Origin of the sequence: Pseudomonas sp. F1_0610, assembly GCF_047470865.1 — a bacterium.
GTDB lineage: Bacteria > Pseudomonadota > Gammaproteobacteria > Pseudomonadales > Pseudomonadaceae > JAZDRH01.
Genome location: NZ_JAZDRH010000006.1, coordinates 1 through 56,743, shown reverse-complemented (window position 1 = coordinate 56,743; position 56,743 = coordinate 1). Strand labels below are relative to the sequence as shown.

The following is a 56,743-nucleotide window of genomic DNA, read 5'->3' as shown; positions in this document are numbered from 1 at the left end:
GCAGCAGCGAGCATAACTCAGTACTAAGCCTTCAGTACCGCGAATGGTTAGAGGACCATCTTCAGTCAACGGATGATGTGGGCTAGCATCAGCACTAATTAAGCGTGCAGCCACCACATGCGCAGTTCTGTTGCCTAAACCGATATCCTCTAAGAGTTGATTAAATTCTGTCATTTTGTATTCATCAAGCAGTAACTTGATGCGTTCTTCGGTGACATCACTCATTTGCATGTGCAAATCGTCTAGTGCTTTGTTCAGTAAGCGATCACCCAGTGCGACAGATTCATCATGTTGTTGGCTTTTTAATGCGTTGCGAATATGCGTGCGAGCTTTTCCTGTCACAACAAAGTTAAGCCAAGCAGGATTTGGGCGGGTATTGGGAGCAGTAAGAATCTCAACGGTTACACCGCTTTCTAATGGTTGAGATAAAGGTGCAACGCGTCTATTGATGCGGCAAGCTAAGCATTTATTACCAATATCCGTATGCACTGCATAGGCAAAGTCAACGGGAGTAGCGCCGCGCGGTAGTTCCATAATGCGCCCTTTAGGCGTGAAAACGTAAACTTCATCAGGAAAGAGATCAATTTTTACGTTTTCAATAAACTCCAACGAGTTGCCAGCGCTCTGTTGTAACTCTAATAAACCTTTAACCCAACGTCGTGCGCGTGCATGATTGGTGCGTGGTGCATGTTCTTCATCTGCTTTATACAGCCAATGTGCAGCAATACCATTGTTGGCCAGTTCTTCCATTTCAGTGGTACGAATTTGGATCTCAATAGGTACACCCATACCAAATAAAGTGGTATGCAATGACTGATAACCGTTGGCTTTAGGAATCGCAATATAGTCTTTAAAACGTCCTGGAATGGGTTTGTAAAGATTATGCATCGCACCTAGTACGCGATAGCAAGTATCTACCTTGTCAACAATAATGCGAAATGCATAAACATCCATAATTTCATTGAATGCTTTACGTTTAACACGCATTTTGCGGTAAATGCTATACAGGTGCTTTTCCCGTCCGCCTACGTCAGCTTGAATGCCTTCATGCGCTAAGCAATCGCTAAGAGACTGGCCGATCTTTTGAATAATCTCTTTGCGATTGCCACGTGCTTTTTTAACTGCAGCTTGAATGCGTTCTGCACGCATAGGATGCATGGCTTTAAAACCAAGATTTTCAAACTCAGTAAAAATAGTATTAATGCCAAGACGATTGGCAATAGGTGCGTAAATTTCTAGGGTTTCTTTGGCAATACGGCGGCGCTTTTCAGGGTTTAACGCGCCTAATGTGCGCATATTGTGTAGGCGATCGGCGAGTTTTACTAAGATCACGCGAATATCGCGCGCCATTGCCATTGCCATCTTTTGGAAGTTTTCAGCCTGAGCTTCCGCTTTGGTGCCAAACTTCATCTGCGTTAGCTTGGTAACACCATCAACCAGATCCGCCACGCTTTGTCCAAATTGCTCAGTAATGGCCTCTTTAGGGATACCTGTATCTTCAATAACATCATGCAATAAGGCCGCCATCAAACTTTGATGGTCCATATGCATATTGGCTAGCACAGTGGCAACTGCCAATGGATGGGTCACATAATGCTCACCACTACTGCGCAGTTGGCCGTCATGGGCTTGCTCTGCGTAATAGTAGGCACGACGAACAAGGTTAACTTGTTCGGTTGGTAAGTAGGTTGCAAGCTGTTGCGCAAGACGCTCTATTGCAGGCATAAAAACCTCGAATGCGCTGGAAAACTGTGTGCAGTGTTAAAGCAGCTTACAACCGTGCATGGCATTAACGTAAATCAGTGTCAAAGGCAGTGAATAAAGGTTCGTCATGCATCATTGCTTCTTCACTGGCAATAATAGCAGGCGTCACTAAGCCATCTGCAATTTCACGTAGCGCTAAAACCGTTGGTTTATCATTCTCTAACGGTACTTTAGGCTCTTTGCCGCCGGTTGCGAGCTGACGCGCACGTTTCGTTGCCAGCATAACTAGCTCAAAACGGTTATCAACATTTTCTAAACAATCTTCAACTGTAACGCGAGCCATGGTGTTCCTCTTAAATTGAGTGCAGTAGCTTAAAGTAAGCCACACTTAATGAGATAGTCTAAAAAATAACCTAGCACAAGGGAAGAGCTATAGGCTTTTTATACAAAAGAAATCAAGTTCTAGAGCACATAATCTAAGCTGTTTTGACTAAAAGTGCAGAATGCTGAATAAGTTGTAAATGAAGATGTAAACAATTTTCAATTAGTTTCATTAAATGATAAGTTATCATTTTCATCCAATGACTAAGACTAAAGAGGATAACATGTTAACCAAAGCTAGTCGTAAATCGGTAATGGCATTTGGCCTATCGGCATTATGCCTTATGGCTGGATTCGCTCAGGCAGCAGAGCGCGAATTAGATACCGCTTATGGCAAAGTGCGGATCAAAGGTGAGCCAATGCGTGTGATTACATTGGATGAAGGCGCATTAGATTTAAGTTTATCTATTGGTATTAAACCAGTAGGTGCTTTAGCCAGTCGTGGCGGTGATAAAGTAGCTAATTATTTGCAAGACAAAGCCAGTGATATCACTATTGTTGGTTCTGTACGTGAACCTAATCTTGAAGCTATTTTCCGTCAAAAACCGACGTTGATTTTAGCAGCAGCTGGCTTGCCAGAAGATACTTACAAAAAATTAAGCTTAATGGCGCCTACAGTGGTACCTGAAAAAGATGCTGCGTTTCGCCCATGGCGCGATAACATGCGCTTTTATGGCAAGGCCTTAGGCCGTGAACAGGCAGTAGAAGCTAAACTAGCTGAGATTGACCAACGAATTGCTGCTTTAAAGGCCAAGCTGCCACAAGAGGTTAGCCTGTCAGTTGCACGCTGGAATCCGCAAGGCCCTATTGTGATGTCAGCTAATTTGTTTGTTGGGCAAATTATTAATGACCTTGGCGTAGAAACTACAGAGCTTGCCAAAAGTGTCAAAGACCGCCCACATAGCGACACGCTCAGCCTTGAAAACTTATCCGGCATTGATGCAGATTGGTTATTCTTAGGCACTCTGAATGCCGATGGTAATAAAGCCTTAGAAGATGCAAAAAAACAGCCTGCGTTTGTACGTTTAAATGCTGTTAAACAACAGCATGTAGTTACTGTAGATGGGCAAATCTGGAGCAGTGGCAGTGGCCCTTTAGCGGCTGAAGTCATTTTAACTGACATTGAGAAAGCTATTCTTAGCGAGACTAAATAAGGCGTTACGTGTTGAATAATGCAACGGCACCTAGATCATTAATTTGGGTTGTTGCGCTATGTTTAGGGCTAGTCCTTATTTTAGGGCTAGCTAGCTTAATCATAGGTGCAGGAACAGAAGTTGGTATTAAGCTTAGTATTCAAGTTTTACTTGGGCAGGTGGAAAACGACAATGCCCATTTTACTATTTATCAATTGCGCTTAATACGCACACTATTAGCTTTAGTGGTAGGAAGCAGCCTAGGTGCAGCAGGCGCTTTACTACAAACGGTAACACGTAACCCTTTAGCTGAACCTGGCCTGTTGGGTGTGAGTCAAGGCGCTGCCTTTGCTGTAGTGTTAGCTATTTATTGTGGCTATTCGGCGGTGTCTGTCAGTATGGGGGTAGCCGTATTAGGCGCTTTAGTAGGCTGCATGTTGGTACTGCTGGTATCAGGCATGCGTAATGTAGGCAGTGATCCTATTCGTTTGATCTTAGCCGGTGCAGCCTTTTCAGGAATTTTGTTATCTGCCAGTAGTTTGCTGTTAATGAGCGATAGCCGCAGCGCTGATGAAATGCGTTTTTGGCTAATAGGCGCTCTAGGTGGGCGCTCTATCGATGTTTTGCAGGGGAGTCTTATAGGTTTAGTCTTAGGATTGTGCCTATCTTTTCCTTTATTACGCCCTTTAGCCGCATTAGCACTGGGTGAACGTGTGGCTGCCGGTTTAGGCCATAAGCCACATTTAACCCGATTTCTTAGCTTGCTCGTAGTTGCTCTACTTGTTGGTATAGCAACAGCAGCGGCAGGACCTATTGCCTTTGTGGGGCTGGTTGTACCCTATTTGGCTCGGTTTTTAGTGGGGCCTGATATTCGGCGCGCCTTTCTAATATCTTTATTATTAGGACCTAGCGTTCTACTATTTTCTGACATAGTTGCGCGTGTATTGGTTAAACCCTACGAGCTTCCTATTGGTGTGATTACGGCTTTTGTAGGTGCACCAATTTTAATTGCTGTAGTGCGCACTCGCCGTTTGCCAAGTTTGTAGGTGTGATCTATGCAAACAGAACTCTTACTACAAATAGGCTCATGGCGGCTACGTTGGTATAAGCGCAGCATTATAGTTATTTTTGGATTACTACTTCTTTTAGCACTGCTGAGCATTTTACGTTTGCTGGCAGGTGAAAATTTATCAGTTTGGCAAACCATACAAGCTGTATTAGGTGTGGGAGATGATTTTACTATCTTCTTGATTCAAGAGTTACGCTTACCTCGTTTATTGGCAGGCATATTATCTGGCGCTGCTTTGGGCGCATCAGGCTGTTTATTGCAAACTTTAGCGCAAAATCGTTTAGCGACACCTAGCATCATAGGTATTGATAACGGCGCAACAGCCTTTGCTGTTGCGGCTATTGTGGCTGTACCTACCAGCCTTGCGCCAAGTGCTTTGGCCTTAGTAGGTGCTACCACTGCCGCTGCTTTAGCCTTTGGTTTAAGCGGTGGTTCTGGTGCGAAAGGTTATCGTTTCATTATGGTAGGCATTGGGTTGGGCGCGGTTTTTGGTGCGCTGACTAACCTTATGCTAGCGCGTACAGATATGGACAGTGCCAATATGGCCTACCCTTGGACTGTAGGTAGTCTAAGCGCACGTTCATCCAGCAATATCAGTTTTCTGGCGATTTGTTTAGTGATCTGCCTACCTTGGGCAATGTATCTTGCTCGCCAGCTTAACTTAATGCGCTTCTCTGATGCAGTAGCAGTAGGCTTAGGTGTAGCAATCAAGCGTATTCGTATTTGGACGTTGGTTGTTACTGTGCTACTGAGTGCTTTTGCAATCGCGCTGGCAGGCCCTGTAGGTTTAGTGGCCTTAGCAGCACCTGAAATGGCACGTTATTTAACAGGTAGTAGGCAAGTGCCGGTGTTTAGTTCTGCCTTAGCAGGAGCCTTGATTATGATTGCTGCAGATTGGATAGGCCAGTCACTCTTTATTGTTGAAATTCCAGTTGGTGTTATTGCGGCTATTGTTGGTGGCCCTTACTTGTTATGGATTTTACTGCGTCAACCTGCACGAGGTAGCTTATGAGTATTGCATCTTTTGTTAAACATCAGAGGGATGCACGTTTAGAAGCGCAATCTTTAACGTTAGGCTATGCTCAAGAATTGATTGTAAAGCAACTATCACTACAGATTCCGCAAGGTAAAGCAACGGCTATTGTTGGCCCTAACGGCTGTGGAAAATCCACTTTGCTGGCTGGATTGTCACGCTTGCTAAAAGCTAAAAGTGGCAGTGTTTTACTCAATGGTGAGCAGATTCAGAAATTACCTACTCGCCAAGTAGCACAGCAACTGGCTTTATTACCACAAGAAACAATAGCCCCTGACGGCTTGACTGTGCGTGAACTAATTCGCTTTGGACGTCAGCCCCATCAAGGTTTATTGCGCCAATGGTCAGATGATGATGAGCAAATTGTGCACAAAGCTATTGCTATGGCAGATTTAGAAAAATTTGCCGATCGCCCTTTAGAGTCAATGTCTGGCGGGCAACGGCAGCGCGCTTGGATTGCGATGGCAGTGGCGCAGGCAACACCTTTGCTATTGCTAGATGAGCCGACTTCAGCGTTAGATTTAGGTCATCAGATAGAAATATTTGAGCTGATTCGCGAGCTGGTTGCCGTTGAAAAAACCATTGTCATGGTTGTGCATGACCTATCTAGTGCTTGTCGTTATGCGGATCATATTGTAGCTATGCGAGATGGGCAGATTATTGCTCAAGGTACGCCCAGCGACATCATTACACCTGAGCTGGTTGAGCAGCTTTATGATGTGAAATGCTCAATTCTGCAAGATCCCATCAGCCATACACCTATTATTACTGGATTGAAACGTGCCTAACGGCATACTGCCCTACACCTAGGGCAGTATCCGCTAAACTTACTGAATGAGATCATTCAATAATACTTTATGGCTTTGTGCTTGTGCATTTAAACGTAATTGGTTGGCGCGAAAAATAGCCTTTAAGTCATCTAAAGCAGTAGAGAAATCATCATTGATAACAATGTAGTCATAATCTACATAGTGGCTCATCTCAGACACCGCCTGCGACATCCGTTGATCAATCACTTCTTGACTGTCTTGCCCACGATTATTTAAACGCTGGCGCAAAGCTTGCTGGGTAGGCGGTAGAATAAAAATAGACTTAGCTTCAGGCATCAGCTTGCGGACTTGCTCTGCACCTTGCCAGTCAATTTCTAAAATTAAATCGTAACCTTGATTTAGTGTTTCCTTTACCCAAGCGGCACTGGTGCCATAGAGGTTACCAAATACCTGTGCGTGCTCTAAAAATTCATGGTTTTCAATCATGCTTTCAAACACATTGCGCTCTACAAAGTGGTAATTCACACCGCAAACTTCACCAGGGCGTATAGCACGTGATGTATGAGACACAGATACACGCACAAAGGGTAAGCTATCAATTAAGGCTTTTACTAAGCTTGTTTTTCCAGCACCTGAAGGTGCTGACACAATGTACAGTGTTCCGATAGAGGACATAGGCGTTAAATCTCAATTGAACAGACAAACGGAAAAATAAAATAATACTAGGTAGATTACTGTAACTGGCGACGATAATCAGTTTATTTTGCGGTTTTATTGATCCGAATGGCAAAGTGTTTAACAAAACCAGCGTAAGATTGGTTAGTAATCTTTATCCCACATGCTTTACAATTTGCGCTTACTGCATAATACATCTGCATGGATGTATTACGGCTGCCAATGTTAAGGAAGACCTGTCGCATCTTAACCTAGTGTTAGGCATGCATGCTCATCAAGGACGAGAGACAGGTTATGGCTGATGTACAAAGGCTTTTGTCACAGTTTTTTCGATTTAATAGCAGCAGTTAGCTTAATTGAATGGTTTTGTGATGCCTGAGTAATGGTTATTAGTGTAACAATGACTACCACTATACTTGTTGTATTGCTGTTAGTGTTTATTGGAATGTGCTTTTATTACCGTCATGCGCTAAAGCGACAGCAGCATTATGGGATACGTCTTAGTCGGATTAATGAGCAGCTAAAACATACCAATACCCGCCTAGAGCAAATGAGCCTAACAGATAGCCTGACAGGTCTGGCTAATCGTCGCTACTTTGATCTTGTGCTTGCACAGGAATACGCACGTCATGCGCGTAATAGTGGCATGCTTAGCTTATTAATGATTGATATCGATTACTTTAAGAGTATTAATGACACCTACGGTCATCTCGTGGGTGATGCTTGTTTAGAGTTGATCTCGGACTACTTGCGCAATAGTGTCTCACGTTCAGGCGACTTAGTAGCACGTTATGGCGGGGAAGAGTTCGCCATTATCTTACCCAGAACATCACTCACAGGAGCTGTTACCATAGCACGTCGTATCTCCGAAGGAATGCAACGTCTTATTTTGCCCACAGACCTAATTGATACACCACCGCCTACTATTACTGTTAGTATTGGCGTGGCTAGCGTGTTATGTGATAGCCACAGCTCAGATCTACAATTGTTAGAAAAAGCTGATCAGCATTTATACAACGCAAAAAATGCAGGGCGTAACCTTGTATGGTTTGAAGAGCAATCACCTTTATTCAATTCCTAGCTATTAGTGTAATTTAAATTTGCGCAACGTCCGTTAAGGTAGGTTAAAAAGTTATCAGACCATAAATTAAGGGGATGCTTATGCACTTTACTCGGACGTTCATAGTTAGCAGTCTACTAGTCGCCTTACTAGCTGCTCCAACAGTGCAAGCCAAACAGCCCCCAGAACTTAGTGCAGCAGCGCAAGCGGCTGCCCGTTATGACTATGCACTGGATGTATTTCACCCAGTACATGCCTCTACCGGAATGGTTGCCAGTGAACAAGCACTAGCTACCCAAGTAGGGGTAGATATTTTAAAACAAGGTGGTAATGCAATAGACGCAGCAGTTGCTACAGGTTTTGCGCTAGCTGTAGTTTTACCTAATGCTGGCAATATTGGTGGCGGTGGCTTTATGCTGCGCTATGATAGCGAAACAGCCACTAGTACTGCATTGGATTTTCGTGAAACGGCCCCCAAAAAAGCCTCGCGTAATATGTACCTTGACGAACAAGGTAATGTGATTCAAGGAAAATCGATGTTCAGCCATCAAGCTGTTGGCGTTCCAGGTACTGTTGCTGGCTTAGAGTATGCCTTAGAACACTGGGGCACCATGAGCCTAGAGCAAGTGCTACAGCCTTCAATTGAATTGGCAGAAAAAGGTTTTATTGTTAGTGAAACCTTGGGCAAGATGCTCAATGCTGAGGCAGACAACTTAAAACAATGGGACAGCACTAAAGCTATTTTCTTCAAAGGTGAGCAGCCTTTAAAAGCAGGTGACCTACTTGTACAAAAAGACCTAGCCAAATCACTTAGATTAATTGCTAAAGAAGGCAGTAGTGCTTTTTATGAGGGCGATATTGCAAAAGCTATTGTAGCTGAAATGGAAAAGCACCATGGCATGATAACGCTGGCAGATCTTGCCGCCTATAAGGCTGTAGAACGTGAGCCTGTCATGGGCGATTATCGCGGCTACCAAGTGATTAGTATGCCACCACCTAGCTCAGGTGGGGTACATTTAATACAGATTCTCAATATTCTTTCCCACTTTCCAATGAGTGAATATGGCGCCAACAGCGCAGAAAGCATTCGTCTCATTGCCGAAGCCTCAAAATACGCCTATGCCGATCGGGCAGAATACTTGGGTGACCCAGATTTTGTAAAGGTTCCTGTTCAAGGTTTAACGGCAAAAGCCTATGCACAGCAAATTGCTAAAGGCATCAAGCCCAATAGCATTAAACCCGCATCGCAGATTAAAGCAGGCAAGCCGCAACCGTATGAGAGCGACCAAACGACGCATTACTCTGTGGTCGACAAGCAGGGTAATATGGTAGGTGTCACCTATACGCTAAACCTAAATTTTGGCAGTGGTATTGTGGCAAGCGGCACAGGCATTTTACTGAATAATGAAATGGATGACTTCTCAGTAAAACCTGGCGTAGCCAACGCCTTTGGTTTGATTGGAGGAGAAGCTAATGCGATTGAGGCAGGTAAACGCCCACTATCTTCTATGATGCCAACCTTGGTTCTAAAAGACGGTAAACCTTGGATGGTTACAGGAAGCCCTGGCGGAGCACGCATTATTACTACAGTGCTGCAAACCATAGTCAATAGTATTGATTATGGAATGAATCCGGCAGAAGCAGCAGCTAGCTTGCGTATCCATCACCAATGGCAGCCTGATGAATTGCGAGTGGAAAAAGGCCTAAGTCCAGATACACTGAAAATCCTACGCAATTTGGGCTACAACATTCAAGTCAAGGCAGCTATGGGACGCACACAAAGCATACAGGTGACAGAGGATGGCTTGTTGGGCTACTCAGACCCTCGCAACCCAGACGGCGGCACTTTAGGCTACTAAAGAGCAGGAATAGACCTTTTGTCCGCGATTTAAAAAAAGTTATAGAACATGGAGCTAAAGCAAAAAAACAAACTGTGGTTTGAGTAATCTTAAAACCATTAATTATGGCTTTTTGTGGAAAATCATGATGAAAGAGTCTATTCAAACATTGTGTGCGCAAACCCATAAACCGCAACAGGATTGTGAGCAAGCCTTACTAGAAACAGGTTGTGTTGAACGTGCTAAAGCGCAATTATTCGCGCCAGAAATTGCACAAGTTAAACAACGTGTTATTGAGCGTAATGAAGAAAAAATTATTGCCGCCTTGGTAAGCGCCAACGGCCATCTAGACAGTGCAGTTAGCTTGCTAAATTACGGTTACGATGTTTATAACATAGTGCATGCACGTACTTAATAGTGATAAAAAAGCCATCAGCAAAGATGGCTTTTTAAGCTGCTTAGAGCGCTTTATCCCACAGCAACGGCACTTTTGATAGCACAGACAAGCGCTGCATAAAGGCGCTGACTTTAGCTGGGTAAGTAATGCCTTTGGTAAGGCTTAAGCAACGCAATACTGCAAAAACATGCAAATCATCCTCAGAGCGCTCCCCATGGATTGCATCAGGTGACTGAATAAGCTTCTCTAATTGTTCTAAATGCGGCATTAGCTGTTGGATTAGCTCAGGCGTTTGCTGCCATGCTTGAGCAAAACTACCAATCATTTTTTCTTTATTCTGCTGAAAATAATCTTTAGCGCCCTGTGTAGCAAACTCAGGAAAATTCGTATATTGAATAGTACGCGGCATCACCAACGGATGGGTGAGCTTAAACGCGGTGCTAACCCACTCAGCAATAACCGCTTGACTAGGTCTGCGAAAAATACTCTGGCGCCCCGTTAGCTGATCAATATAACGCACAATATCCATGCTTTCAGGCATGAAGGTCGCATCGTCTTTTTGCAAAATAGGCAACATTTTTGCACCTATCATGCGAATGGGCGTTTGCTCATCATCGTTGAGCAAATACACCTCATCCACCACAGTTTCTGTCAAACCAAAAATCATCCGTGCTTTCACACAAAAAGGGCAGTGATCATAGAGATAAAGTTTCATCGCTCACTCAACCTAGGCATTAAAAATACTTTCAGTAAATTGTTTAGTCATAATCATTCTCGTTGTTTAGTGAATTATACCTCTAACAACGTGTTCCAGATTAGTGGACCATTACACCACTAAACTCACCAGTTGGTTGAAAATTCAGGCAAAGACCTGAAATCTCCTGAAAACAAAAAAGCCCCTATTTACAAGGGCTTGGTAAGATTAGGTAAGCTCAAAGATACTCAAGAAACCTTATTCAATATTCTGGATCTGCTCATTGAGTAGCGGCCTAGACCCCAACAAACTCAATAAGTTACCGAAAAGAAACCGTTCAAAAATGCCTGTTTGCCCACCAAACTGCCCACCACTTGCCTATGGCTTTTACCAAATCTTAGTGGTGCTCGAAGCTATTACAACGGAAAAACAGTGCCGTTTTTATGTTGCAGTTAGGGGCTGAAAATAGCAGTTTTGAAGGGCTTTATCGAGTAATTTTTTTAACACCCTATGCGCTGATGGATACTATAATGTCCATTTTCTGATTTATTTCGCTATAATGGATATAACTGTATCCACTTGGTCTTTTCGGATGAATTTTACCTTACTTGATGATACCGATGTAAGCCAAGCCTATGCGGCTTATCTGCGAGAGTTACGAAAGCAGGCAAAGCTGTCACGCGCGGCGCTGGCAGAGCGAAGCTGCGTACCTGCGGCCACCATTAAGAAATTTGAGCTGACCGGGCAAATTTCATTTCGCCAATTGCTGTTGTTATGGCAGACACTTGATTCGCTAGATAGGCTTTATCAGCTCACACAACCTAGCAAAGAACGCGCTGCTATGCCCACGAGTATTGAGGAGGTGCTAAAAGATGAGTTTTAGACCGATTCAGAAGCTTAATGTTACTCGTACGCTAACTTCAGGTGAACAGATATCTGTTGGAGTCTTGGCGCAGAATCGGCAAGGCGTTTTTTTCAGTATGCTGACGACTATTTGCAACAGTTTGGCAAGTTATCACCGTTTACCTTGCAAGCGAATACGCAAGTTCAAGCCGCGCCTAAAGCACCGCACCAAGGTGTACATGGCGTATTTGGAGATTGTTTACCCGATGGCTGGGGCATGCTGTTGCAAGATCGTATTTTCCGGCAAAAGGGCATCCTACCTAATCAATTAACGGCGATGGATAGATTGGCCTTTGTCGGTGATAAAGGCATGGGAGCATTGTCTTTTTCTCCGGTGTCTGAGTTTTCAGCCACGACGAACGCGGATATTGATTTAGCTACGTTAGGCTTAGAAGCGCAAACGCTGTTCGATGCTTCGATGTCAGATTATATGGATGATAATCACGATGAGTTAGATGAGCATACGCAACAGGTGTTGGCTGCATTGGTCGCAGGTGGTAGTTCGGGTGGGGCAAGGCCAAAAGCGCAGATTTATATGCCTGCTGGAGAAACTAAGCAATGTCGAACCTTTGCTCAGCCTGGAGACGAGGCTTGGCTGATTAAGTTTACTTCTAAAAATCTCGCGCTCGGCCATGAAGAAGGTTTGTGTGAGGCGGTTTATTTGCAAATGGCCGAGCTTGCCAAGAGTCAACCACCAGTCTGGCAACTCATTGAAGCACCATCTTCAAGTGGTGCATCTGCTTGGTTAGCGCTTAAGCGTTTTGATTATGTCACTGAACGGGCCGACTCAGGCAGTCAACTGAGTTCAGGCCGATTGCATATGCACAGCGCTTGCGGGCTGCTGGATGCAGACTTTCGAACGCCAAGTTTAGATTATATTGACCTGATAAAAGCCAGCCGTCAGTTGTGTAAATCCCCCGCCGCTGGGCAGCTGCAATTTCGCCGCGCCATTTTTAATCTGCTGTCGTCTAATCAAGACGACCACAGTAAAAACTGGGCGTTTTTGCAAGCGGATGACGGTCAATGGGATCTTGCACCTTTTTACGATGTTACCTACAGCCCGCATCCATTCAACGAACACGCCACTGCATTTGGCGGTTATGGCAAAGCGCCACCGCTTAAGGTGATGCAAAAGCTAGCAACCAGTGCTGGCTTTGCGAATTGGAATGATGCAAGGCAAGTCATTGAAGAAGTCGCAGAAGCCATCAGCCAATTTACTCATCTTGCCAAGCAACAAGGGATCAGTAAAACAACAGTAGTTGCTATTACTAAAACATTGGATCAGCGCAAACAGGAAAATACTGCACTTTTTCTATAAAACTAAGGAAGGACAGCAATGAAGCTCGGCCGAAACGATCCTTGCCATTGTGGCAGTGGTAAAAAATTTAAACATTGTTGTATGAGCAGCGTTTCCAAGCAACATGCCCAAGTCTTCGATGATGTTGAAACCATGCTGGCAATGAACTCAAATTTGAGCCTTGATGAACTCAATGCCGCTTTGCAGCACAAAGTGCACGATCGCAATAATCAACCTCATCCCGATTTTTGTGGTGTGTCACCAGCGCAAATGACCAATTGGCTTAATGCGCCTTTTAATGAATTACAGTGGGTGACAATCAGTACACCCGACTCTCTTTCTGCCAGCCCGGTGATGCGCTATTTAGCCCTCATTCTTGATGAAGCTATGGCGCAAGAAGGCTCCTTCAAAGCCACAAGTAAAGGCAACTTACCGACTAAATTAGTCAAACAGGCCAGTGAGTTATTGCCAGAGTTTGGCGTTGCTCAATTCGAACGTGATATAAGTATCAGTGAGTTTGCGGGCAGCAACGAAGACAAATTCAATGCCTTGCACTACACCCGAGTGCTTGCCGAAATTAGTGGCATTATTTATCGGCGAAGCGGTCGCTACCATGTAAAAAAATCAGCGCAAAAACAGTATCAAGCGCTAGGCATACAGACCTTTTTCAAACCTATGTTAGAGGCAGCTGTCAGCAAGTATAACTGGGGCTATTTGGACGGTTTTGAGTACGATACCGATTTGCGCACTTTTTGGCTGTTTATGCTGTGGCGCATCCAGAGTCATAATAGTGTGGATCAGCTTGTGAAAGAGGTGATGACAGCTTTCCCTGATCTATTGCTGGCATTCCGTACAGATGATTACTTCTCGCCAGAAAAAAACTTAAGCGTGTTAATTGAATCTCGATTTATTGAGCGATTTTTACAGTTTTGGGGATTTGTGACCATCGATCCAAGACGTTTTAACACGGAACCTGTTGAAAGAAGGTTACAGGTGCTGCCTTTATTAAAACAAACTTTTCAATTCACAATAAATTCATAGCAAGGTCATCGTGAGCGAATATCAATATTATAAATTTGAGCGTCTGGATGGGTATTTAGATGCTAAAGCACGCCAAGCACTCAGATCGATTTCAAGCCGCGCCGAGATCAGCGCTACGTCCTTTCAGGTATATTACACCTACAGTGATCTAAAGGCAGAGCCTTTTAAGCTGATGTTAAAATACTTCGATATCGGTTTTTACTATGCTGATTAGGGCTCAATTGATGCCTACATCAAGCTACCAGCTGGAACGCTTCCAGATGGGTTACTCGGCTTTTCAATAGGTGGGCTTTATGTGTATCAAAGCGATGAGTGGCAGTTGCTGATTTTTTCCATCGAGGAGTATGACGAGTATTTTGACGACGAGCATGCTGACGACTTTTTCCAGCATTTAGCTGCTTTACGCAGTGGTTTAATGCAAGGGGATTGGCGTCTTGTGTACTTCATGTGGCTCAAAGCGTTTGATTTTAATGATGACGTTGAGCGAATGCCGTTGATTCAATTCGATTTTGAACACCTCAGTGAAGAGTTGCAGGCCTTTGCGGCACTGTATGATATTCCCTTAGCCTTAGTTAAGGCGCTCGCCATGGTGCTGACCGAACAACCCAGTCATCAAGCCAAACAAGCCCAGTTTCAGTTTGACAAGTGGCTAAACAACCTCTCGGAAGCCGAGAAAGACACACTATTACGCACGTTGTTTGAGCAAGGCCAGCTAACCCATCACCAAGCCTTAGCGCTGACGTGAAAAGAACCAGGCAACACAGACGAGAACTATCAATACTGGTTAACCCCCGCCGTCATTTCTCCTTTCATTGAGCAAGCGCAAAACCAATTACAGCAAGAGCAGGCCGCAGCACTCGCAAAAAAATTAGCCATCGAAAAAGCGGAAAAAGAAAAAGCGTTGACGGATATCTACAATCAGCTTGAGCACTACTGGCTGCAATCACAAGAGCAAGCGGATCGAACTTGCGCCAGTGGTTACGATGCGGCATCACGCTATCTGCATCAGCTGTTTGAGGCCTATCAGTTCAAAGCGGATGAAGCGGCGTTTGAACAACGTTTTAAGCGCTTTGTAGTGGCGAATAATAGCCGGAAAGCGCTGTTAAATCGCCTGAGTGATTTGCTTTAAACGATGAGGCTATAGGCTGGCCAAATGACGTTAGCAATAAACCGATTGAGGGTTGATTGAAAGGTTGTAAGCCCACTAAAAGGTCTACAAATTGTTACCCATAAGGTAACTTTGTGTAGACCTCTAACCGCAGCATTTATCCATTCAGCAAAATACACTGACGAGTACTCAACTTACATTGCACACTTTTACGCGCAGAAAAGTGCGTAATTTTACATTTTTATGCGCATAAAAGTGTAATTTGATTGCCTTTGGCATTCAGGGATTCACATCATCGCCTTGGCCAACGCGCAAACTAAACCTAAAAGTAGGATATAAATCCAATTATATTGAGTAAAGTGGGAATATAGTCCTACATGTAACTTGTTGGAGTTGCTTGGAGTTCAAGATTGGACTATATTCCCATTAACGGTTGAATAATGGGAATATAGTCCCTTTTGTTGGTGATATGGCTAAACGTGATTTGTACAATGTACTGTTTCCAAAGCAGCGCAAAATCCTGACGCATTTTGGTGAAGACTTGCTGTTGGCTATGAAACGACGTGGTTTTACAAAAAAGCTGCTGTGTGAACGTACTGGCTTTGATCATAAAACCGTGAACAAAGTCTTCGCAGGTGATCCGGGCGTTGCCATAGGCACTTACTTAAAAGTCATGGCCGTTCTAGGCATGGAAAACAACTTTGCAGAAATGGCCGCCCATGATGAAGTGGGTATCAAGCTGCAAAACATAAAATTGCTGGAAGGTTCAAAATGAGCCGTGAAATCATCGAAGTCTATGCCGACTGGCAGCCAATTGAAGCGCCTTTGCTAATTGGGTTGCTTACTTACAGCGACTCAAGCCGAGGTGGCGTGTTTAGTTTTGCCTACGATAAAGCGTTTCTAACCTCAACCTATCGCTTGCAAATTGATCCAATCCTGACGCTTCACTCCGGTGAACTCTATAACGATGAGGCCGATAAAAACTTTCGTGCATTTCTTGATTCATCGCCTGATAGATGGGGGCGTATTTTAATGCAGAGGCGTGCTGCGATTGAGGCGCGCAAAGGCATTCGAGCAACAAGTCGATTAAACGAGCTAGATTACCTGCTGGGCGTACACGACTCTTACCGGATGGGTGGTATTCGATTTAAGCGAACAAGCTCGGCTGCGTTCTTAGATGACAACGCTGAGTTTGCTGCGCCGCCAATGGCTTCTTTGCGAGAGCTAGAGCACGCAGCAATGCAGATTGAAAAAGACGATAACATCGACAGTGACGAGTATTACCGCTGGTTGAAAATGCTGATTTCTCCAGGCTCATCATTAGGTGGTGCAAGGCCCAAGGCTTGCGTCACAGATGAACAAGGCCACTTGTGGATTGCCAAGTTTCCCAATCTAAATGACACCATGACGTGGGCGCGGGGAGATGGTCTGCTATGAATTGGCGCTGGCGGCAGGTGTTGACATGTTTCCAAGTCAGATTAGGCAGTTTTCCTCTGGGCATCATACCTTTTTAACAAAACGGTTTGACCGCGACGGTGAAAAGCGGCTGCATTTTTCATCGGCCATGACACAGCTTCAATACTATGATGGTGAACAATCTCAAGGTGCTAGCTACTTAGAGATTGCTGAATTTATTTCCAATTCTGGTGCACAAACCGAAGCGGATTTAGCACAGTTATGGCGACGTATAGTGTTTAATATTGCGGTGTCCAACACGGATGATCACCTGCGTAACCATGGACTTTTATTAACCAAGAAGGGTTGGAAGTTATCACCCGCTTATGATTTAAACCCGATAGTGGGTAAGCATGGCCTGCATCTGAATATTACCGATGCAGACAACGCCTTAGACTACCAGCTAGCCTTTGATGTGAAAGACTTCTTCCGACTTTCGCAAACCCAAGCCACGCAAATTTACGATGAAGTATTAATGGCGGTTAAGCAATGGCAAACCGTTGCTAAGCGGCTAGGGATCAACCAAGCGGAGCAAGCCATGAAACAATCAGCGTTTAACGTTTAAGTCAGTGAAACTATATTTTCATTTTTTAGCATATAGAGAACTTATAGTTTCACTTTTGTGCTTTGCCTCACTCTCCATGTGTTGTCATACACCTCTTACCCCTTGGGCTTTTGGGGCAGTATGGGCAACGCCTTAATTCACGCTACTTAGGAACACGCCAACCCTGCCCACAGGGTATTTATTACTTGGGGCACTCTCTACAAACTGGGGCAAGTAGCGACCTGTACCCTCAGAAAGCTACACGATCTGGGCATTTATCTGCCTACTGCGTCCGTTTAGTACTGGCAAACACCTCACTGAACTTAACAGATCAGTGAGGAAGCAAACGATGAACCCAACGACACAATCATCCACCACATCAACACACCCAGCGCGTCAGCAGCGGATTTTGCGTTTGCCCAAGGTAAAGGCAAAAACAGGCTTTGGCCGCAGCACCATTTATGCCTTGATGGCCAGCGGAGAATTTCCCCGTTCCATTCGTATTGGGGCGCGTGCCGTGGGCTGGTTAGAAAGCGATATCGACCAGTGGATTGAAACCCGCCGTATCGGTGCTGCTTATGGCCGCGGATAAACCATCAGCATCAACCCCGTTACCTGCAATGAGATAAATAACAACATGCCAACATTACCGGCTGGTTTTGCCTATAACGCGCAAAACTGGCTGGTGATGCACCCGGCAGGGCAAGATAGTCCAGTTAAAATCTGCTCTTGGCTGCAAGTGGCTGCCCGAACCCATGATCCGCAAGGGGACAACTACGGCTATTTATTGCACTGGTTAGACGATGACAATCGCCATCGCTATTGGGCCATGCCAGCAGAACTATTGGCCGGAGATGACAGCGAGTACCGCCGCATCCTACTCAGCCGAGGCATGCGACTAAGCAACAGTGTCAAAGCGCGGCAGTTGCTCTCGCTGTTTATTCAACAAATGGGCGAACTGGCCACATAAAAGACCATCAGCATGAACTGCATTGGCTGGCATCACCACGCTTATGTGCATCCGCGCCTCACCTTTTACCCAAGCGAACAAACCTGCGTATGGTGCTGCAAACCATGCACCCGATAGCAGGCTTTATTCAACAAGGTAGTAGAGACAGTTGGCGGCAGCACGTTGGCCGTTATTGTCTGGACAACCCGCTATTAATCGTTGGTGTCTGCGCTGCACTGGCTGCACCTTTATTGCATTTATGTGGGGTGGATGGTTTTGGTTTACACCTTACGGTGCCAGCAGTACTGGTAAAACCGCGGTGTTGTATCTAGCATTATCGGTTTGGGGCGAACCTAATCAGCTGTGCCACAGTTGGCGTGCCACGGCCAACGGTTGAGAAGGCACTGCGTTAGCCCATAACGATGCCTTGCTGGCGCTCGATGAAATAGGCGAAGTTGACCCCAAAGAGGCAGGCGACGTCGCTTATATGCTTGCCAATGGCCAAGGTAAAACCCGTGCAGGCAAATACGGTGAAATGCGCTTACCCGCCCGTTGGCGCTTGGTGTTTTAATCCACTGGCGAAGTGACGCTTGAAAGCCACCTCGCCAGTATCGGCAAGCGTGTAAAAGCAGGGCAGCCAGTGCGCGTAATTGATCTCAGTACCGATGCCGGAACGCAAATGGGCGTGTTTAACCATAGCCATGGTATGAACGCAGCCGATTTGGCCGATCACCTAAAACAACAAAGCCGCCAACATTACGGCAGCTGGGCCTTAGACTGGCTACGGTGTTTAACGTAGCACAGCGCGCAGGTGCGACCCGTTTTTCAAAACGTACGCCAACGCTTTTTAGCCAGCTTACCAGCCGGTGCAGACGGCCAAGTGCGCCGAGTCGTCAAATCGCCGAAAAATTTGCCTTACTGGCCAGCGCAGGCCTGTTAGTGATTAAAGCCAAAGTGCTTGATTGGCCAGTCCAAAGTGTCAAAGCCGTTTGTTTAAGCCTGCTTAACCAATGGATACTTACCCGCAGTGGTGTGGTTGCTAATGCAGACCAACCATTCGTCAGGTACGTAGCTTTATTGAACAGCATGGCGAAAGCCGCTTTACGTCCAAACAAACCGGTTACAGCAGCCAGGTACGCCAACGTGCGGGTTGGTTTGACTCTACAGGCCCACAAGCCCTCTATCTGTTTTACCCAACCGGCTGGCGTGAAGCTACCGAAGGCCCAAGCCCAGATCGCGCCGCCAAAGCACTGATGGGCGCAGGTTACTTAATCCCCGATGGCAACCGACCGCAGCGAAAAGTCAGTCTACCCGACAACACCCGCCCACGCATGTATTGTGTTAAAGGCAGCATTTTGGATGACTAAAAAGGCGATGAGTTCTGTGTGGGTTTGTCGCCTTGCAGTGAACTGCTAGTCAGTACATGGACTGGATTAAGCTTAGAATTCACTGTAGACAGTGGTTGCTCGAGTATAGATGGTGTACTTTCCGTAAACGGCTCGTAACCATTCTAAACGGTAAATATCCTTGCGCTATTATCAATGACTGATAATATTCGTAAGTTGTGTATAAATGTACAGTCTTTGATTTTTAAAACGCTATCTTACGCATTAGTTGACGCTGGTCTTTTTGAGAGTCGAGAGGGGAAAGTAGAGAGTGCGAGTAAATAAATGCGAGTAAAGCAATGAAAAACGCAAGACAATCGCGCTGTGTAATTTGTATTAAAGGGCAAAAGCCCGACCCGATTACCCTGTTGATATCTGGTTCGACTCACTTAAATCTGTTGCCAATGTGCTGTCGAAAGAAAACCAGCAGTTGTTAAAAGTAATTGCCGAACAACAGCCGCAATCGGTGACTGAGCTGGCAACACTAACCGGCCGAGCAGTGAGTAATGTGTCGAGAACATTAAAAACATTGGGCAAGTACAACTTGGTTGAAATGCAAAAATCACGAAATGGATTGGCGGTAAAACTGCGATATCAATCGATGTTGTTATTGATCCAGCCATTAGAATAATAGGAATATCATGCAGCAAGTTGGAATTTATGAGCAGTTAATAACACAGCTGATTGCCAGTCGCATTGACCGAGAGCGATTCTATGTCGGCGAACGTGAGCTCAATAGCAGTGAAGCATCCGTCTGGCTATCACGTTTCTTATCACACATTCTTGAGTATGCGATTGAGTCTGTCCCCTCAAGTGATGATCGTCTGCAACAGCAAATTGCTTTATCCAATCAATTGTTACTCTGGCTAAAAACACAAATTCAAGATAACGATTTTATCGAAGATAACTTGCTTGCCAGTCAAGGTAAAATTCTGACCGCGCTCTATGAGCTCGAAAATCCTGTCTCAGCCGATTTAAAAAATTATATTAACGACATTTTTCCGTTAACAGGCTTAAGCCAAAGCGAGCTGTTTTGTGGCAGTAATGCGGGATTGTCGCTTGAATCTGAATTGAAGCGAGAGATTCTGTCTGCGGATAAGATTTACTGGTTAGTGTCATTTATTAAGTGGGCAGGGATAAGGATCTTTCGAAAAGAGCTTGAAGAATTTACTTCTAGCGGTCGTGAGCTAAAAATTATTACTACCTCATATATGGGGGCGACTGACGCGAAAGCGGTTGAGTATTTGGCGAGTTTACCCAATACCGAAGTGAAGCTGAGTTACAACACTGAGCGGGAACGTTTACATGCAAAGAGCTATCTATTTTTACGCAACACGGGTTATCACACTGGTTATATCGGCTCTTCCAATCTTTCCCATTCGGCGTTAACCAATGGTTTAGAGTGGAATTTAAAAATCACCTCGCAAGAAATCCCACACATCATCAATAAATCATTGAGCACCTTTGAAACCTATTGGGCATCCAACGAATTCGAACTTTTTAGCGGGGACACGAAGAGTAGCGAGAAGCTCAAAAGAGCCTTGAGTCAGCAGCGTGGTGATTATGAAGCCAGCCCTAACCATTTCTTTGATATCTCGCCTTTTCCGCATCAAAGTGACATTTTGGAACAATTGGCCGTTGAACGCAGTGTGCATCAGCGCTTTCGAAATTTAGTGGTTGCGGCAACGGGTACCGGAAAAACCCTTATTTCAGCTTTTGACTTTGCCCGTTTTATCAAAGAAAAACCGCAAGCTAAGTTCCTGTTTGTAGCGCACCGAGAAGAAATATTAAAACAAGCCAGAGCGGCATATCGTGGCGTATTGCGTAATAGTGCTTTTGGTGAGTTGTGGGTTGGCGGGCATACGCCAGAGCATTACCGGCAGTTGTTTGTTTCCATTCAAACCCTGAACAATCAGCTGGAAAAGCTTAACCTAACGGCTGACTATTATGACTACATTGTGATTGACGAGGTGCATCATATTGCTGCGACTAGTTATCGCGCACTGCTGGAGCATTTTTCCCCTGCTATTTTACTCGGGCTTACCGCCACACCAGAGCGCCATGATGGTGGGGATATTTTAGCGGATTTTGGTGATGTTATTGCCGCAGAGATCCGTTTGCCGGAAGCGATTAATCGTCGTCACCTTTGCCCATTTCAGTATTTTGGTATTGATGATGACACTGACCTTCGAACTATCCCGTGGAGTCGTGGGCGATACGATATCGCTCAGCTGACCCATCTTTACACCCACAACCAAGTTCGTTTCGATAAGATTTTGCTGAGTATGCAGGAGATCATCACCGATACTAGCAAAATGAAAGCTTTGGCCTTCTGCGTGAGCAAAGAGCACGCCCAGTACATGGCTCAGCAACTCTTATTAAAAGGCGTGAAAGCGGATGTGTTGACCAGCGACAACAGTAATGAGCGGCAACAAAAGCAGCAAGCCATACGTTCTGGCAGCATTAACGTGCTTTGTGTGGTCGATATTTTCAACGAAGGTGTCGATATTCCTGAAGTGGATACCTTACTATTTTTACGGCCGACAGAAAGCCTCACCATTTTCTTGCAACAGCTTGGCCGAGGTTTGCGTTTAGCGGATGGTAAAGAGTGCTGCACAGTACTCGATTTTGTTGGTAATTCCCGCCCCGAGTATGACTTTGCCAATAAATTTAGAGCCTTAGTCGGTAAAAGTCATCGCGCGATCAGTGAAGAAATAAAGCAAGGTTTCCCTCACGCGCCACTCGGTTGTCGCATTGAGCTGAGTAAGCGCACGCAAGAAATGGTGCTCAGCAATATTCGTCAAGCCTCATTAACGTTGAAGCGCCTAGTCGCGATGATCCGCCAATATCCTCAGCATTCCACACTGCCTTTAACATTGTCGAATTTCTTAACCCTAAATCCTCACATCGACTTGAATGAGCTTTATAAGCGAGGGAGTTGGTCGCAGCTGGTTCAGCAAGCTAAGGATGAAATCAACGAAAATTCAGCTGATAAAGATCTGCTGAAAATGCTTAGAAAGGCCATTCATAACCGAATTTTGACCTGTGATGATCATGCCTATTTGAGTTTCTTAAAACTGCTTTGCCAAAATAACTTTATTGTTGAAAATTCTAGTCAACGTTATGCCTTGATGTTTCATTACGATTTTTGGCAGAAAACGGGGCCTGAATGTGGATTCGATTCCATTGATCAAAGCTTAGTGAAACTGAATGCTTGCGAGTTAAAAGCAGAGTTACTGGATGTTGTTAATTGGCAACTAGCACAAACCAAGCATGAGCAACCTACAATCCATGCTTTGCCTGAGGTGTCATTAAGGCTGCATGCACGTTATGCGCGTGAGCAAATATTGGTGGCATTTGGAGCGACCACGTTTGAGCGCCAACCGCCAGCACGCGAAGGTGTGTTTGTGCTGAAAGATCAAAATATTGAACTGATGTTTGTCACCTTGGACAAAAATGAAAAGCAATTTTCGCCCACCACTATGTACCACGATTACGCAATAAACGAACACCTCTTCCACTGGCAGTCGCAAAATAGTGCCAGGCCTGATCGAGGCCGTGGTTTGGAATACATCCAGCATCAAAAAATGGGTAAGCGTCTTTTTTTATTTGTGCGGGAGCAAAGCAAAGATGAATACGGCCGCACTATGGGTTTTGTGAATTATGGTGAAGTTGACTATGTATCGCACACAGGTTCACAACCGATGAGCATTACTTGGCAGTTAAAAGAGCCAATGCCGCACTTTATGTGGCAACAAGCCGCGAAGTTGGCAGTGGGTTAACTATCATCATGACTTCAGCCATTGACAAAGTTTACCCCCTTTGGCGCTTTAGTTTGGTAGAAAAAACAGAACAGGATGCAGCGACCAGCCAGCAACGCGGGCATTTTCCACTCATGTGGTTGGCTAATTTTGCCGCGTTAAGGGCGCGTTTTGAACAAGGCTTAAAAGTGATTTGTGCCGCACCACATAGCCGATTGCAACCGACGGTAGCTAATATCAAAGCGGCCAAATTAAAAGGCCGTTTGCCTCATAAATTAGCGGAGCAAGTAAAGCAAGACTTTGCGAATGGCCAGTACGATAAACGCTATGCGGTTGAAAAAAAGCAACTGAGTGTTGATACCCCTGAAAATCGCTTTATCAAAATGGCGGTGAGTAAAAGCAAGCGGCAATTAGCGGAGTTTGAACAAAAGCTTAGGCAAAGTAACCAAGCACCAGAACGGCAACGGTTGTCGGATTCATTTTTAAATGAGCTACATAGTTGGCAACAACCGCTACAAAAAGTGCTAGGTCAGAGTTTTTTAAAAGAAGTTGGCGCATACACAGGATTAAACCGCGAGTCGTTAGTGTTACAGCAAAAAACCGGTTACAGCGCGGTGTATCGTATTTGGCAGGAGCTGAAATTTTATTTAGATGTGTTTGGCAATCAGTCGAGCATTTCAATGAAGTCGGTGGCCGAGATTTACGAAGTGTGGTGCTTTTTGTGTTTGAAACAGATTTTAGAGCAAGACCTTGGCTTTGAATTGGTGGAAAACAGTGCGACTAAGCTCGCCCAAAATGACTTTTTTGAGTACCAACTAAAAGATGGGTTTGCCGGTGCTTTTCGTTTTAAACGCAGTGATGGCGTGACCGCTAGGCTAGCACATGAGCCGAAATTTACCAAAAAAGGAAAATCAATCCGCTCGTACTTGGTGAACCAAGAGCCGGATATAGTGTTGGAAGTGACACTGCCTAAAAGTGCTCATTTAACAAAAGCAGACTCATCAGAAGAAAAGCAGTTTATTTGGCTGTTTGATGCTAAATACCGCATTAAAACTGAGAAAAGCCGCTTTGATGATAACAGCGAAGATATTGAAAGTACCGATTACGTACCAGACGATGCCATTAACCAAATGCACCGTTATCGTGATGCTCTCATTCGTTTATCAGAATCTCACGGACATGAATCATCAAGTGGAAACGCTGGCCAATCTGCTAAAAAAAGCCGTCCTGTTTTTGGTGCGTTTGCGTTATATCCAGGCTTTTTTGATCAAGCTACAAACCCTAACCCCTACGCAGCCGCGATAGAAGAAGTGGGTATTGGCGCATTTGCCCTGTTACCTAGCCAAGATGAGCCTAGCCAAAATAGGTCTAGCCAAAACGAACTTAGTCAAACTGATCCTACCCAGACAAAGAGCAGTTATTCCGGCCATCAATGGTTGCTAGCGTTTTTGCAAACGCAAATTGGCACAGCGCCGAACGCACAATCAGGGCAAAACAATGAAGCCATGTATCCTGTGGCCGGCATGGCGGAAAGGCTCTACGTACAAGAAGCCGCACGCATACCTTATTACGGCATGCGCCAAGTACTGTACCCTGATTTGACGATGACAGTGGCATTGGGTGGGCAACGTGGCCGTGATAATGGCTACTTTGAACAATTTGAGCAAGGTACAGCGCAGTGGTATCACCTGCCGCAAAGCACGTTTTTGCAGAAATTTAAGCAGCATATTGCCGAGGAAATTCGCTATTTAGCGTTGGCGTCTACCTCGGATACTCAAAGCTCAACTAAACAAATTGACAAGCTATGGCCAGTTAAACGAGTCACAGTGTTACCACGCTACGCCATTACCGAAGATCAAGCGGGTAAGAAGTCAGGTTCTGCTGATTTGTATTATTTATTTGAGCTTGGCAAACCACTGTCACTGCAAACGCCAGTGACCAATGTTCCGCATCGGCCAATGAAAAACTCGATGAAACTCACAACCTTAACGCGCCTAGAGAACGTCACTAAGTTTACCGAGGTTGAAAAAGTGTATGAAGCGGCAATGGTGTGATTGTGAAATATAGAAAAGAAAACTTCCCTTTTTGGTAACTTTAATTATAATTCCCACCAAGGGAACCTTGAGGTGGTATGCAAGTCTTAGGTAAAGACAAACTTGTCGATTTTTATAAAAAACACGCTAATGTGAAGTCAGCTTTAGAGGCATGGGTTTCTGAAGCTCAAAGCGCTTGTTGGAAAACTCCTCAGGATATTAAAGACCGTTACCGCAGTGCAGATTTCCTAGACGATAATAGAGTTATATTTAATATCAAAGGTAACCATTACAGACTAGTTGTAAAAGTCAGGTATCAAAATGGCATTGCTGTTATTGAGTGGGTTGGTACTCATGCTCAGTATGATAAGCAACGCTTTTAGGAGGGGAAGATGAGTCACATTAAATTAATCAAATCAGCACACGATCATGAGTCAGCATTGATGCGATTAATGTCATTAATGGACTTGGATCCGCAGCCAGGTTCAGCCGAATCTGATGAGATGGATGTATTGGCATTATTAATTGAAAAGTACGAAGAAGATCATTTTCCAATTAGTAAGCCCGATCCAATAGAAGCGATAAAATTTAGAATGGAACAACAAGGTTTAAAAAATCGAGACCTTATTCCTTTTATTGGATCAGCTCCAAAAGTTTCCGAGATATTGAATGGAATACGTAGCCTTAGCTTGAACATGATCCGAAAGCTAAGCAGTGGGTTGGGTATATCAGCTGATGTTTTGATTCAATTGCCAGAACAAAAGCACGCAATTCAAAGAGAAGTTGATTGGCAAGCCTTCCCGATAGCTGAAATGCGAAAGCGTGGCTACTTTGAGAGTTTCAGTGGGTCATTGCAAGAGTTAAAGGAATATGCAGCGGAGACTCTGTCTGATTTTATCGGTTCCGTAAAATCAGGCTTTAATCTTCAACCTGCCTTGTTGAGAGCGTCTTCTCACCTTCGTACAAATGATAAGGAAACAGATCCTTATGCTCTGTGGGCGTGGCAAATTCGAGTATTGCAGAAGGCTGCTGAACAAAAATTACCCTGTCAATATCGCGCTAGTACTGTGAATTTGGAATGGATGCAGAACATTTCAAAGCTATCTTGGCTTGAGTCAGGCCCTTTACTAGCGATTGAGTTTCTAAATAAGTCAGGCATTCATGTAATCATTGAGCCTCATCTACCCAAAACTTATTTGGATGGTGCTGTGTGCATGGGTATTGATGGCAACCCGATTATAGCGCTGACGTTAAGGCACAATCGTCTCGATAGCTTTTGGTTTTCACTAATGCATGAAATGGCACATATTGCATTGCACTTAGATGGTAATGAAAGCTGGTACTTAGATGATTTAGATGATTTAGATGATTTAGATGATTTAGATGATTTAGATGATTTAGATGCTCAGGGCGCTGATGAGATTGAGAAACAAGCCGATGATATGGCTAGAGAGGCGTTGATACCACAGAGTATTTGGTGCAGAAGCAGTTTATCGAGCGCTGAAGAAGTAAGGGAGTTAGCAAAAGAGCTTCAAATATCACCTTGTATCGTGGCTGGACGAGTTCGTTTTGAGAGTGGCGATCATAAAAAGTTTGGTTCTTTATTCCGTGACAAGATTAGCGATTATTTTCAACGTTAAGCCATAAGCTCTTGAGTAATCCACACATCATTCTCCGGCCCACAAAGGTGGTGCAGCAACGCTAGGTTAATCTGGTGGCTGATCACGTTGCCGTTGCGTTTTCTCTTGTCTTTTCTTAAGTCACTCAGCAACCCCGTACATGACTTACCCATTTGCTCCGGCGAACTGGGCAGGCAAAAAGCGCGGTTTTGCTGTTTGGGGTGCAAGGTGGTGCTTTAGATAAAGGCGTGATGCACCAAAAGATACAGGCGTTGGCGGGGGCGTTTGCTTGTAATACCCTAGTTTGAATCGTGCCATGCCCATTTGTCGGTAACAAATGTGCCAGTAACAAAACTAGCCCGCCTTGCGCGTGGCCATCAACCTCAGGTAAAGGCAGCCAATACAGGTTTGGCCATTGCTCAGGGCTCTGCCATTTTTCTACGATCACTTGTGCGCCAATGCTGTTCAGCCATTGGTGAATCGGGCAGCCAAGGTGAGCTTGTTTAATGCGAGGCAGTTGATGTGTCAGCCAGCGGGTTAAGCGTTCGGCGGCATTATCGCACTTGCTTAGTGCTGGGTAGAGGGTAAAGGCTCCTTGCCCAACTAGTAAAGCGACCACCTGCTGTATCCATTCTCTATCCCAATCGTTGTGACTTGCCCATAACACGTCACTTATCACCTTGTTGGTTTTTCATGCCGTTTATTTTCAGTGGTCGGGCGCAGACTCGGTGGTGAAATAGATGAAAGAAATGGCCATCAAACGAACCAGTCAAATCGGTTTTTTGTTATGGCCTGTTTGTGGCTAACTGTTTGAAATATATCGTCCAATACGGTTCTGTTTGGCGGCATTTGACTAGTGCAAAAAATCGAGACGCCAAACGACCGTTTACATTTTGGCTTGGAAAAACCAAAAGGTTTGTACGCTGGAGTCGAGGTTGGTTTAGGGTGCAAAAAGTGCCAAACTTTGCTTTAAGCCAGTACCGTCAAGGCCTACCAGCTTTGGATTTCAATCGAGACGCCAAACAGTAAATGGGCTAATTTCCCTGTTTGGCGTTTCGATCCAAAAGCCAAACGGATAGTGGTTTTGGCGTATAGGGGTAAAGGTATAGGGAAGTGTGCGCGCGAACACGCGAATGATTGCCCTGTAAAACCAATCGACCAAAACGCCAACTTGGTTTGTACATTTAAAATAATTTTAGTTTTTATAAACTAGAGGTCTGTATGATTGGAGAGCGCATAAAACGAGCCCATGCAGCCGTTGGCCTGTCGATGCAGGCCTTGGTTGACCAAGTTGAGCGCTGGTTAGCGCTTAAAAATGTATGGCCAAACTTCCCGATAGCGAGTTTTAACTACCACCCCGACGTTTCTATTGTGAGCACCTTAGACGCAGTAGAACAGGTTGCCGCCAAAGTCCGTACTGATTGGCAGTTGGGTATGAATCTATTACCAGACTTAATCGACTTGCTTGAGTCTAAAGGTATTCTGGTGATTGTCAGTAACGTACCCCAAGCCGATAAATTTGATGGGTTACAAGCCAAAATATCAGGGCAGCCAATTGTTGTAGTGTCTTCTCATTGGCCTGGTTGCCGCCAGCGGTTCACATTGGCGCATGAACTTGGACGCCTTGTTTTACATGGCTTACTAGATGAACCCATTGATGAAGAGATGGCCTGCAACCGCTTTGCTTTTGCGTTTTTACTGCCTGAAGTAGGCCTTTTTCAGCATCTAGGAGAGCGGCGCTCGAACGTAGACCCCAAAGAGCTGTATTTCCTGAAACACGAATATGGCCTAAGCATGGCGGCTTGTTTGTATCGCAGTGCTGACCTTGGTGTGATCACCGAAGGGAAAAAACGACAAATATTTATGCAGTTCTCAAAAAACGGTTGGCGTAAGCAAGAGCCTTGGAATCTTTATCCACAAGAACAGATATTATTGTTTGAGCAGTAGGTTTATCGTGCATTGGCAGAGGGAATTGTTAGTGAATTGAAAGCCGCAGAGCTGTTACAGATGTCAGCAATGGCATTGCATAAGCAGCGTCAAATGTTGGCTGAGGCGGTGTAAATCTATTTGTTGATCAGTGATGCCAATATTCTCATTGTTCTCGAAGAAGGCTAATTATTAGAAGTCTTTTTCAAGAGGATCTATGCTGCCATGTACTTCTTTGCGAAAATAAGCAGCGGCAATTCTAGCGTCGGCCAATGGCATGAAAGGAAATTGCCCCAAGGTCGCTTCTCGTCTTCCTTTGGCTGTGATGTAGCGGATCATCCAATAAGGCGAGCTCTGTTTGCGGTCGAAAAAGTATAGCGCTTCACCATCTGAATATTTTTTTGGGTCGGCTTTGCTGTATGCAATAACCTGTTTTGCTGTGAGTTTTCCCATGTTTACCCCATAGTTGCTGAAATAATGGAGGGGGCAATAATGACTGCCCATCACCGATTTGCTTACTGAATCAGCAGCTAACCTGTTGTGGTGGTGAGTTAAATGCGAAAATTAGGTAACTTGCTGCCCACCATTCTGCCCACCACTAAACAGGCAGTTGGTAACGGACATCTGCACACCGATTTGGACGGGAAAAATAAAAAAGCCCTGTATTTACAAGCCAATAACAGGGCTTTTAAGACATTCTCGGACGGGTGAAAAAACTATTCGATATTCTGCACTTGCTCACGCATTTGCTCTATTAGCACTTTTAGATTTACTGCTGTTTGTGTTGATCGTGAGTCGAAGGCTTTAGAGCCTAGAGTGTTGGCTTCGCGGTTGAGTTCTTGCATGAGAAAATCTAGACGTCGGCCGATCGCTCCTTGGCTTTGAAGGACGCGACGCACTTCGCTGATATGGGTACATAGGCGGTCGATTTCTTCAGCAATATCGCTTTTTTGTGCTAATAGCACCATTTCTTGTTCAAGGCGTTGAGGGTCGATTTCAACCTTCATTTCTTCGCAACGAGTGAGGATTTTTTGCCGTTGGTTTTCTAGCATTTCAGGCACTAGATTGCGAATAGTTTCTACTTCAGTTTGCATGCTAGCTAAACGCTCTAACATGATAGTGCATAGCTCTTGACCTTCGCGCGCGCGGCCGTTTTTGAGTTCACTAATGGCTTCTTTAAAGCCAGCTAGTGCGCTTTGGCTGAGTAGTTGAGGATCAAGATTGTCTGCAATAAGTACGCCAGGATATGCTAGAACTTGCATGGGGCTAATATTGCTTGGTTTTTGCATGAGCTGGGCGATGGACTCTGCCGCCTGAATAATCTGTGTGGCGCGCTCTTTGTTAATTTGTAAGCTTTGGTTATCGTTGGCTTCAGTGAAGCGTAGTGTGCATTCTAACTTGCCACGGGATAGCTCTTTTCGGATTATCTCGCGAATATTACCTTCAAGATCGCGAAAGTTTTCTGGTAAACGCAAGTTAGGCTCTAAGTAACGATGGTTTACTGAGCGAATTTCCCAACTTAATGTGCCAAAGGCTTCTGCTCGTTCGATACGAGCAAAGGCTGTCATACTGTGTGCCATAGTGGTTCCTATAAAAGTAGAAGAATGTATTGCATAGGCACTGTGGGGGAATGGCTATGCAATACAGCCTTAAAAACTATTGTACCGAACAATTGTAGGTTAAGTGTTTAACAATCCACCCGCTTGTCATATTACGTCCTATAATGACACCAAATGTTCAACGAAATTAGGTGTAAGAATGACTCGACCAAGCGGCCGTAATCCAGATCAAATGCGCGAAGTTCGCATCACTCGTCACTATACTCGTCATGCTGAAGGCTCAGTATTAGTTGAGTTTGGCGATACTAAGGTGATTTGCACTGTGAGTGTTGAGGCAGGTGTGCCACGCTTTTTGAAAGGTCAGGGACAAGGCTGGTTGACTGCTGAATATGGCATGCTACCTCGTTCTACCGGCGACAGAATGTCGCGCGAGGCGGCTAAAGGTAAACAAGGTGGCCGTACATTAGAAATTCAACGCTTAATTGGCCGTTCGTTACGTGCTGCTTTAGACCTTAATAAGTTAGGTGAGAATACGTTGTATATTGATTGTGATGTTATTCAAGCCGATGGTGGTACGCGTACGGCTTCTATTACAGGGGCTATGGTGGCTGTGGTAGATGCATTACAAGTAATGGAAACGCGTGGCATGTTGAAAAAAGGCAGCCCACTTAAGCAGATGATTGCTGCCGTATCTGTTGGTATGTATCAAGGGCAACCTGTGTTGGATTTAGATTATCCAGAAGATTCGAATGCACAAACGGATCTTAATGTGGTGATGACAGATAAAGGTGGTTTTATTGAGGTGCAAGGTACCGCAGAAGGTGAGCCTTTTAATCCAGAAGAATTAAATGCAATGCTGGCGTTAGCTAGTCAAGGAATGCAAACGCTATTTGCAGCACAAGAAAAAGCTTTAGCTGAATAGTAAGTTAAATTTAACTAAAAGCTGTTTTTGCGTGAGCCCCGAAAAGTTAGACATACTATTCGGGGCTTTTTTATTAGAGGCTAAGAGTCCAATCGTAATCAATAGATAAAGGTGCATGCTGTGAGAAACGAGGCTGGCGATAGAGTTTGGCCCCCCGTAATGTACGACGCATGCCTTGAGTTAGCAGCTGATAATCAAAACGCCAACCTAGGTTAAGCATTTCTGCCTGCTCACTATCTGGCCACCAGCTAAACTGCTCACTTTCGCGGTTAATTTCACGTAGCGCATCGACATAACCCATATTGCCAATAATTTCATCTAGCCATGCACGTTCTGGTGCTAAAAAGCCTGGGGTCTGTTGGCAATCGCGCCAGTTTTTTACGTCAATTTTTTGGTGTGCAACATAGAGTGAAGCACAATAAATATAATCGCGACGTTTACGACGTTGCTTATCTAAGTAGCGAGTAAAGTTGTCCATATAGCGAAATTTTTGATTTAGTGCTTCATCGCTACCTAAGCCAGATGGCAACAACATACTGGCAATGCTGACTTTATCAAAGTCTGCTTGAATGTACCGACCATAACGGTCGGACTCCTCAAAGCCTAAGCCAAAAATAACAGCCTTAGGTTGAATGCGTGAATAAATGGCAACGCCGCCTTGCGCAGGAATTTCAGCATCACAAGCATAAGTGAAATACCCTTCCAGTTGCAGGGCTGGTTCTTCCATTTCGTAGCAGCTAGCGCGTGTGTCTTGCAGGCAAATAATGTCCGCGTTCTGCGTTTGTAACCACTCAAACAAACCCAATTCGATCGCATTGTGAATGCCATTCACGTTAATACTAATAAGCCGCATGGATAACCCCTGAAAAGAAACTAGGTGTATGATAGCAAGGTTATTTCAATTAGCTAAATTACTAATGCCAAAAGGTTGCTTATGCACAATTATCAACGAGAATTTATTAAGTTTGCTATTGAACAAGGCGTTTTACGTTTTGGCCGTTTTGAGCTCAAGTCAGGGCGTGTTAGCCCTTATTTCTTTAATGCAGGTCTATTTAATTCTGGGCTCGCCTTAGCTAAACTAGGACAGTTTTATGCTCAAGCATTAATTAATAGTCAGATTAAGTTTGACGTTTTATTTGGTCCCGCCTATAAAGGTATACCATTAGCAGTCACAACAGCCGTTGCTTTAGCTGACAAGCATGGTATTAATACACCTTGGTGTTTTAATCGTAAAGAAGCAAAAGACCATGGGGAAGGCGGTACTTTAGTTGGTGCAGCACTTCAAGGAAGAGTGATGATTGTGGACGATGTTATCACTGCGGGCACTGCAATTCGTGAAGTAATGCAAATTATTGAGCAGCAAAATGCCCAAGCGGCAGGTGTTCTGATAGCGTTAAATCGTCAAGAGAAAGGCAAGGGTAGTTTGTCGGCTATCCAAGAAGTTGAAAAAGATTTTAATATGCCCGTAATCAGTATTGTATCTTTGGAGCAAGTGTTAGAATACTTAGCTGAAGATACAGAGCTCAAACAGCATTTAAGCGCTGTAGAAGCATATCGTAACCAATATGGGATTTAAGACCAATTCGGAGAGAATTCAGCGATGATGAAATGGAAGTTTCTTATTGGCTTATTAGTCGCAGTCACTAGCTCTAATGTTGTGGCTGAAATCTATCGCTATAAGGATGAAAAAGGACTTACTGTCTTAAATCGTCAAGGTGTTCCTTCGCAGTATATTGGTAACGGCTATGATGTGCTTAATGAAGCAGGACGAGTTATTCGCGTGGTGCCAAGAGCATTAACTGCAGAAGAGCGCATAGAGCAAGAGCGCCTTCAAGCACAGGAAACGAATGACCTGCAGCTCATTCGTTTATATCCTACGGTGCGTGATCTTGAGCGAGCTAAAGAACGTAAAATTACGGATATTGATGGTCAGATTAGTACACTTAAAAATAATTTATTGAGTGTGCAAAGCAAGAGGGATAGCTTGCAACAGCGCGCTGCTGAGTCTGAGCGTTCAGGTAGTCGAGCATCACAGTCTATGCTAAATGAGTTAGCTGAATTAGATAAAGATAAAGAAACTATTGCTAATCAGATTCGTCAAACGGAAGAGCTAAAGAAAAATCTACTCTTAGAATTTTCCTATAATGCAGAGCGCATTAAGCAACTTACCAATCGACCATAATTAAATCTAAGCCATAAAAACCTAGCTATAAGCTAGGTTTTTTTATTCATAATGTGAATAAAAATGGAATAATACATAACAAAGTTAACAATAAAAATGTTGAGTAGGTCGCTTTTTTTTCGTAGTCTGTGATGGTCTTAAAAAAATAGTATTAAAAATACAGTGCGAGGATGTGTGCATTGTAAAGATAAGACAGCAGATGGCTGCATGCATTTTCAGCCTTTCTACATGACATGTTGTAGGAAACAACATCATAGAGAGACCCTATTATGAACCAATTTATTGTTCAAACCAGCGTTGCTGAAAGTACCTCTCTTTCTAAACATACACGATTTAAAGTTTATACCGAGCGTCAATTAGAGCAAATTCAAGCGCTTGCAAAATTAACAGAAGAACAACGCTTTGCAATGCGCGTTGTTGCTAATGTATTACCATTTCGTGTGAATCAATATGTTATTGATGAATTGATTGATTGGAACAATATTCCATACGACCCTATTTTTCAGCTGACTTTTCCGCAAAAAGAGATGCTTGATCCGGCCGATTTTGATCAAATGGCTCAGGCGTTAGGTACAGAAGATAAAGCGCTAATAGCCCAAGTGGCGCGTGATATTAGAACTAAGTTAAACCCTCATCCAGCAGGGCAGCAACAAATGAATGTGCCTGTATTTGAAGATGAACCACTTGAAGGCGTGCAGCATAAATACCGTGAGACAGTATTGTTTTTTCCAAGCCAAGGGCAGGTTTGTCATTCATATTGCACATTTTGCTTTCGTTGGGCGCAATTTGTAGGTGATAAAGAACTGCGTTTTGCGGCGAATGAAGTGACTCGGTTGCATGGTTACCTACGCTTTAATCGGCAAGTAACAGATTTATTGATGACTGGTGGTGATCCTATGGTGATGAAAACCAGTCATTTAGCAAATTATTTACAGCCATTGCTAAAAGCAGAGTTTGATCATTTACAGACAATACGTATTGGCACTAAATCACTGACTTTTTGGCCGCAACGCTATGTGACCGATGAGGATGCGCCAGAGTTATTGCATCTATTAAAGCAGTTGGTTGATAGCGGCAAGCATGTGGCTATCATGGCTCATTTTAATCATTGGCGAGAAATGCAGACACCTATAGTGCAAGAGGCTATTCGCCGTATTCGTGCTACAGGTGCGGTTATTAGAACGCAGGCGCCTATTATTCAGCACATTAACGATGATCCTTCAGTGTGGTCAAGAATGTGGCGAGAGCAAGTAGAATTAGGGTTAGTGCCTTATTATATGTTCGTTGAGCGGGATACGGGTTCTAAGCGCTATTTTGAAGTGCCGTTAGCACGTACCTATGAAATTTACCGGCAGGCAATCACTCAGGTTTCAGGCATAGCACGTACAGCGCGCGGCCCGTCAATGAGCGCAGGCCCTGGAAAAGTTGAAATTCAAGGTGTCGCAGAATTGCAGGGTGAAAAGGTATTTGTTTTACGCTTTATTCAAGGGCGTAATCCTGATTGGGTGCAGCGTCCGTTTTTTGCTAAGTACGATGAACAAGCGATGTGGTTTGATGATTTAGTGCCTGCTTTTGGTGAAGATAAGTTTTTCTTTACTGATGAATATAATGCAATGCAGGCTTGATCTTAGTAATAAAAGAGCATTTAGGTGCTCTTTTTATTAGGATTTTTACCCATGGCTTTTAAAAAACGCTGTTGGTCAGAAAATAGCTGTTTTAACGGAACACATTGATAATCAACAGCTGCATGCTTTTTAGCAACCTCAGCAATTAAGCGTGATAACGCAGGATAATGTCGATGATTCCAATTAGGGAATAGGTGGTGTGTTAAATGCAAGTTTAACCCGCCTAGCCAGTAACTGATAGCGTCATTTAAAAAGTACCAGTCATAGGTGGTATTAAAGGTATGTGTGTAAAAGCCGTGGGGCATTATTCCATTGGCAGGTGCTTGGTAGTAGGTGGCACGCCCCCAATGAGTGCCTAAAATCAACATAACAAAAATAAAAGATGCCAAAAGTTGGCTCAGCAGATAGAGAGTGAATAAGGTAACGAAACTAATGCCTTTAGGTGCAAGTAAGAAATAAGGAATAGCTAAAGTCACTAATAAGTGCAGGCTTTTGCCAAGTAAAAATAGGCTCCAGCCAGCTATTCCTTGATAACGCATACGACGCTGGGCTTGGGTAAAACCACTACGGTCTGCCCAATCATAAAACCAAATTAAGCTGGGAAAAGTAAAGGCGGCTACCACCGGCCAATAGTAATGTTGCCAGCGCATGATAGGGTGCCAGCGTTGAAAAGGCGTTTGGCGCAATACACCGTTTTCTTCAATATCTAAGTCATAGTGCTGAATATTGGTGTGTGCGTGATGCAAGATAATATGGCGTACTCGCCAGCAATCGGGATCTAAGCCTAATGGTATGGTAACTAAGAGGTTAAGCCAGCGATTTGCCCATTCTTGACGAAAAATAGCATTGTGAGATGCATCATGTACTATGTTAATAGCGAGCAATAATGCTAAGCACATAAAAGCTGCATAGCTGAACATAATAGCAAAAGTATGGCTCGATAAGAGCGCAGAAAAGTAGCAGATGCCACAAAGTGCAATCAGTAAGAAGCTTTTTCCTAGCATGCGTTTATCAGCAAAGCGATGATCTTTGTTAGCTTGTAAATAGCTTTGGGCTGCCTGCATTAAATCCCGTCGTAGCTGACGTTCATCAGCATTGTTATAGCCTAAAGGCGCTAATGGCGAAAGCATAGTCTAGCCTTTACTTGATGCATCATTTCTTTGCGCCATTGCAGTTAAAAAACGTCGTTGTGATTGGAATAGTTCGCGTTGGCTAAGGTAGCGATAAGGCATGTGCTGCTCTCTAGCCAACTCGCCAATAATTTTAGCTAATGCTGGGTAATGGCGATAACTCCAGTTCGGAAACAGGTGATGTGTAAGGTGCAGATTAATACCACCAAGCCAAGGATAAGCCCAGCGAGGTAAATGCCAATCGCATGTTGTATTAAAGTTTAGTGCATACCAGCCGATCGACATTTTTCCACCTTCTGGTAGCTGGTAGAACTTAGCTTCAGCCCAGTGAGTGCCTAGTAGTAATAAGACCACTACAAGGGAACATAGCATTTGCGCAAGGCAGTAAATTAACACTACGGTTCCTGTGCTAATACCATGAGCACTGGCGAAATAAATGGGCAGTACTAAAGCTATAATTAAATGCAAAAGCTTAAAACTTATAAATACAACCCAGCCCGACACGCCACGCAAGACAGAGGTGTATTTTAGTTGAGTTTTGCCAAGGCGGTCAGACCAATCAAAGACCCAGGCGATATAGGGTAGTGATAGCGCCGCTACTAAAGGCCAGTACCACAGCTGATAGCGCATATGTGGCTTCCATTCTTGATAGGGGCTTTGGCGTAAAATCCCGTTTTCTTCCATGTCTAAATCATAAGGTTCAATATTAGGATAAACATGGTGAAACTGAGTATGGCGTACTCGCCAGTAGTCAGGGTCAACCCCTAAAGGTAGGGTAACCAAGCGGCTAAAACAACGATTCATCCAGCGCTTTCGAAAAAGCGCACTGTGAGTTGAATCATGATGCCCTGTGAGATTCATCAGCATGCTGCAAAAAAAGAATAGGCAGAAACCTAAGGCAAATAAAACAATGGAATCTTGTGTCAAAACCAAGCAATAACCCGCTATTGCCAGTACGCTTAAGAGTATGATGCGCCAAAAAACTGAGAAATCAGCAAATTTATGATCTTGCTTTTGCGCAAGGTAAGCACTGGCCCTTTGCATCAATTGCTGATGAAAAGAAAACTCTTGTGCTCGGTTATAACTGAGTGTTTTAAGCGCAGGCATAAGGATTACGCCCATAGCCTAAGCTGAGTGCGCTGGCATGTACCAGTAGCGCAATAGATAACAATAAAAAAACTAGCGAAGTCCACTGCCAAAGCAGAACAAAAATTAAAGGAAAGCTTATTGCCAATATCATCCACAGTGCTAAGCCCCAGCGTTTCCCATCAGTTAATCCTGCAATAGCAACGGTGCCTATTACTAATAATAGAAATAGCACAACCTGAGGCAGTGAGGTATTACCATCATAGCCATAACCATAAAAATACACATAGCTAATAACCCAACCAAAGAGCAGTAAGGTAGCGCTGGTAATTAAAAAGTTATTAACTGTAAAGCGGCGTATAGGCGTCGATTGAGGCAGTTGAATATTGAACAAAGCTAAAAAGGGAGCATTGCTAGCTGTAACTGGATTGTTTGAGCTGGCTGGCCCGCCAATGCCAATGTTGTAGTTTGGTGGTAATTTTTCAAAGCTGCCAAAGAGCTTATCCCAGATAATAAAACTGCCACCAAAATTACGATTACTGTAATAAAAATCTTTTACATGGTGCACTTTATGGTGCAAAGGCGTTACTAAAATTCGCTCAAGTATGCCTAAACGAGGGATGACCGCGCTGTGGTTAAAAAACTGTATGCTGTAATGGAGTATGGAAACGGCAATGAATACAGGCAGTGGCACACCAATAATAGCTAACAAGGCAAAAAATGGAATGGAGGATAAGGAGGAATACCAAGAGTTGCGTACTGCCAGGGATAAATTAAACTGTTCGCCTTGGTGATGTACTTTGTGTATGGCCCACAACACAGGAATTTTATGATGCAGTCGATGCAGCCAGTAAAAGCCAAAATCCCAAGCAATAATAGCAAACACCCAAACCCAAGCTGGGTGCCAGTTTTTCAATAAATTCAGTGAAAAATGGTGAGCAATCCAACCATAGCAAAAAATTTCTAACCCGCGAAATAGCCAGAGCATAATATGCCCAGAATTTAGGTTAAAACTAATATCATGCCAATCCACCACAATATGGCGCTTAAACTCTAGATAGAGCCCTTCTAACGTCACCATGATAAGCATGAAAATAATAGGGAAAGTAAGGTCATTCATATGCATTTGCCCTCCGCTGACTAGCTTTCTGAGCATAGCTACAGATAACCACAGTTGCTAAGGCCGTACCTGCCACTAGATCAATAAATAAGTGACGTTTGAGTAACAAGATCGATAAGCAAATTAGTAGAATCCAGCTACTAAATATTATATTGCGCCCCCACTTATGAGGCTGCCATAACGCCCAACCAGCTAAAATGGATAATGAAACATGTAATGAGGGCAGCAGGTTTTGTGCCGAATCTACAGCTATAAGTTGGCTTAGTAGTTGTGTGCTCAATGAAGACTGCGGTTGATACTGCGGATAAACTAAGGTAGTCGGAAAAATCAAGAAAATGACACCTGAGCCAATAGCAGCGAATTGCATACTATGCGCTAAAGGCTTTACTCGTTTAGCTGGGGCTAGCAAATAAGCCAGTGGAATAACTATAAAAAAGGAAAGATACAACCAGATGGCTTCAGGGTGAAAACCCAATGCTGTATCTATAACGCTGGGGGTTAATACAAAACCATCGGCTTGTAACGCATCGGTTAATGAGTAAACCACACCAACGCTGCCCCAACCAAGTAAACAAAAAGCTAAACGCTTATACCAGTTCATAGTCGATCTCTACGCAAAATACGGCGGCGTTTGTTGTATAGGTCAGTCTCAATTGGCTGGTTAGACAATTGCCAATTAATAGGCTGAATATTAATACCTTGTTCAATAAAGGCTTGAGTTAAGCCTTGTTGACACTGTGTTAATTCTGCTTCAGTGCAAGGTGCTTGTAGATAAAGGGTTAAACCCTCTTGTGTTAGTCGGTAATCACAATCAAGAGGTAGATTATTGGCAATCACGCGTGAGCAGAGATCAGCAAAAACGGCGGTATGCTGGCCTTGCAGGTTAGGTAGTAATAATTGGTCGTCATTCCTACCTTCAATGCGCTCTAGCGCCATACACACACTGCCACAAGGACAAGCAGTTGTGCGTTTTACTAAAATATCGTCTAGTTGGTAACGAATAATTGGCTGTGTAATGCGTGTGAAGTCAGTAATGATAGGGTTAAAGCGCTGATCATCTAACCATTTTTGTTCAACAATCAAAAACTCTTCATTGAGGTGCAAGTTCCCATGTGCGCAGGTTGCAGCTAAGAAACCTTCAGTGGCTTGGTAAACTTCGCCTACTTGGGTAAAGGTGGCTTCAAGTAAGGCTTTGTCTTGAGCGTCTAGCACTTCTGCCACGGATATAACTTTTTTCGGATTAATAGCTAAACCTTGCTGTTTAGCCAGAGCTAAAGCGCGTAATACTTGAGCAGGTGCAACAATAATGCTTGGCTGGTAGCTTTCTAGTTGGCGCAGGTGTTGTGCAAAATTAGTTAGCAAGTCAAAGAATTTTAAACTTAAAAAACGGCTATTGACGCTAGTATAAAGGTTGTTATTTGCACGTAGAAATAAAGCTACCTTTTCTCCTGCAAACAAACCTTTAGGTAACATTTTACTGAGCATGCCGCCTGCCCAAATAGCTTGCTCTTTAGGCTGAACAACAAATAATCCACGCCGCCCAGAAGTACCTGAAGATAAGCCAACGCTAAACGGGCCTAAGCGGGGTGAAAAATCACGTGAAACTTCACTTTGTTGCGCGCAAGCCAAGAGCTGATCTTTATCTAGCCCCTGTGTGTTCATCACATTGAAATGCTCCATCATGGTGCTTTTATTCATGATGGGCCAAGTGCTTAATGGCTGTTCTAGGAAAGCACTAAAATACGGACTACGGGCTAAGACCGTTTTTTTGAACTGAGTAAATCTACGTTGTTGATAGGCCTCTAGTTGACTGCGTTGCTTAAATTTTAAACCTTTAGTCCTCCAGTAATGCCATAAAACACGCAGCATCATAAGAGATCACCTTCATGGCAAAGGCTAATATTGAGCCCTTGTAAGTGAGCTTGCTGAAGTTTTTTTAAGGTGGCGAAGTAGGCTTTACGGTCATCCATAATGCTATAAGCCAAAATAGAAGGGCCGCGTAATTCTATATAATTGGTTGGCGACCAAGCGGCGTCACTGGCTAGAATCTGCCAGCCCGCTTCGGTTAATACCGCTACGCCAATATGTCCTGCGGCATGACCAGGCAATGGAATAAGAATAACTTCATCATTGCTGTGGGGCAGAATATAACCTACTTCAAACATGCTGAGTTCAGTTGGTAACTGACTTGCTTTGAAGCGCTCGATAAAGGACAAGCGCGCTTCTGTGTCAACTGGCATCAGGCCCGGGACAAACGCTTTGCGTAAGGCAGAGAACCCCCGCAGATTTTTTGTTGCTAGCCAGCCCTGTTCAGCGCAAATCAGATCTAATAAAGGAAAATCTTTTAAACCAGCAATGTGGTCGCCATGAAAGTGCGAAATAATAATGCCGGATAAATCGTTAGGCCTAATACCCTCGGTCGCCAGTTGATGCACTAAAGCTTGGTGGTTTTGAAAAAAAACAGGAGTCACTTTGGGGTAGAGCTGCAAGATGCCTTGTTGTGTTTGCTCATGAAAATGCGAAGCATAGCCCGTATCTAATAACCAGCGTTTTTGATTGGCTTCAATCAGCCAGGCGCGTGCTGGAAATTGACAAACACGCCAACTAGCCCCTTTTAGCGCCATACAGCCTGGATGCGTGCAGTATCCCACTTCATAGGTTTTGATTTTAGCCATTTTTATTTAACCATTGTGCAGTGATTTCAACACCCTGAGCTAGAGTATAGAGTGGTTCATAACCCAGCTCTTGTTTGGCTTTATCTGCGTTTAAGGTCATTTCAAAATAGCTGGCGCCAAGACTATAACGTGTGAGTGATGGTTCTTTTTTACGCAGATGCCCCAGTAGTTCGGCAATGCTAGCCAAACTATAAGCTAGCCAGTAAGGCACATTCTTAATACGGTAGCTTTTATCCAGTTGAGCAAAGAGTTGCTGTAAAAGCTCAGCCAAGGGCAAGGGTTCTTGATTGCTAATATTGTAACGGCTACCAGAGACAACTTGAGCGTGACTGGCCAGCTCCATGGCATGTACTACATTGAGTACAAAGGTTAGATCAAGCTTGTTTTTACCGCCTGCTGGTAAGGGAAGTTGACCATTGCGCTTACCTACTTGGGCAAGAACACGTGGCAGTATGACTTGATCATAAGGACCAAATAAACCACGCGGTCGCAAAATGACAAAAGTGGTGTGTGGATAGATTGCCGTAAGCTGGAGGATAGATTGCTCGGCCATAAACTTAGTGCGCGCGTAATGGTTAGCAAATTGAGGGCTAAGAAAATCTTCTTTAATATCTGCCAAATGTTTAAAGCAAAAATAGATGGCTGGCGTAGAAATATGCACAAAGCGAGTGATGCCAAGTTCACCAGCGGCTTTAGCTAAGCATTCCGTAGCCCACACATTGTTGGCGTAAAAATCGCTATAATCCCCCCACGGTGATGACTTAGCAGCGCAATGCCAAACAATATCACAGCCTTGCATAATGGCTTTAATATCGGCAACTGGCGCCTGGCTTAAATCAATAGCGATAAATTGCGCCCCTTGTGTTTGAAGCTGTTCACCCACCTGCTGGTTACGGCCTAAGGCAACCACTTGCTGCCCTTGAGCCAGCAAATAATCAACAGCGTTGCGGCCAAGACCGCTGGTAGCACCGCTTACGAGATATTTCATGGAATAAAGACCATTCCGCCAAAGGTGAGTCCAGCTGCAGTACCGATTAATAACGCGGGCTTTCCTGTTACTAGCCGTTGTTTAAGACGAGCGCTATGCAGTGCAAAAGGCAAAGAAGCCGCCACTTGATTACCATGGTAGCGATAAATATCAATTAAGATTTCAGGGTTAACAGCTAAGCGTTTACGCATATGGGCTAAGGACAGGTGACTGGCTTGGTGGGGAATAATAGTAGCTATCTGATCAAGGCTAATATTTGCACCTTCTAGCAAGCGTTGCATATAGCCTTCAACTAAAGAGGAGGCGAGACGAAAAACACGTTTGCCATCCATATGAAATAGAAAATCTTGCTCACACATACCGCTTCTAGGATTACGCAGCGTACCGCCAGCAGGAATTTCGCAGTAATGTAAACCTTCGGTATAGGTTTCAAAGCGCTGGCTAACAATGCCAGACCTACCATTACCGCGTTCAACAATGACACAAGCAGCACCATCACCAAAAATCATCGAAGATTCTTCATGCTGCCAATCAATACCACGCGAAGCCAGATCTGCGGAGACAATACAGATACGTTTGTAATGACTAGTATTTAACAGGCTTGCGGCCACTTGTAGTGCAGTTATAAAACTGACACAGCTCGCATTGATGTCAAAACAGGCCAGTCCATCTTTTAACGGGCTGGCTTGTAAAATATGGGCTGCGGTGCAGGGCAGTGCTTGCACCGGAACGGCACAGGCGGAAATCAGTAAATCAATAGATTCAGGCTCAATGTTTGCCGAGGTGCAGCAACGGGTTATGGCTTGAGCAGCGAGTTGAGCTTGTGACTCTGTGCTGGTGGCATGGAAACGATACTCTATGCCTGATAGCTTTTGCGTATAGCCTACAGCCAAGCCAAGGCGTTGATCAATTTCGCTGGAGAGTACTTTTTGCGAAGGCAAAGCTACATCTGTAGCTATGATTTTCAGCGGAAGCAGTGGAGACTGCACAGACTCAGCGTTATTCATTATAACTCCTCTGTGCAGTGGAACGCTGATCAGTGATTAGTGATTAAAGTACCTACGCCATTATCGGTGAATATTTCTAACAAGACAGCGTTAGGTACTCGTCCATCGACAATATGCGCACTTTTTACACCACCTTGAACCGCTTCTAGTGCACAACGAATTTTTGGCAGCATGCCGCCATAAATAGTACCATCAGCAATTAACTCGTCGACTTGAGCCGTGGTTAATCCTGTTAGTACTTCACCCTCTTTGTTCATCAGACCAGCAATATTGGTTAATAACATTAATTTTTCTGCTTGTAATGCTTCAGCAATTTTGCCTGCTACTAAATCAGCATTAATGTTATAAGACTCACCGTTAGCGCCAACACCAATAGGCGCAACTACGGGGATAAAGTCGCTGTTCACCAGCATATTTAGCAATGCTGAATTGACGCTAGCGACTTCACCAACTTGTCCGATATCTATGATTTCAGGTGTAGTCATTTCAGGAGTTTGACGTGTTACGGTTAATTTACGTGCGCGAATTAAACCTGCATCTTGCCCTGTTAAGCCGATCGCCTTTCCTCCATGATTATTGATCAGGTTAACAATATCTTTGTTGACTTGACCACCTAAAACCATTTCTACGACGTCCATGGTTTGCGTATCAGTCACACGCATGCCATCGACAAAACGGCTTTCGATGTTCAGTCGTTTCAATAAATCACCAATCTGTGGCCCGCCGCCATGCACAACAACAGGGTTAATACCAACGGCTTTCATCAGTACGATATCGCGTGCAAAACCTTGTTTAAGAGTTTCGCTTTCCATCGCATTGCCACCGTACTTTACAACCAAGGTTTTGCCAACAAAACGGCGGATGTAGGGTAAGGCTTCTGATAAAACTTCTGCAACATGGGCAGCATCAGCGCGGTTTAAGGTCATTACTAGACTCCAGTTGGCCTAAATAAAGACAGGCACTTCAGGCACAACTTCTTTTAGTTGTTCGCGGAAAATAGATTTAATTTGCTCAACGTCTTTCGCGGTTTCACCTTCAAAACGTAGAACCAGCACTGGTGTAGTGTTAGAGGCACGAATCAGCCCCCAGCCATTGCTGTAATCAACTCTTATACCATCAATAGTGGTTGTTTTGCCATCACCCCAAAAGCCTTTTTCTTGTAGGCGTTGGATATATTGAAACTTATTCGCTTCTGATACCGTAATGTTAATTTCGGGCGTAGAGGCATCAGTAGGAAATTGATCAAAGAGTGCTTGGCACGGCTGATTACTATTGGCTAGAATTTCTAATAAGCGCGCACCGGCATATAAGCCGTCGTCAAAGCCATACCAGCGTTCTTTAAAGAAGATATGGCCGCTCATTTCTCCAGCTAATAGCGCGCCTGTTTCTTTCATTTTCGCTTTGATCAGAGAGTGTCCAGTGCGCCACATGGTTGGCTTACCACCGTTTTCTTGAATAACTTGCGTTAAGCGACGTGAGCACTTCACATCATAGATCACTTCTGCCCCAGGATTGCGCGCGAGTACATCCTTAGTAAAGACTTTTAACAGATGATCAGCAAAAGGTTGGTTGCCTGTATTAGTGATAATAGCAACACGATCACCATCGCCATCAAAAGCTAAGCCTACATCAGCATTATATTTGGCTACGGCAGCAATAAGATCTTTGACGTTTTCTGCTTTGCTTGGGTCTGGGTGATGGTTTGGAAAATTACCATCCACCTCACAGTAGAGCGGAATAACATCACAACCTAATTTTTTGTAGAGTTCAGGTGCAACTACGCCAGTTACGCCATTGCCACAATCAATGACGACTTTTAGTGGGCGCTTAAGCTTAATATCTGTGGTGATACGTTCAATGTAAGTAGGCAATAGGTTGCCAGTTTTGAGCTGGCCTTGCGCTTGTCCTGGTTCTAGCTGGTTGTCTTGGATGCGCCTAGCAAGAGCTGTAATACGCTCACCAGATAAAGTATCTCCTGCAATAACCACTTTAAACCCATTATAATCAGGAGGATTATGGCTGCCAGTTAACATAACACCAGAACGTCCTTTTAAGACATTAGTTGCAAAATACAAAACAGGCGTTGGTACCATACCTATATCTGATACATGACAGCCACTTTCGAGCAAACCTTGGATCAATGCTTTAGATAGCGCAGGACTCGATAAGCGTCCATCGCGTGCCACGGCTACATTAGGCTCTTTATGAGCAAGGCTTTCAGCACCAATCGCACGACCTACCCAATAGGCAACATCCGTATTGAGTGTTTGGTTGATAATGCCTCGAATGTCATAAGCACGGAATATTTCAGTCGATATTAAATGCCCAGCAGGGCTTTTGATTGAGCTGTTCATAGGTTGAGATTTAACTTCATTCTCTTTGGAAATATCTAAGTCAAGAAAGGCAAATACATCTTTATTCAGATCCTCTGCAATGTGCTCGGTAGGTGCAACTGCAGGTGGATGTTCGTCTTCAGTGATGATTAAACCACTGGCAGCAAGGTCAGCATCAAAAACTGCCCTACCATTTTGTGTAGGCTGTACTTTGATAGCAATGGGTGCAGCTTTTTTAGAAACCGCAGTTTGGCTTTTTAGACGCTCTAAATGGAAGTCATCGAGAGGCTCAGATGAATAATCATCATGGTGGTTTTTTGCGCGATATACCCAAAGTAAATAGGCGCCTATCAATCCAATTAGTGCAATGCCAATACCAATAGCTGTTGATATCCAAGAACCACTAGTAGCTAGGCGAGGGCCAGCAGTGATGCTCAACGACCAATGAGGGTTACTGGTTTCAAAGGCAAAAGGTGTGCTCAGCTCTTTGGCTTTACCAGCACTATAGAGCGTTTGAGCGGGGGTGTTAGGAAATTTTTGTATCAGTTCAATCTTTGCAATAGATTGGTCAAAAGGAGGTAGCTGCTGAGTCAAGGATTCTAGAGGGTAGGTTAGCAGCAGCGTGCCCAATAGCGTGTTATTGTCATAAATAGGGACGACCCGAAATACCAACCACTGGTTGTTTACCTGCAAGGCTTCAACTGGAGGCGTTTCCTTTTGTGTTTCAGCGTAGGTGATCATATTGACGGCAGTGAAAGTAATAGGTGTTTTTCCACTGGTATCAACCTGAGCTTGTCCAGGTGCAGAAAAAAAAGCGGACTGCGCTGTACTACGGCCTATTAAAGATCGAGAAAGCGCAGCATTGCTAGCATTGGTTTGCTTAAGAATAAAACCAATAACTTGGTTTGATCGACTCAAGCTGACAGCATCTGAATCTAAAGCACTAATTGCTGAGGATAGTGCATTGGATTGTTCATTGCCAAGGCGCGAGAGATAGATACGCTCAGAGTCGCTACTTTGATCATCATAAAAAGTGGCAACCATCCCTGCTGTAATAATACCAACTAAAAATATAATAATAGAGGGTAAGAGAGTACTTAACTCAAATTTTGTGCTTGAGCGACGACTGCTGCCCATGTGATCTCCTTGTAATGCAAGCCTACTTATTGCTTTCCGGTATGACCAAAGCCACCTGCTCCACGCTCGGTAGCAATAAAATCATTAACAATAGATAGTTGTGTTTGAACAACAGGTACTAGCATTAACTGAGCAATTCGTTCGCCTACTTTAATGGTGAAGCTATCTTGGCCGCGATTCCAGCAAGAAACCATGAGTTCGCCTTGATAGTCTGAGTCAATCAAACCAACTAAATTGCCTAAAACAATGCCATGTTTATGACCTAAACCTGAGCGAGGTAGAACAAGTGCTGCTAAATTAGGATCTTCAATATAAATAGCTAACCCTGTTGGAATTAAGATGGTTTCGCCAGGGCTTAGCTCAACATCTTGCTTAAGCATAGCGCGTAAGTCGATTCCAGCAGAACCTGTTGTAGCATGGGCTGGTAATGGGAAGTCATTGCCAAGGCGAGCATCTAAAATTTTAGCTTGTAACGAATGCATGTCAGTTAAGCCTGTAATAAACGTTGAGCGATAAATTGAACGAGTTGTTGAGCAATTTTGCTTTTACTGGTTTGCGCAAAAACAGTCTGCTGCTGGTTTTTGTCGATAATGGTAATGGCATTATCTTCACTATTAAAACCAATTGCATGATTTGATACATCATTAGCCACAATTAGATCTAAATTTTTCGCTGTTAACTTACTACTAGCATAGTCTAATAAGTCTTGCGTTTCTGCGGCAAAGCCCACACTAAATGGACGATCTGCTCGGTGAGCAATAGTGGAAAGGATATCAGGGTTGCGTATCAGCTGTAGTGTTAAACCATCGACACTGTTTGGGTCTTTCTTCATTTTATGACTAGCAATCTGGGCTGGCCGGTAATCAGCTACCGCAGCCGCTGCAATAAATACATCACAAGGCATATGCTGCTCGCAGGCTGCGAGCATTTCTAACGCCGTATTTACGTTCACCCGTTGCACTCGGTCAGGCGTAGCTAAATGCACAGGCCCGCTGATTAGCGTTACCCTGGCGCCTGCATCAGCGGCAGCTTGCGCTATGGCAAAGCCCATTTTTCCAGAGCTGTGGTTGCTAATATAGCGAACAGGATCAATGTCTTCGCGCGTTGGCCCAGCGGTTACTAGCACATGCTTGCCAGATAAGGCTTGCCACGCAAACAGGTCAGCCGTTGCTTGCGCTAGTTGTAAGGGCTCCTCCATGCGGCCAAGTCCCGTATCGCCACAAGCTTGCTCGCCTGAAGCTGGCCCAAACACTAAAAAACCGCGATCTTGCAATTGTTGCAAATTATGTTGCGTAGCCATATCACGCCACATGGCTTGGTTCATAGCTGGCGCCACCGCAATAGGTGAGTCGGCAGCCAGTACTAACGCGGTGAGTAAGTCATTCGCTTGCCCTTGAGCAAGGCGTGCTAATAAGTCAGCAGTGGCAGGTGCAATTAGAATGATATCCGCCCAGCGTGCTAATTCAATATGGCCCATGGCTGCTTCAGCTGCTGGGTCAAGCAAATCAGTATGAACAGGGTTGCCAGATAAGGCTTGCAAGGTGAGAGGGGTGATAAATTCTTGTGCACTTTTGGTCATAACCACATGAACCTGTGCGCCTTGTTTTTTAAATGCACGCACCAATTCAGCGCTTTTGTAAGCCGCAATACCGCCGCCAATACCAAGTACCACTCGCTTATTTTGTAGCCGATGCATAGGAAGTTAGCCCCTTTTATTTCCGGCAAACAATCGAAAAGACACTAAGATAGCATAGCGAGGAGCGTTAAATTAAGTCAGCTAATGGGTAAGGAATGCCAATATGAATATTAAACAATGGCCAGACGAGCAAAAACCCAGAGAAAAATTATTACGCCAAGGTGCTAGAACACTAGATAACGCTGAGCTACTTGCTATTTTTTTACGTACAGGCGTTGTCGGTTGTAATGTGGTTGATTTAGCACGCCTACTCCTAAAAGAGTTTGGCAGCTTACGTGCCTTGTTTGAAGCGGACATAGCTCAATTTACTGCGCATCAAGGGCTAGGACCGGCTAAGTATGTGCAGCTGCAAGCCGTTTTAGAAATGAGCCGGCGTTATTTAGCTGAGACATTAGAGCGTAGCAATGCTCTAGAAAGTCCACAGGCAGTGCGTGATTTTCTAAAAGCGCAACTTAGGCATGAACCCCATGAAATATTTGCCTGCTTATTTTTAGATGCAAAACATCGAGTAATTACCTTTGAGTCATTATTTTATGGCACAATAGACAGTGCAAGTGTTTACCCAAGACAAGTGGTGAGGCGCGCATTAGCGAATAATGCCGCTGCAGTGATCTTGACGCATAACCATCCATCGGGTGTGGCAGAGCCAAGCCAGGCAGATAAAATGATTACTGAAAAAATTCGTGATGCATTAGCGTTAGTTGATGTGCGCGTCTTGGATCATTTTATTGTTGGTAGCGGCGAACCTTACTCAATGCTGGAAAATGGTTGGATTTCATGACACCATTTATCTGATAGGTGGATCAAATTGCCTATGATTCTTGCTGTGAAAGAGGATTTCTGCTATAAAGCGTGGCTCTTTTCTGGGTGTAGTCTGCTTGCGGTGCTCAGTAAGCTGACTAAAAACCTAGCAAGATTAGGTAAAAAGCCTAGTGTAAGATTGGAAAACCCCTGTTTTTCAACTACTTGCTAATCAAATTTGAGTTTAAGCAGCCAACCCATATGCCGGGTTGGGCATGTGGTTCTAGAGGGCTGAGGTATGTCAAGAGTATGTCAAGTAACTGGTAAGGGTCCAGTTACAGGGAACAATGTTTCCCACGCTAACAACAAAACCCGTCGTCGTTTCCTGCCAAACTTGCAGTACCATCGTTTCTGGGTTGAATCTGAGAAGCGCTTTGTACGTCTACGTGTTTCGGCAAAAGGTATGCGTGTAATTGATAAACGCGGCATCGACGCTGTATTAACTGAACTGCGCGCGCGCGGTGAAAAGGTTTAATTAGGAGAGAATCATGCGTGATTTGATTCGTTTGGTGTCTAGCGCTGGTACTGGCCATTTCTACACCACCGACAAAAACAAACGTACTACGCCCGATAAAATTGAGATCAAAAAATACGATCCAGTTGTGCGTAAACACGTGATTTACAAAGAAGCTAAAATCAAGTAATTGATAATAGCTACATAAAAAACCCGCTGCTAAGGCGGGTTTTTTATTGTTTGCTATTTAAATAAAGATTTAGTTATTGCCGTCTAAAGGTAAGCTGAGAGTTTCTTTTACTTCTTCCATGACAATGTAGCTTTTTGATTCACGCACATTCGGCAGGCGTAATAAAATATCACCCAGCAGCTTGCGATAGGATGCCATTTCACAGATGCGTGCTTTAATCAAATAGTCGAAATGTCCAGAAACTAAATGGCATTCTAAAACATGAGGCAGCTTTAGTGCAGCTTGACGGAAAGACTCAAAAATATCGCCTGATTTGTAATCTAAGCTAATCTCAACAAAAACTAGTAATCCTGCATTGAGCATTTGTGGGTTTAGGCGTGCGTTATAGCCAACAATAATGCCTTCACGCTCCATGCGGCGCACACGCTCTGTACAAGGTGTGGTAGATAAGCCCACCCGCTCGCCTAGTTCAGTAAATGAAATACGGGCGTCTTCTTGTAAAATACGCAGAATATTGTAGTCAATTTTATCCAGTTGACGACGGGCTGAAGTTTCAGTGCGCAAAGGAGATACTCCTATCAGAAAACCTAATTGCTAAATAATGCCGCTAAATATGCCCTAAACTTAGGTGAAAAGCACTGCTTAATGTAAATAGTGATACTTTTTATGCAAAATTTGCGCTGGGTTACTTATACAAGCCTGATAAAGAATAGTTAATAAATTGCTTTTTGTAGAATTTGAGACTGGAATTTGTAAGGTAAGAGGCGGATGATAAGCGGCCTTGTTGATTGATATAAGGTTGACTCTTGCCATGCGTCCTGCACAAGCTGTTATTAATCTAGCTGCTTTAAAACACAATTATTTATTAGCTAAACAACTGACTCAAGCAAAAGCGTTGGCCGTTGTTAAAGCAGATGCTTATGGGCATGGATCAATACGTTGCGCGCAAGCCTTACATGAGGCGGATGGTTTTGCGGTAGCCTTTTTAGAAGAAGCATTAGTGCTAAGGGCAGCAGGTGTAACTCAGCCTATTTTGTTATTAGAAGGCTTTTTTGTGAAGGATGAGTTGGCCCTAATAGCTGAATATGATTTATGGACGGCTGTGCATAGTGCTTGGCAGCTTGAAGCGATTAATCAGGCCCAACTAAGTCGCCCTATCCAGTGCTGGTTGAAAATGGACTCAGGCATGCACCGTATGGGGTTTGCGCCAGAAGAATACAAAAAAGCTTGGCAAGCACTGAACGCCTCACCGAATGTCTCAAACATTGTGTTAATGACACATCTTTCGCAAGCAGATGAAGTAGAGCAGCCTAGGACAAAAGAGCAACTTATTACCTTTAATGCCGCTCGTGCAGGCCTGAACTCAGCTGTGAGTATGCGCAATTCGCCTGGCATTTTGGCTTGGCCTGAGTTGCCAAGTGACTGGGTTCGACCAGGCATTATGCTATATGGTTGCAGCCCCTTTGAAGAGCCTCAAGCCCCAGCAAATGCTTTAATCCCAGTAATGACCTTAGCGTCGCAGATAATTGGCGTGCGAGAATTAGCCGCAGGCGAACCTGTTGGTTATGGTGCACGCTATATTACGCCCAGTTCTACGCGAGTGGGCATTGTTGCAATGGGTTATGCTGATGGTTATCCGCGTCAAGTCGACTCAGGTACGCCTGTTGCAGTTTGTGGCCAGCTTACTAAAATTATAGGACGTGTTTCTATGGATATGTTGGCGGTTGATATTACAACGATTGCAGAAGCTACTTTGGGTTCTCCTGTAGAACTTTGGGGTAAACAAGTCAGTGCAGAGGTTATCGCACGTGCAGCTAATACCATTTCTTATCAGTTATTTTGCAATTTAAAACGTGTGCCAAGATACTATTTGGAATAAAGAAAATACCTGCTTTATGGATTCGTGTAGTGATCAACTATTTCGGTCTGCGTTATCAGCAGGTATACTACCGAGCGCTCGTGAGGTCCGTGGCCGCGAGTGTGAAAAGCCACAATGAGGGTATACTGTGAACCTAATGAAAAAAATACTAGTAGCACAAGCTACTGTTGTAACTCTTTGGGCTGCTAGCGCTATGGCTGCCACTGAGTCAGATGATGCTGCGATTGCAGAGCGTATTTCTCCACTAAGTACAGTGTGTTTGGCAGGCGAGCCTTGTGCTAAAGCTGCTCCAGTTGTTGCTGCAGCTAGTGGTGGTGCGCGTACTGGCGAAGAAGTTTACAATAAATTCTGTACTACTTGTCATGCTACAGGCTTGTTGGACGCGCCGAAAAAAGGCGATACCGCTGCATGGAAACAACGTGCGGATGAACAAGGTGGTCTAGATAGTCTTCTTAAACAAGCTATCCAAGGTTTTAATGCAATGCCGCCTAAAGGTACTTGCAGTGATTGTTCTGACGATGAGCTAAAATCAGCTATTCAATTTATGTCAGGCTTGTAAACCTAGAAAGCCGCTACTTCTCTAGTGTTCTGGATTTTAAGTAGCGGTTTTTATTGCCAAAATTAATTAAAATAAAAGTATAAAGTAATAAGTACTTACTTTTTGTAGGTTGTTCGTTAAATTTTCTGCACTATACTGTTTGATGTTCATTGAATGCATTTCCTGCACAATTAAAGGTGGCTGCCTTCATGTGCAAGCAAAGATGCAACCGTGTATGATAGAGCAATTGAGTAGGTTGACCTGCTGCTAATAATGCTAGGCAATATTACTTTCTGTGCCTTGTCCTGATATTACTGGAGAAAACCATGGCTTTTGAATTACCTGCACTACCTTATGAAAAAAATGCGCTAGAGCCACACATCTCTGCAGAAACCTTAGATTTTCACTACAGCAAACACCACAATACTTATGTTGTTAATCTAAACAACCAAGTGGTGGGTACTGAGTTTGAAGGTAAAAGCCTAGAAGAGATTATTAAAACCTCAACAGGCGGTATATTTAACAACGCAGCGCAAGTTTGGAACCATACTTTTTACTGGCATTGCCTAGCTCCTAAAGCAGGTGGCGAACCTACTGGCGCACTAGCCGATGCAATTAACAAAGCATTTGGTTCATTTGAGAAATTTAAAGAAGAATTTACCAAAACCGCGATTGGCACTTTTGGTTCAGGCTGGGCTTGGTTAGTGAAAAAACCAGACGGCTCTTTAGCTTTAACGAGCACTTCTAATGCAGGCTGCCCATTAACTACACAAGATAAAGCACTATTGACTTGCGACGTTTGGGAACATGCGTATTATATTGATTATCGTAATGCTCGTCCAAAATACCTAGAAGCATTTTGGAATCTTGTTAATTGGGAGTTTGTAGCAAAAAACTTTGCGTAATAAACTTCAAATGAGAGCCCAGCATTAGCTGGGCTTTTTCATTTTAAGTTATAATTAATAATAACATTAACTATCATTTTGATAGGCATACAAAGCTATGGTCAATAAGCTTTCGAGACGCTTGATTTTATGGGTGATCATCACATCCTTTAGCTTAAGCCTATTTTGGACGGTGCTACAGGTATGGCGTTCGTTTACTGATTTAGAGAATTTATTTGAACAAGAAGTACAAAGTGCTTTATTGACTTTCTGCCCACAACTTGAGCAGGCTATTTCAAATATGAATAGCCAACAAGTTAATCAAATACTTGATAGTGCTGCAGTATTAATGTCTATTAAAAAAGCTGAGCTAGTAGTAAATCAGCAGCGAGTAGCTAAAGAACTAAGCAATCAAAACTATAATAAAACAAAAGAATTTTCCTTCTTCTCATTTGCCGAGAAAAAATACAGTTGCGTACTAGATGTAAAAGACAAGCCAAAACTTGAGCTAGTTCTTACCACCAATAGCCAAACATTGGAGCAGTGGGCACAAAATGCCTTGAATATGCGAATTTTATTAGGCTTATTGCATGCACTGATTTTGGCCTTATTACTCTCTTTGATTTATCGTCATATTCTTACCTATCCATTGGCTAGTTTATTGAGGTATATAAAGTCGATTGACCCAAGAAAGCCTAAAGAGCGCTTACCTCAAGTTCTTAAAAAACACCGAAAAGATGAATTAGGCGAGTGGGTCGCCCGCGTAAATCAACTTCTTGATGAAATTGCTGATTTTCAGCAAAGCATTACAGATCAATCAAAACGATTGGACCCACTTACGGGCTTATTAAACTTACAAGAGCTTTGTGCTTGTTTGAAAAAGAGCCTACAGCATGCCTCTGACTCAGAATCCTATGCTGTGTTCTATATAGGCTTAGAGCATTTCAAGCAAATTAATGAGCGTTATGGATACCGTGTAGCAGATAAATTACTGTATGAGTCTGCACAGCGTTTAAAGATTTTAGAGGATGAAGCGTCTCTGTTATCACGGGTTTCTAGTTCATTTTGTTTAGTGAAGCGCATTGATATTAAGGATGATGTCGAACACATAGTGCAGACCATTGAAAAAATATTTGCTCGCCCCTTTATTTTTGGCGACAGCATTAATCTTCGCGTAAAAATAGGTATTGCGCTCTTTCCAGATGATGATAAAGGTGTTGCTGCGTTATTACGTAAAGCTGAGTTAGCCATGACGTTAGTGCGTGACCATACCGATGCCCTCTACCAATACTATGATGCGCAAGATGATGCTCAATTACGTTATCAGCGCAACATTGAAGAAGCCTTGTGGGGGGCTTCACGCCGTGGTGAGTTATGTTTACGCTATCAATTAAAAAAAGATCTAAGAACAGGACGTTATTATGGTGTTGAAGCCTTAGTGCGCTGGAATCATCCAGTACTAGGCAGTATTACTCCTGATGTATTTATTCCTATCGCCGAACGCATAGGTGCGATTCGTTCCATTACTTTTTGGGTTGCTGTTGAAGCTGTACAGCAAGCTAGGTTATGGCAAGCTGCTGGTTTAGAGAATTTTTCAGTGGCGATTAACTTGTCGGGTAGTTTAGCCAATACACCGCAACTGCCAGATATTATTAAAGAAGAGATAACACGCCTAGATGTTGATGCAAGGTTGATTGAAATTGAACTGACAGAGTCATCATTTTTGCATGATATTACAATGGTAAATGCTAACCTATTAAAACTACGCGAGTTATCGATTAAATTATCCATCGATGACTTTGGGACGGGGTATTCATCATTAAGTTATTTACAACAACTGCCAGTAGATGTTGTTAAATTAGATCAGTCATTTATTCGTGCTTTACCTTCGACCTATAATGAAAACTTATTACGTATCTTAGTGCAACTACTGCATACATTAGGCTTGCAGGCATTGTGTGAAGGTGTTGAAACACTTGAACAAGAAGCATTTTTAAAATCAATAGACTGCGACTACGCACAGGGCTATCTTTACAGCGAGCCACTGGAGGCTGAGCAAATTACACAATTAATGCTAGCCATCAATAACAAAGCAGATGAATGATTAAAGCCCATGTTTGTGTAAAAATTGAACACCGCCAAGCTGATGAATTTGCTGGTTAATCCAGTTTGCTCGTTGTTTTGTATAAGCCGAAGGTTGGCTGGCGCTGCGCGTTAATGGGCTAGGTAGAATGGCGGCCATTTGATTGGCTTGGCTTTGTGTTAGTTGATTTGCATCTTTACCAAAATAGTACTGGGCGGCTGCTTGTGCTCCAAAAATACCATCACCCCATTCGACACTATTTAAATAAACTTCAAGGATACGTTGCTTGCTCCAAGTGCTTTCGATGAGAAAGGTAAACCAAACTTCAACTCCTTTGCGTAGGTAAGAACGTCCAGACCAGAGAAATTGGTTTTTTGCGACTTGCTGGCTAATAGTGCTTGCGCCAAAAGTAGTGCGCGATTGGCTTTTATTACGCTTAAAAGCCTTTGCGATCGCGTTAATGTCAAAACCTTTATGTTCAGGGAATAGTTGATCTTCTGCCGCAATTACAGCGAGCTTTAATGCATCAGGTAATTCCTCATAGCTAATCCATTCTCGGCCAATAGAGTAAGATTCATTAGCCCGCCAGCGGCTTAGTTTGCGCTCAAGCATTAGTGCTGAGTGACTGGGGTTGAAGTAGCCTACACTGAGCACCATAGCTAGACTCAAAACAATAGCCGCTAAACTCAGTTTTAAGAGCCATTTAAATAAGCGTTTAAACATAGCCTTCCTATAAGATACTTTGCACGTACAGCATAAAAGCTTTTCGAGCTTCTTTGTAGCTTAAAATGTAGAAGAGCTAGCGAATCGATTTAAGAGTGCGTAGAGTTAAAATTTTATTTTTCGAGGAATATCGCAATGTTTCGTATTTTTATGGCAAGTGCCGCCTTTTTTGGTTTATCTGGTGTGATGCTAGGCGCGTTAGGCTCACATGCTTTAAAAACAAAACTATCCGTAGCAGCGCTGGCGGCTTTTCAGACAGCAGTGCAATATCAACTATTACATGCAGTAGTATTGCTCGCGTTGGCTATTTGGTCCTGGCATAAAACGCAAAAGCTTGTTGTGTGTTCAGGATTGTTTTTTATGATTGGCATCCTCTTATTTTCAGGCAGTATTTATTGTTTAACTTTGGCTAACTTAGGTTTGGGCATAGTTACACCTATAGGAGGAGTGTTCTTTATGCTGGGTTGGTTGATGCTTTTTATTAGCGCTTTCCAGTCCACAGCAAAAGCAGCGCAATAAGGAGTGTTTATGGCACGGAGATTGATAAATTGAGGAGTCCGAGTTATTGCGGGTTATAATGTGTCAATGAATAATTCTAATATAAGTGCTAGTAAACCTAAATATATAATAGCTAATTATGATTAAAAATTTTATAAAATATATTAAGCGAGAAAATAATGATTAGGGATAATTTATAATTATCACAATGATTTACACAGAAACAATAAACTTAGCATGATAAAAGTCTTTGATGAAAGAAAAGAAAAAATTTATTCATTAAAAGAACAAATTATATTGCGGTTTCAATAAATCAATATTGAGGAACGAAAGAAAATTTGGGATATAGTTTCTGCTAATAAATTTTTGTTAAAATTCATAACTTATAAATATGAATTTAATGACAATAACGAATTTAGAGATTTTATAATACTTGAGATTTTTAGAAATTTACATAC

Annotated in this window: 59 protein-coding genes and 2 pseudogenes (1 of these 61 cut by a window edge); 39 read left to right on the top strand and 22 right to left on the bottom strand. The window is 43.7% G+C overall.

Features of this window, described 5'->3' with window-relative positions; all coding sequences use genetic code 11:
- Positions 1-1,725 carry the 5' portion of a bifunctional GTP diphosphokinase/guanosine-3',5'-bis pyrophosphate 3'-pyrophosphohydrolase gene (spoT, locus tag VQ643_RS05185; RefSeq protein ID WP_414198231.1) on the bottom strand. 387 nt of this gene lie to the left of the window's left edge, so the window shows 1,725 of its 2,112 coding nt (coding positions 1-1,725); it begins with the start codon at positions 1,723-1,725; the stop codon falls past the left edge of the window.
- Positions 1,726-1,789: 64 nt separating this feature from the next.
- Entirely contained in the window at positions 1,790-2,047 is a 258-nt protein-coding gene (gene rpoZ / locus VQ643_RS05180) for a DNA-directed RNA polymerase subunit omega (protein WP_414198230.1), read from the bottom strand.
- 262 nt (positions 2,048-2,309) lie between these two features.
- Between rpoZ and VQ643_RS05175 the strand changes: the two genes are divergently transcribed.
- Genes VQ643_RS05175 through VQ643_RS05160 form a run of 4 tightly spaced genes read left to right on the top strand, consistent with a single transcriptional unit; the run spans position 2,310 to position 6,108 of the window.
- The gene (locus VQ643_RS05175) at positions 2,310-3,239 is read left to right on the top strand and encodes an ABC transporter substrate-binding protein (RefSeq protein WP_414198229.1); all 930 of its coding nucleotides are present in this window, start codon (positions 2,310-2,312) and stop codon (positions 3,237-3,239) included.
- 11 nt (positions 3,240-3,250) lie between these two features.
- Positions 3,251-4,264, top strand: coding sequence for a FecCD family ABC transporter permease (locus tag VQ643_RS05170; RefSeq protein WP_414198228.1), 1,014 nt, complete (start codon positions 3,251-3,253; stop codon positions 4,262-4,264).
- 9 nt (positions 4,265-4,273) lie between these two features.
- Positions 4,274-5,299 (top strand): FecCD family ABC transporter permease, encoded by a 1,026-nt coding sequence (locus VQ643_RS05165; protein ID WP_414198227.1) that lies wholly within the window; start codon positions 4,274-4,276, stop codon positions 5,297-5,299.
- Positions 5,296-6,108: an ABC transporter ATP-binding protein gene (locus VQ643_RS05160; protein ID WP_414198226.1), complete on the top strand. Its 813-nt coding sequence runs from the start codon at positions 5,296-5,298 to the stop codon at positions 6,106-6,108. The genes VQ643_RS05165 and VQ643_RS05160 overlap by 4 nt, the downstream gene beginning before the upstream one ends.
- Before the next feature lie 39 nt (positions 6,109-6,147).
- On the opposite strand, the gene gmk is transcribed toward VQ643_RS05160, so the two are convergent.
- Positions 6,148-6,765, bottom strand: a complete 618-nt coding sequence (gene gmk / locus VQ643_RS05155; protein ID WP_414198224.1) for a guanylate kinase — start codon at positions 6,763-6,765, stop codon at positions 6,148-6,150.
- Between the two features lie 400 nt (positions 6,766-7,165).
- Here gmk and VQ643_RS05150 point away from each other — a divergent pair, with 400 nt between their 5' ends.
- The 3 genes from VQ643_RS05150 to VQ643_RS05140 all read left to right on the top strand — a co-directional run bounded on the left by VQ643_RS05150 (position 7,166) and on the right by VQ643_RS05140 (position 10,078).
- Positions 7,166-7,846, top strand: coding sequence for a GGDEF domain-containing protein (locus VQ643_RS05150; protein ID WP_414198223.1), 681 nt, complete (start codon positions 7,166-7,168; stop codon positions 7,844-7,846).
- 80 nt (positions 7,847-7,926) lie between these two features.
- The gene (gene ggt, locus VQ643_RS05145) at positions 7,927-9,684 is read left to right on the top strand and encodes a gamma-glutamyltransferase (RefSeq protein ID WP_414198222.1); all 1,758 of its coding nucleotides are present in this window, start codon (positions 7,927-7,929) and stop codon (positions 9,682-9,684) included.
- A 124-nt stretch (positions 9,685-9,808) separates the two neighbouring features.
- Positions 9,809-10,078 carry a hypothetical protein gene (locus VQ643_RS05140; RefSeq protein WP_414198221.1) on the top strand — a complete coding sequence of 90 codons (270 nt, stop codon included), beginning with the start codon at positions 9,809-9,811 and terminating at the stop codon, positions 10,076-10,078.
- Positions 10,079-10,121: 43 nt separating this feature from the next.
- Here the strand turns inward: VQ643_RS05140 and grxB are convergent, their stop codons facing one another.
- Complete coding sequence (gene grxB / locus VQ643_RS05135; protein WP_414198220.1) at positions 10,122-10,775, bottom strand: glutaredoxin 2; 654 nt, start codon at positions 10,773-10,775, stop codon at positions 10,122-10,124.
- A 571-nt stretch (positions 10,776-11,346) separates the two neighbouring features.
- On the opposite strand from grxB, the gene VQ643_RS05130 reads away from it, so the two are divergent.
- The 18 genes and pseudogenes from VQ643_RS05130 to VQ643_RS05045 all read left to right on the top strand — a co-directional run bounded on the left by VQ643_RS05130 (position 11,347) and on the right by VQ643_RS05045 (position 26,870).
- On the top strand, positions 11,347-11,637 hold the full coding sequence (locus VQ643_RS05130; RefSeq protein ID WP_414198219.1) for a helix-turn-helix domain-containing protein: 291 nt from the start codon (positions 11,347-11,349) through the stop codon (positions 11,635-11,637).
- Positions 11,627-12,975, top strand: a pseudogene (locus VQ643_RS05125) (type II toxin-antitoxin system HipA family toxin). Before VQ643_RS05130 ends, VQ643_RS05125 begins: the two are co-directional and overlap by 11 nt.
- Before the next feature lie 18 nt (positions 12,976-12,993).
- A complete protein-coding gene (locus VQ643_RS05120; protein WP_414198218.1) occupies positions 12,994-13,995 on the top strand; it encodes a YecA family protein in 1,002 nt (333 codons plus the stop codon).
- 10 nt (positions 13,996-14,005) lie between these two features.
- A complete protein-coding gene (locus tag VQ643_RS05115; RefSeq protein ID WP_414198217.1) occupies positions 14,006-14,209 on the top strand; it encodes a hypothetical protein in 204 nt (67 codons plus the stop codon).
- Positions 14,210-14,290: 81 nt separating this feature from the next.
- Positions 14,291-14,740, top strand: coding sequence for a hypothetical protein (locus tag VQ643_RS05110; protein WP_414198216.1), 450 nt, complete (start codon positions 14,291-14,293; stop codon positions 14,738-14,740).
- Positions 14,741-14,896: 156 nt separating this feature from the next.
- Positions 14,897-15,124: a hypothetical protein gene (locus VQ643_RS05105; protein ID WP_414198215.1), complete on the top strand. Its 228-nt coding sequence runs from the start codon at positions 14,897-14,899 to the stop codon at positions 15,122-15,124.
- A gap of 448 nt (positions 15,125-15,572) precedes the next feature.
- Positions 15,573-15,878, top strand: a complete 306-nt coding sequence (locus VQ643_RS05100; protein WP_414198214.1) for a transcriptional regulator — start codon at positions 15,573-15,575, stop codon at positions 15,876-15,878.
- Entirely contained in the window at positions 15,875-16,540 is a 666-nt protein-coding gene (locus VQ643_RS05095) for a hypothetical protein (RefSeq protein WP_414198213.1), read from the top strand. The genes VQ643_RS05100 and VQ643_RS05095 overlap by 4 nt, the downstream gene beginning before the upstream one ends.
- Complete coding sequence (locus tag VQ643_RS05090; RefSeq protein ID WP_414198212.1) at positions 16,527-17,123, top strand: type II toxin-antitoxin system HipA family toxin; 597 nt, start codon at positions 16,527-16,529, stop codon at positions 17,121-17,123. Before VQ643_RS05095 ends, VQ643_RS05090 begins: the two co-directional genes overlap by 14 nt.
- Before the next feature lie 328 nt (positions 17,124-17,451).
- Positions 17,452-17,694, top strand: coding sequence for an AlpA family transcriptional regulator (locus VQ643_RS05085; RefSeq protein WP_414198211.1), 243 nt, complete (start codon positions 17,452-17,454; stop codon positions 17,692-17,694).
- Positions 17,695-17,739: 45 nt separating this feature from the next.
- Positions 17,740-18,072, top strand: coding sequence for a DUF927 domain-containing protein (locus VQ643_RS05080; RefSeq protein ID WP_414198210.1), 333 nt, complete (start codon positions 17,740-17,742; stop codon positions 18,070-18,072).
- An 89-nt stretch (positions 18,073-18,161) separates the two neighbouring features.
- Positions 18,162-18,622 (top strand): annotated as a pseudogene (locus VQ643_RS05075) (DUF927 domain-containing protein).
- 12 nt (positions 18,623-18,634) lie between these two features.
- On the top strand, positions 18,635-18,850 hold the full coding sequence (locus tag VQ643_RS05070; protein WP_414198209.1) for a hypothetical protein: 216 nt from the start codon (positions 18,635-18,637) through the stop codon (positions 18,848-18,850).
- Between the two features lie 992 nt (positions 18,851-19,842).
- On the top strand, positions 19,843-20,067 hold the full coding sequence (locus VQ643_RS05065) for a MarR family transcriptional regulator (RefSeq protein ID WP_414198208.1): 225 nt from the start codon (positions 19,843-19,845) through the stop codon (positions 20,065-20,067).
- Between the two features lie 10 nt (positions 20,068-20,077).
- Positions 20,078-23,218, top strand: coding sequence for a DUF3427 domain-containing protein (locus tag VQ643_RS05060; RefSeq protein WP_414198207.1), 3,141 nt, complete (start codon positions 20,078-20,080; stop codon positions 23,216-23,218).
- Positions 23,152-25,251, top strand: a complete 2,100-nt coding sequence (locus tag VQ643_RS05055; protein WP_414198206.1) for a DUF2357 domain-containing protein — start codon at positions 23,152-23,154, stop codon at positions 25,249-25,251. Before VQ643_RS05060 ends, VQ643_RS05055 begins: the two co-directional genes overlap by 67 nt.
- Before the next feature lie 77 nt (positions 25,252-25,328).
- Positions 25,329-25,613: a type II toxin-antitoxin system HigB family toxin gene (locus tag VQ643_RS05050; protein WP_414198205.1), complete on the top strand. Its 285-nt coding sequence runs from the start codon at positions 25,329-25,331 to the stop codon at positions 25,611-25,613.
- Positions 25,614-25,622: 9 nt separating this feature from the next.
- The gene (locus VQ643_RS05045; RefSeq protein ID WP_414198204.1) at positions 25,623-26,870 is read left to right on the top strand and encodes an ImmA/IrrE family metallo-endopeptidase; all 1,248 of its coding nucleotides are present in this window, start codon (positions 25,623-25,625) and stop codon (positions 26,868-26,870) included.
- Between the two features lie 124 nt (positions 26,871-26,994).
- Here the strand turns inward: VQ643_RS05045 and VQ643_RS05040 are convergent, their stop codons facing one another.
- Positions 26,995-27,516, bottom strand: a complete 522-nt coding sequence (locus VQ643_RS05040) for a hypothetical protein (protein WP_414198202.1) — start codon at positions 27,514-27,516, stop codon at positions 26,995-26,997.
- 554 nt (positions 27,517-28,070) lie between these two features.
- Here VQ643_RS05040 and VQ643_RS05035 point away from each other — a divergent pair.
- Positions 28,071-28,796, top strand: coding sequence for an ImmA/IrrE family metallo-endopeptidase (locus tag VQ643_RS05035; RefSeq protein WP_414198200.1), 726 nt, complete (start codon positions 28,071-28,073; stop codon positions 28,794-28,796).
- Positions 28,797-28,967: 171 nt separating this feature from the next.
- Here VQ643_RS05035 and VQ643_RS05030 read toward each other — a convergent pair whose 3' ends face one another.
- Positions 28,968-29,228 carry an Arm DNA-binding domain-containing protein gene (locus VQ643_RS05030; RefSeq protein ID WP_414198199.1) on the bottom strand — a complete coding sequence of 87 codons (261 nt, stop codon included), beginning with the start codon at positions 29,226-29,228 and terminating at the stop codon, positions 28,968-28,970.
- Positions 29,229-29,330: 102 nt separating this feature from the next.
- Between VQ643_RS05030 and VQ643_RS05025 the strand changes: the two genes are divergently transcribed.
- Entirely contained in the window at positions 29,331-29,486 is a 156-nt protein-coding gene (locus VQ643_RS05025) for a hypothetical protein (RefSeq protein WP_414198198.1), read from the top strand.
- Between the two features lie 5 nt (positions 29,487-29,491).
- On the opposite strand, the gene VQ643_RS05020 is transcribed toward VQ643_RS05025, so the two are convergent.
- Positions 29,492-30,355 carry a YicC/YloC family endoribonuclease gene (locus VQ643_RS05020; protein WP_414198197.1) on the bottom strand — a complete coding sequence of 288 codons (864 nt, stop codon included), beginning with the start codon at positions 30,353-30,355 and terminating at the stop codon, positions 29,492-29,494.
- A gap of 178 nt (positions 30,356-30,533) precedes the next feature.
- Between VQ643_RS05020 and rph the strand changes: the two genes are divergently transcribed.
- On the top strand, positions 30,534-31,256 hold the full coding sequence (gene rph / locus VQ643_RS05015) for a ribonuclease PH (protein WP_414198196.1): 723 nt from the start codon (positions 30,534-30,536) through the stop codon (positions 31,254-31,256).
- A 73-nt stretch (positions 31,257-31,329) separates the two neighbouring features.
- Here the strand turns inward: rph and VQ643_RS05010 are convergent, their stop codons facing one another.
- On the bottom strand, positions 31,330-32,109 hold the full coding sequence (locus VQ643_RS05010) for an exodeoxyribonuclease III (RefSeq protein WP_414198195.1): 780 nt from the start codon (positions 32,107-32,109) through the stop codon (positions 31,330-31,332).
- Between the two features lie 81 nt (positions 32,110-32,190).
- Here VQ643_RS05010 and pyrE point away from each other — a divergent pair, with 81 nt between their 5' ends.
- The 3 genes from pyrE (at position 32,191) to VQ643_RS04995 (ending at position 35,063) form a co-directional block, all read left to right on the top strand.
- Positions 32,191-32,832, top strand: a complete 642-nt coding sequence (gene pyrE / locus VQ643_RS05005) for an orotate phosphoribosyltransferase (RefSeq protein WP_414198193.1) — start codon at positions 32,191-32,193, stop codon at positions 32,830-32,832.
- Positions 32,833-32,856: 24 nt separating this feature from the next.
- Positions 32,857-33,438, top strand: coding sequence for a DUF4124 domain-containing protein (locus VQ643_RS05000; RefSeq protein WP_414198192.1), 582 nt, complete (start codon positions 32,857-32,859; stop codon positions 33,436-33,438).
- A 269-nt stretch (positions 33,439-33,707) separates the two neighbouring features.
- Positions 33,708-35,063, top strand: a complete 1,356-nt coding sequence (locus VQ643_RS04995) for a KamA family radical SAM protein (RefSeq protein ID WP_414198191.1) — start codon at positions 33,708-33,710, stop codon at positions 35,061-35,063.
- A 20-nt stretch (positions 35,064-35,083) separates the two neighbouring features.
- Here the strand turns inward: VQ643_RS04995 and VQ643_RS04990 are convergent, their stop codons facing one another.
- Genes VQ643_RS04990 through coaBC form a run of 12 tightly spaced genes read right to left on the bottom strand, consistent with a single transcriptional unit; the run spans position 35,084 to position 48,235 of the window.
- Positions 35,084-36,193, bottom strand: a complete 1,110-nt coding sequence (locus VQ643_RS04990; protein WP_414198190.1) for a fatty acid desaturase family protein — start codon at positions 36,191-36,193, stop codon at positions 35,084-35,086.
- A gap of 3 nt (positions 36,194-36,196) precedes the next feature.
- Positions 36,197-37,300, bottom strand: coding sequence for a fatty acid desaturase family protein (locus VQ643_RS04985; protein ID WP_414198189.1), 1,104 nt, complete (start codon positions 37,298-37,300; stop codon positions 36,197-36,199).
- A complete protein-coding gene (locus VQ643_RS04980) occupies positions 37,287-38,399 on the bottom strand; it encodes a sterol desaturase family protein (RefSeq protein WP_414198188.1) in 1,113 nt (370 codons plus the stop codon). Before VQ643_RS04980 ends, VQ643_RS04985 begins: the two co-directional genes overlap by 14 nt.
- Positions 38,392-39,000 carry a phosphatase PAP2 family protein gene (locus VQ643_RS04975; protein ID WP_414198187.1) on the bottom strand — a complete coding sequence of 203 codons (609 nt, stop codon included), beginning with the start codon at positions 38,998-39,000 and terminating at the stop codon, positions 38,392-38,394. Before VQ643_RS04975 ends, VQ643_RS04980 begins: the two co-directional genes overlap by 8 nt.
- A complete protein-coding gene (locus tag VQ643_RS04970; RefSeq protein ID WP_414198186.1) occupies positions 38,997-40,271 on the bottom strand; it encodes a F390 synthetase-related protein in 1,275 nt (424 codons plus the stop codon). The genes VQ643_RS04975 and VQ643_RS04970 overlap by 4 nt, the downstream gene beginning before the upstream one ends.
- Positions 40,268-41,074, bottom strand: coding sequence for an MBL fold metallo-hydrolase (locus VQ643_RS04965; RefSeq protein ID WP_414198185.1), 807 nt, complete (start codon positions 41,072-41,074; stop codon positions 40,268-40,270). Before VQ643_RS04965 ends, VQ643_RS04970 begins: the two co-directional genes overlap by 4 nt.
- Positions 41,067-42,062: an NAD-dependent epimerase/dehydratase family protein gene (locus tag VQ643_RS04960; RefSeq protein WP_414198184.1), complete on the bottom strand. Its 996-nt coding sequence runs from the start codon at positions 42,060-42,062 to the stop codon at positions 41,067-41,069. Before VQ643_RS04960 ends, VQ643_RS04965 begins: the two co-directional genes overlap by 8 nt.
- The gene (locus tag VQ643_RS04955) at positions 42,059-43,069 is read right to left on the bottom strand and encodes a 3-oxoacyl-[acyl-carrier-protein] synthase III C-terminal domain-containing protein (RefSeq protein WP_414198183.1); all 1,011 of its coding nucleotides are present in this window, start codon (positions 43,067-43,069) and stop codon (positions 42,059-42,061) included. The genes VQ643_RS04960 and VQ643_RS04955 overlap by 4 nt, the downstream gene beginning before the upstream one ends.
- A 29-nt stretch (positions 43,070-43,098) precedes the next feature.
- On the bottom strand, positions 43,099-43,995 hold the full coding sequence (gene argB, locus VQ643_RS04950; protein ID WP_414198182.1) for an acetylglutamate kinase: 897 nt from the start codon (positions 43,993-43,995) through the stop codon (positions 43,099-43,101).
- Positions 43,996-44,013: 18 nt separating this feature from the next.
- A complete protein-coding gene (locus VQ643_RS04945) occupies positions 44,014-46,539 on the bottom strand; it encodes a phosphomannomutase/phosphoglucomutase (protein WP_414198181.1) in 2,526 nt (841 codons plus the stop codon).
- A 26-nt stretch (positions 46,540-46,565) separates the two neighbouring features.
- On the bottom strand, positions 46,566-47,021 hold the full coding sequence (gene dut, locus VQ643_RS04940; protein ID WP_414198180.1) for a dUTP diphosphatase: 456 nt from the start codon (positions 47,019-47,021) through the stop codon (positions 46,566-46,568).
- A 5-nt stretch (positions 47,022-47,026) separates the two neighbouring features.
- The gene (gene coaBC, locus VQ643_RS04935; RefSeq protein WP_414198179.1) at positions 47,027-48,235 is read right to left on the bottom strand and encodes a bifunctional phosphopantothenoylcysteine decarboxylase/phosphopantothenate--cysteine ligase CoaBC; all 1,209 of its coding nucleotides are present in this window, start codon (positions 48,233-48,235) and stop codon (positions 47,027-47,029) included.
- A 103-nt stretch (positions 48,236-48,338) separates the two neighbouring features.
- Between coaBC and radC the strand changes: the two genes are divergently transcribed.
- From radC to rpmG, 3 genes are all read left to right on the top strand, one after another.
- Entirely contained in the window at positions 48,339-49,016 is a 678-nt protein-coding gene (radC, locus tag VQ643_RS04930) for a RadC family protein (RefSeq protein ID WP_414198178.1), read from the top strand.
- Positions 49,017-49,274: 258 nt separating this feature from the next.
- Entirely contained in the window at positions 49,275-49,511 is a 237-nt protein-coding gene (gene rpmB, locus VQ643_RS04925; protein ID WP_414198177.1) for a 50S ribosomal protein L28, read from the top strand.
- Between the two features lie 13 nt (positions 49,512-49,524).
- Positions 49,525-49,680: a 50S ribosomal protein L33 gene (gene rpmG, locus VQ643_RS04920; protein WP_014854577.1), complete on the top strand. Its 156-nt coding sequence runs from the start codon at positions 49,525-49,527 to the stop codon at positions 49,678-49,680.
- 69 nt (positions 49,681-49,749) lie between these two features.
- On the opposite strand, the gene VQ643_RS04915 is transcribed toward rpmG, so the two are convergent.
- Complete coding sequence (locus VQ643_RS04915) at positions 49,750-50,244, bottom strand: winged helix-turn-helix transcriptional regulator (protein WP_414198176.1); 495 nt, start codon at positions 50,242-50,244, stop codon at positions 49,750-49,752.
- A 247-nt stretch (positions 50,245-50,491) separates the two neighbouring features.
- Between VQ643_RS04915 and alr the strand changes: the two genes are divergently transcribed.
- The 4 genes from alr (at position 50,492) to VQ643_RS04895 (ending at position 55,085) form a co-directional block, all read left to right on the top strand.
- Complete coding sequence (alr, locus tag VQ643_RS04910; protein WP_414198175.1) at positions 50,492-51,559, top strand: alanine racemase; 1,068 nt, start codon at positions 50,492-50,494, stop codon at positions 51,557-51,559.
- A 127-nt stretch (positions 51,560-51,686) separates the two neighbouring features.
- Complete coding sequence (locus tag VQ643_RS04905; protein ID WP_414198174.1) at positions 51,687-52,118, top strand: c-type cytochrome; 432 nt, start codon at positions 51,687-51,689, stop codon at positions 52,116-52,118.
- A gap of 305 nt (positions 52,119-52,423) precedes the next feature.
- Complete coding sequence (sodB, locus tag VQ643_RS04900) at positions 52,424-53,002, top strand: superoxide dismutase [Fe] (protein WP_414198173.1); 579 nt, start codon at positions 52,424-52,426, stop codon at positions 53,000-53,002.
- Positions 53,003-53,099: 97 nt separating this feature from the next.
- The gene (locus VQ643_RS04895; protein ID WP_414198171.1) at positions 53,100-55,085 is read left to right on the top strand and encodes a putative bifunctional diguanylate cyclase/phosphodiesterase; all 1,986 of its coding nucleotides are present in this window, start codon (positions 53,100-53,102) and stop codon (positions 55,083-55,085) included.
- Here the strand turns inward: VQ643_RS04895 and mtgA are convergent, their stop codons facing one another.
- Positions 55,086-55,787, bottom strand: coding sequence for a monofunctional biosynthetic peptidoglycan transglycosylase (mtgA, locus tag VQ643_RS04890; RefSeq protein WP_414198170.1), 702 nt, complete (start codon positions 55,785-55,787; stop codon positions 55,086-55,088).
- 135 nt (positions 55,788-55,922) lie between these two features.
- On the opposite strand from mtgA, the gene VQ643_RS04885 reads away from it, so the two are divergent.
- Positions 55,923-56,306, top strand: a complete 384-nt coding sequence (locus VQ643_RS04885) for a DUF423 domain-containing protein (protein WP_414198169.1) — start codon at positions 55,923-55,925, stop codon at positions 56,304-56,306.
- Positions 56,307-56,743: the final 437 nt, after the last annotated feature.

Coding starts and splice junctions, on each gene's coding strand:
- VQ643_RS05020 (WP_414198197.1), bottom strand. CDS start 30,355: ATGGCACACAGTATGACAGCCTTTGCTCGTATCGAACGAGCAGAAGCC.
- VQ643_RS05035 (WP_414198200.1), top strand. CDS start 28,071: ATGATTGGAGAGCGCATAAAACGAGCCCATGCAGCCGTTGGCCTGTCG.
- coaBC (WP_414198179.1), bottom strand. CDS start 48,235: ATGCATCGGCTACAAAATAAGCGAGTGGTACTTGGTATTGGCGGCGGT.
- VQ643_RS05100 (WP_414198214.1), top strand. CDS start 15,573: ATGGCTAAACGTGATTTGTACAATGTACTGTTTCCAAAGCAGCGCAAA.
- VQ643_RS05120 (WP_414198218.1), top strand. CDS start 12,994: ATGAAGCTCGGCCGAAACGATCCTTGCCATTGTGGCAGTGGTAAAAAA.
- VQ643_RS05080 (WP_414198210.1), top strand. CDS start 17,740: ATGCCAACATTACCGGCTGGTTTTGCCTATAACGCGCAAAACTGGCTG.
- rpmG (WP_014854577.1), top strand. CDS start 49,525: ATGCGTGATTTGATTCGTTTGGTGTCTAGCGCTGGTACTGGCCATTTC.
- VQ643_RS05165 (WP_414198227.1), top strand. CDS start 4,274: ATGCAAACAGAACTCTTACTACAAATAGGCTCATGGCGGCTACGTTGG.
- VQ643_RS05175 (WP_414198229.1), top strand. CDS start 2,310: ATGTTAACCAAAGCTAGTCGTAAATCGGTAATGGCATTTGGCCTATCG.
- VQ643_RS04895 (WP_414198171.1), top strand. CDS start 53,100: ATGGTCAATAAGCTTTCGAGACGCTTGATTTTATGGGTGATCATCACA.
- rph (WP_414198196.1), top strand. CDS start 30,534: ATGACTCGACCAAGCGGCCGTAATCCAGATCAAATGCGCGAAGTTCGC.
- VQ643_RS05045 (WP_414198204.1), top strand. CDS start 25,623: ATGAGTCACATTAAATTAATCAAATCAGCACACGATCATGAGTCAGCA.
- VQ643_RS04995 (WP_414198191.1), top strand. CDS start 33,708: ATGAACCAATTTATTGTTCAAACCAGCGTTGCTGAAAGTACCTCTCTT.
- VQ643_RS04955 (WP_414198183.1), bottom strand. CDS start 43,069: ATGAATAACGCTGAGTCTGTGCAGTCTCCACTGCTTCCGCTGAAAATC.
- radC (WP_414198178.1), top strand. CDS start 48,339: ATGAATATTAAACAATGGCCAGACGAGCAAAAACCCAGAGAAAAATTA.
- VQ643_RS05025 (WP_414198198.1), top strand. CDS start 29,331: ATGCGAAAATTAGGTAACTTGCTGCCCACCATTCTGCCCACCACTAAA.
- gmk (WP_414198224.1), bottom strand. CDS start 6,765: ATGTCCTCTATCGGAACACTGTACATTGTGTCAGCACCTTCAGGTGCT.
- VQ643_RS05060 (WP_414198207.1), top strand. CDS start 20,078: ATGCAGCAAGTTGGAATTTATGAGCAGTTAATAACACAGCTGATTGCC.
- alr (WP_414198175.1), top strand. CDS start 50,492: ATGCGTCCTGCACAAGCTGTTATTAATCTAGCTGCTTTAAAACACAAT.
- VQ643_RS04970 (WP_414198186.1), bottom strand. CDS start 40,271: ATGATGCTGCGTGTTTTATGGCATTACTGGAGGACTAAAGGTTTAAAA.
- grxB (WP_414198220.1), bottom strand. CDS start 10,775: ATGAAACTTTATCTCTATGATCACTGCCCTTTTTGTGTGAAAGCACGG.
- VQ643_RS05085 (WP_414198211.1), top strand. CDS start 17,452: ATGAACCCAACGACACAATCATCCACCACATCAACACACCCAGCGCGT.
- VQ643_RS05130 (WP_414198219.1), top strand. CDS start 11,347: ATGAATTTTACCTTACTTGATGATACCGATGTAAGCCAAGCCTATGCG.
- ggt (WP_414198222.1), top strand. CDS start 7,927: ATGCACTTTACTCGGACGTTCATAGTTAGCAGTCTACTAGTCGCCTTA.
- VQ643_RS05095 (WP_414198213.1), top strand. CDS start 15,875: ATGAGCCGTGAAATCATCGAAGTCTATGCCGACTGGCAGCCAATTGAA.
- VQ643_RS04980 (WP_414198188.1), bottom strand. CDS start 38,399: ATGAATGACCTTACTTTCCCTATTATTTTCATGCTTATCATGGTGACG.
- VQ643_RS05030 (WP_414198199.1), bottom strand. CDS start 29,228: ATGGGAAAACTCACAGCAAAACAGGTTATTGCATACAGCAAAGCCGAC.
- VQ643_RS04945 (WP_414198181.1), bottom strand. CDS start 46,539: ATGGGCAGCAGTCGTCGCTCAAGCACAAAATTTGAGTTAAGTACTCTC.
- dut (WP_414198180.1), bottom strand. CDS start 47,021: ATGCATTCGTTACAAGCTAAAATTTTAGATGCTCGCCTTGGCAATGAC.
- VQ643_RS05050 (WP_414198205.1), top strand. CDS start 25,329: ATGCAAGTCTTAGGTAAAGACAAACTTGTCGATTTTTATAAAAAACAC.
- VQ643_RS05160 (WP_414198226.1), top strand. CDS start 5,296: ATGAGTATTGCATCTTTTGTTAAACATCAGAGGGATGCACGTTTAGAA.
- VQ643_RS04990 (WP_414198190.1), bottom strand. CDS start 36,193: ATGCTTTCGCCATTAGCGCCTTTAGGCTATAACAATGCTGATGAACGT.
- VQ643_RS05010 (WP_414198195.1), bottom strand. CDS start 32,109: ATGCGGCTTATTAGTATTAACGTGAATGGCATTCACAATGCGATCGAA.
- VQ643_RS04885 (WP_414198169.1), top strand. CDS start 55,923: ATGTTTCGTATTTTTATGGCAAGTGCCGCCTTTTTTGGTTTATCTGGT.
- argB (WP_414198182.1), bottom strand. CDS start 43,995: ATGACCTTAAACCGCGCTGATGCTGCCCATGTTGCAGAAGTTTTATCA.
- VQ643_RS05000 (WP_414198192.1), top strand. CDS start 32,857: ATGATGAAATGGAAGTTTCTTATTGGCTTATTAGTCGCAGTCACTAGC.
- pyrE (WP_414198193.1), top strand. CDS start 32,191: ATGCACAATTATCAACGAGAATTTATTAAGTTTGCTATTGAACAAGGC.
- VQ643_RS04975 (WP_414198187.1), bottom strand. CDS start 39,000: ATGAACTGGTATAAGCGTTTAGCTTTTTGTTTACTTGGTTGGGGCAGC.
- rpmB (WP_414198177.1), top strand. CDS start 49,275: ATGTCAAGAGTATGTCAAGTAACTGGTAAGGGTCCAGTTACAGGGAAC.
- rpoZ (WP_414198230.1), bottom strand. CDS start 2,047: ATGGCTCGCGTTACAGTTGAAGATTGTTTAGAAAATGTTGATAACCGT.
- VQ643_RS05150 (WP_414198223.1), top strand. CDS start 7,166: ATGACTACCACTATACTTGTTGTATTGCTGTTAGTGTTTATTGGAATG.
- VQ643_RS04985 (WP_414198189.1), bottom strand. CDS start 37,300: ATGCCTGCGCTTAAAACACTCAGTTATAACCGAGCACAAGAGTTTTCT.
- VQ643_RS05140 (WP_414198221.1), top strand. CDS start 9,809: ATGATGAAAGAGTCTATTCAAACATTGTGTGCGCAAACCCATAAACCG.
- mtgA (WP_414198170.1), bottom strand. CDS start 55,787: ATGTTTAAACGCTTATTTAAATGGCTCTTAAAACTGAGTTTAGCGGCT.
- VQ643_RS05090 (WP_414198212.1), top strand. CDS start 16,527: ATGGTCTGCTATGAATTGGCGCTGGCGGCAGGTGTTGACATGTTTCCA.
- VQ643_RS04965 (WP_414198185.1), bottom strand. CDS start 41,074: ATGGCTAAAATCAAAACCTATGAAGTGGGATACTGCACGCATCCAGGC.
- VQ643_RS04960 (WP_414198184.1), bottom strand. CDS start 42,062: ATGAAATATCTCGTAAGCGGTGCTACCAGCGGTCTTGGCCGCAACGCT.
- sodB (WP_414198173.1), top strand. CDS start 52,424: ATGGCTTTTGAATTACCTGCACTACCTTATGAAAAAAATGCGCTAGAG.